This window comes from Acetobacterium malicum subsp. dehalogenans DSM 11527, from assembly GCF_000472665.1.
Lineage (GTDB): Bacteria > Bacillota > Clostridia > Eubacteriales > Eubacteriaceae > Acetobacterium > Acetobacterium malicum.
This window is the reverse complement of the sequence record NZ_AXAC01000004.1, coordinates 1-57,671: the sequence shown is the minus strand read 5'-3', so window position 1 is coordinate 57,671 and position 57,671 is coordinate 1. Positions and strand designations below refer to the sequence as shown.

Here is a 57,671-nt window from a genome sequence, read left to right as displayed (position 1 = left end):
CAGATGGCTGCCCAAGGCTTTGCTCAATTGGCTGATCCGCATCGTATGAGCTTCTGTCTCGGTGCTTTTTTCATGAAGCGTTCGGGCCAGCGACCGAATCGTCGCATTTCGGGAACTGGTACTTTCCATCAGCTTATTGCGATACATGCGGTTCTCAGCCTGATTCAGTACCTCTTCCGGACTTTTTAATTCCTCATTACTTTCTGCATAACCCATCGCCACGCTAATATTCAAGTGGAAATCCCGGATTTTCTCAATCTCATCCGTGATATCCCGGATAAGCCGACAGACCCCCTCCTGGTTGATATCCTTAAGCACAATGACAAATTCATCGCCCGGCCATCTTGAAATCATATCGTTAGGACGGCACATCCGCCGGAGTACATTGCTCACGGCAATCAGCATCTGATCACCTTCCTGATGACCAAAGGCATCATTGGTCAGCTTCAGTCCATTGATGTCACACATAATAATGAAATAGTGCGACTCTTGCTGTTGACCGAGAACTTCAAACTGCATTTTCATATAATCCCGGTTTTTAAGTCGGGTCAGGGGATCCGAGTAACTTAAAAAGCGAATCTCTTCCTCGTTGACCTTCCTTTTGGTGATATTGGATTTGATATTCTGATTAGCCTGGTCAATTTCGCGAAGCATCTGGTTAATCGAAACCGCCAGTGTTTTAAGCTCATCTCGTCCGTCCATATCGATAGAGAGGGTGGCATCCCGTTTTAATCCCACTTCTTTGGTAAAGGCAATCAGCTTTTCAATTCGCTTTAGAAAATACCGGTTGACTAAAAAGTAATCAATGCCGAGGATGAGTAAAAGAAACCCCACGAAACTGGCCATAAATAAATTGAACTGATTCTTTACAAAAGCATAGTTTTCTTCTACCCGGGATATCGTCATCAGAATGGTCCCTTCACCATAGCCATCCGGCTGAAGTCGGCTGGCTGTAAGATAGGGTTTACCATCGAATTCTCTTTTTAGAATTTGATTTTCCAAAATGGTCGCCACCGTCCCTGCTTCTCTTAATTCCACATTGACTCCGGTTAACTCGCTAATATAAGCCGTCATTTCGTCATCAACAGTTTTTATCATCACCATACTGCCATTACTGACCGTATTACGGCTGGAATTATTGACCCGCCCGGAAGCAATTAGATATGGCTGTCCGTCCAGGATCATCAGATTTGTTTTGACATCCTCATCCTCTGTTAGCAACCCGGTATAAAAGTTGTTCTGGCTGATTTTTTCCATCAACATAGCAGACTGTTCTTCGGTCAAGGCAAAATCCCCGTATCCGACCACCTCGCCGGTTTGATTGACAAAAAGCATCATATTCAAGTTGAGATTTTCCAGCGACTCATCATTAAGATTCGCAGTCACATAATTTGGATTCCGGTCATTGATAAAATTAAAGGTATCGTCCCAATAGGCCCAATCCTTCAAAATGCTGTTGAGATTTTCTTTTTCGTTTTCAATGATGGTTTCAACCATTTCAAAATCTTTGTCGACCTGACTTCGCTGGGCGGTGTCAACATAGCCGTAAAAAACCCAATAAAAAATCCCATAGGTGATCCCCAAAAGCACAGCCGCACTGCAAAGGGCAATTATAATTGTTTTATATTTCAGTTTCATTCAGCACCATCTCTGTCTTTTTACCATGACCTGTTCTTTCTGGTAATTTCAATCGTTTTCATTGTAACGGTCAAGGCTCTATTTTTTCTTAACCAAGACCCTTTTTCAGTTGAGCTCATGCCGGAAGATCAGACGATGTATCAAATGCTAATTTACACTCATCCGCCGAACACTTCTATCCATTGGAACCGTTCTCATTGAAGTGAATCTTCCTGACCCTATCATAACAATAATCATCCCAAAATGACAGTCCCTATTTTTTAAATTTTCCTACTCCCCAACCAATTTAGCCAAACTATTATTGTCTTAAATCATTTCTGCATCTTGACATTTTTATTTAAGATGATATAATGCTGACAATTGAATACTCATTTGCGGGGGGACTTATTATAGTTGAGAAGGTTAAAACCTGACCCTTTGAACCTGTTAGTTAATACTAACGTAGGGAGGCAAGACGTTTTAGCTAATTTTCTAATCCGTGATTTTTGTGCTTTCCTATTGTGGAAGGCACTTTTTTTATCCGCATAATTTTAATTCTGAAAGGAAGATCCTGTGAAAAATTACAGCACTCAAATGGAAGCGGCCAAAAAGGGGATTATCACCCCGGAAATGGAAATAGTAGCAGCAAAGGAGGGTCTGGATGTTAAGAAACTCATCGCCCTGGTCGCCTGTGGCCAGGTGGCCATCCCGGCCAATAACCGTCATCACGCCCTTTCTGCTGAAGGCGTCGGTACCGGTTTAAAGACAAAAGTCAATGTCAATCTGGGGGTATCCGGGGATTGTAAGGACTACACGCTTGAACTGGAAAAGGTAAAACTGGCCTTAAACCATGGCGTCGAAGCGATCATGGACTTAAGTAACTACGGAAAAACAAACACCTTCCGAAAGCAGCTGATTGAACGGTCCCCGGCGATGATCGGTACGGTTCCGATGTATGACGCCATCGGTTATCTTGAAAAAGATCTGCGGTCGATCACCCCCCAGGATTTTATGCGGGTGGTCCGGGCCCATGCCGAAGAAGGGGTCGATTTTATGACTATCCACGCCGGGATCAACAAGCGGACGATAGAAGCCTTTAAACGAGCTGGTCGGCGCACCAATATTGTCTCCCGGGGGGGCTCACTGCTCTTTGCCTGGATGGAAATGACCGGCAACGAAAACCCCTTTTATGAGTATTATGATGATTTTCTGGCGATCCTGCGGGAGTTTGATGTCACCATCAGTTTGGGCGACGCTCTGCGCCCCGGCTGTATCGACGACAGCTCCGACGCTTCTCAGCTTAGCGAGTTGATTGAAATGGGCCATCTGACCAAACGGGCCTGGGCCAAAGATGTCCAGGTGATGGTCGAGGGTCCCGGCCATATGAGCATCAATGAGATTGCTGCGAATATGATTTTTCAGAAAAAATTGTGTCATAATGCACCCTTCTATGTTCTCGGCCCCCTGGTAACCGATGTCGCGCCGGGCTATGACCATATTACTGCTGCCATCGGCGGTGCCATTGCTGCCGCCAACGGTGCTGATTTTCTTTGTTATGTGACCCCCGCCGAACACTTGCGTCTCCCGGATATCAATGATGTTAAGGAAGGAATCATTGCCACCAAGATTGCTGCTCATGCCGCGGACATTGCTAAGGGCATCCCGAAAGCCCGGGACTGGGATAATAAGATGTCCGACGCCCGGCGAAAGATTGACTGGGATACAATGTTTGAGCTGGCCATTGATGGCGAAAAAGCCCAAGCCTATTACGAAAGCACACCCACCGAAGAAAAACACAGCTGCTCGATGTGTGGCAAAATGTGTGCAATGCGAACCACAAATATGATTTTGGAAGGCCAAACCGTAACCTTTCACTCTGAAGAATAATCAACTTTATTTAATTTATCACTTATCTTTTTTTTCATTCTGCCGATATTAAAATCAACGGATTGCGTCTTTTTCTGGCGTAATCATTTCGTAATAACATGGAGGTGGATTTATGAAAATTGAAAGTTCAAACGTCGCAATGGCAAGCCAAAGCAGTTATAAGGAAGCGACCAAAGCTGTCGAATCTTTAAGAACCTGGGATGCCCAGGGTAACTCTAAAACGACAACCATAACCAGTTCTTCTTCAAAAGGTATGGATATCCTGGAAATATCAGAAAAGGCTAAAAATCTTCAATTAAACACCCAAGCTCCAGTGTCAACTGTAGCCTCGGAAGATGAAACAGCCTCGCTCTCCAGCAAAGAAGAACAACAGCTGACCTTATTGAAGCGGATGATTCAGGCATTAACTGGCAAAAAAATAAAATTTGTGATGCCTAAAAAAGCGACCCTGGAAGATCCCAAAATGAGTCAAGCCATCCAAAGCGCCTATTCCAGCCGGAGTTCGCTCCAGGCTGCTGCCGCCGGATGGGCACAGGGTTTAGCTGGTGCGCAACCCCGCAGCAATACCGGCAATGCTTCTGGTGGCGGCTTTGAATACAGTCAGAGTGTCACCCATTATGAAGCCCAAAGCACTTCATTTCAGGCTCAAGCATCGGTCACAACCGCAGATGGCCGACAGATCAATATCGATCTGCAGTTAAATCTCAGCCGGGAATTTATGTCCCAATCCAATCTCAACATTCAAGGTGGCGCTCAACCGGTTAAGGGCGGTAATCAACCCGTTCAAGTTGATCCGCTGGTGATCAACTACGATGCCGGCAGTGCCTCAGTTACCGAAGAAAAATACGCCTTCGATATTGATGCCAATGGGACCCTCGATCAAATTTCCTTTGTTGGACCCGGTAGCGGCTTTCTGGCTCTGGATTCAAACAATGACGGAAAAATAAATGACGGCAGTGAACTCTTCGGCCCGCAGAGCGGCAATGGTTTTGACGATCTGGCTAAATATGATTCCGATGGCAATAACTGGATCGACGAAAATGATGCCATCTATGATAAACTACAGATCTGGTCCAAGGATTCCAGTGGCAAAGATGTTTTGATGGCCCTGGGTCAAAAAGGCGTGGGCGCCATTTATCTGGGTAACGTCAGTACCAGCTTTGCCCTTAAAGGCACTGATAATCAAACCAATGCGCAACTGCAGCGAACCGGGATCTATCTCAACGAAGACGGTTCCGCCGGAACCATCCAGCATATCGATCTGGTCATCTAATCCCTGAAACAATGCAACTCAATGCCGACTACCAATAATCAGAGGTTTTGTTAATTATGATTGACAAAACCTCTTTTTAATGTTAAAAATTGAAATAAAACTAAACTGATGGGGACCTTATGAAACAACGCAATAAAGTCGGACTGCTGATCTCACTTATCATACTCATTGGTATAGTGGCTATTGTATTCTTCAGCTTTACAACCTACAGCAAAATCATCAAAGATGATGTGCTAAATATATCCAAACTGACATCCACCAATATTTATTCAGAAATCAATAATGAGTTGACCAAACCTATTTTTGTGAGCCTGACGATGGCCAATGACAGCTTTGTCAAGCAGTGGCTGCAACTGGAAGATCCTCAAAACAATCAGGAAATCATTGATTATCTGGCGGGGATCCGGAGCAAATATAATTATCATTCGGTCTTTCTGATTTCGGCCAAATCCCTGAATTATTTCCATTATAACGGTTTGTTCAAAACCATTTCAGCTCAGGATGACCATGACCAATGGTATTACGATTTTATCAATCAGGATAAGCTTTATGTCCTGGATGTGGATCAGGATCAGGTCGATAATCAGCGCCTGACTATTTTTATTAATTGCAAAATACTGGATGATCAGGGAAATCTTATGGGTGTGGCCGGGGTTGGAATCGAAATGACCTATGTGCAGGAGCTCCTTGAAAATTTTGAACGAGACTATGATCTGGAAGCCTTTCTGGTCGATGAGCAGGGGTTGATCCAGGCCCATACCAATCCCAATCTAATTGAGACTCAGAACATCAACGATCTGGAAAGCTATTCCGCCATCGGGCCCAGTCTCTATAATAAAACGGATACCATCAACGTATTCAATGATGACGACTTATACAATCAGCAATATATTATCAGTCATTACATCGAAGAACTGGACTGGTATCTGATTGTCCGGAAAGATACCTCCGAACTGGCCCAATCCTTTAATCAGCAATTGTATTATGACCTCTTTGTTATTATCCTGGTCCTGGCCTCTGTGCTGATTATTGTTCAACGAATCATCAACAAAAATGATACCCAAATGAAAAAGCTGGCGCTACTGGATAATCTGGGAATCCTCTCCAACCGGAAGGACTTTGATCAGAATTTAAAAGCTACTCTGTCTTTAAACGACGAGACCAAGGGTGCTTGGTCGGTTTTCTTAATGGATCTGGATCACTTTAAAGATGTTAATGATACCCACGGCCATTTGCAGGGCGACGAGATCTTAAAACATGTGATGACACTTTGCAAGGCCGCCCTCAACGATCATCTCATCACCCGCTGGGGTGGTGACGAGTTCAGCGGCATTATTTACCTTCCCGGGGTTTTAGCCGCTGAAAAACTTGAGGCCCTGCGACTTGAAATTGTCAATGATCCGCTGCTCTCTAAATTCAACATCACCGTCAGCATCGGAGTAACCCAGGCCATTGGCATCGACACCGAAGATACCATCATCCGCCGGTCCGATCAGGCCCTTTATGCATCCAAAACCAAAGGCAAAAATCAGGTAACCCTGCTTTAAAATCAAGGCTAAAAAAGGATGACTTGCCCGCGCAAGCCATCCTTTTTTTATCATTCTTTGATCGTTTTATAAATTTGAGTAAATACCTGCTGTTTGAAAGTCTCAAAACCTGCTGCCGTGAGGGGAGCCGGATAGGTCATCATCTTTAGGGAGATTTTTTTACTGATATCACCGCGCATCACCGGCTGATCATAGCCATATTCGGACAGGTAAAAACCCAGCCGCTGATAAAAACCAATTCGCCTTATATTGATCTCGGTTTTTTCATCTTCTACCTCGATCACCACCGGCTTGGCCACCTGGGCCAAATAGGCCGCCATCATTCGGGAGCCGATTCCCGCGCCCCGCAGGGTTTGGTCCACCGCAAAATGTTCCAGAAAAATATTGGATCCCAGATCCCACTCGGCAATAAAACCAAGGATTTGATCTGCTTCATTTTTTGAAATCCAGATCGTATAATGAGGGTCCTTAAGCTGGGCTTTGGCATTTTCCCGGGGCCTGACTTCTTCAATGGGAAAAGCACACTCCATCAGTGCATATATTTTCTCAAAGTCCTTTTCGTTCATTTTTGATAGTTCGATTGATTACACACCCTTTCTTGTCTTATTAATTAGCAACCACTCGTCTTTACCAGCTTTTAAGGAAGATCAGAGTATCGACATAGCTGTTATCTTTTAGTCGATAGCCGTCTTTTATGGTACCAATGATTTTAAAACCCAGTTTCAGATAAAGGGTTATAGCTGGATAATTGGTGGACACTACGGCATTAAACTGGAGACCTCTAAAACCATTGTCCTGGCTTCGTAAAAGGCAATCTTCCACCAGATGACGGCCAATTCCCTTACCCCGGTATGCTTGTTTGACGCCGAAAGAGGCATTAGCAATATGTCCGCAACGGCCGAAATTGTTGGGGTGAAGAATATACAGTCCGACGACCTCATTTTTGCTGAGAGCGCAAACTGTTTCGGTCTGCTGGGCAAACATTGCGGCTGCCTCATCTTCACTCAAAACCGCATCCCCGGGAAAACTGTTGCCTTCGGCAACAATGAAATTCCAAATTTCTGTGGCCGACTTCAAATCCTCTTGCCTTAACGGCCTCATTTTGATGTCCATGAGCTCCTCCTTAATTATATCAATTGCCTTTTATATAATTAATATAGCACAATTTGGCTTTTTCTCCAACCCTAATACGATCTGCTGATGCCTGAGTTATTGAACAAAAATTTAAGCTAATCCTATTTTTTACAATTATTTTTGATTTATTTAAAAAACTCCGCTATAATGTGAATCAACAAGACCGGTAAAGTAACACGCAACTATTATCATCTACTCTAGCTGTCGCTACCCGACTGCAGCTGCTTGGCCCGATCGCCCAACCCGATTTCTTTATAAAATTACCGTTCCCCGTCGTTTTGCCGCATTCTTTCCAGAAAGGATTAACTAAGATGGAACCTGATCTGAACAAACTCAAAAACAACTGGCTAAACTTTGCTGAGCATGGCATTCTGGATGGCAATACCCGACCAATTATCCAGCGTTCCTGGGAATACTGTAAAAAAATAAACATGGATGTCAACGGTGGTAAAGGGGAAAGTATTGATGCCCGCCAATTGGAGCAGGTGTTAGCAGAAAACCGGGAACTGATCAAAATCTCCCAGCCGATCATGCAAAACCTTTATGAAATCGTTTTATCTTCCCACTTTGTTTTGGTTTTAACTGACAAAAACGGTGTCCTTTTGGATACCATCGGCGATGAGGTCGTCAGTATGCGGGCTTCCGAACTACGTTTTTTAAAAGGCACCGTCTGGACCAATGATGCGGTGGGCTCCAACGCTATTGGCATCGCCCTGGATGAAGATGGGCCGGTTCATGTGGTCGGCGCTGAGCACTACTGTGTTTCTCACCATACCTGGACCTGTTCCGCCACCACCATCCACAATGTCAAAGGGGAGATCATCGGCATCCTCAATATGTCTGGCGAAAGCCACAAGCTCCACTCCCATACCCTGGGGATCGTGGTGGCTGCGGCTTACAGCATCGAGAATGAACTGGCGCTATCCCATACCTATCGATCGATGTCGGCCTCGCTGGACAGCACCGAGGATGGGATTCTGGTCACCGATGAAAACCTGACCCTCCAATGGATGAATGTCGGTGCCCAGAAGGTCCTTCATCTTAATATGGACGAATTCAACGACATCGGTTTTCAAAAAATCTTTAAAAAAATGGACGTTGCCGGCGAAATCTGGAATAGCGACGAAACCACCCGTTACTATACCGATGTCACCGCTCATATCGACAATCGTAAAATTCAATGCAGCGCCAATGTCTCCAAGATTCTGGAAAATGATAAAATTCAGGGTTACTCCATCGGCATCCGCGAAATCAAACATCTTCACAGCGCCGTCAACCGGGTCAGTGGTAACGTGGCCACCTATACCTTTTCCGACATCATCACCCAAAACCCACAGATGCGGATGATTATCAAAACGGCTGAAAAAATGGCCCGCTTTAAAAAATGCATCCTGATCGAAGGCGAAAGCGGTACCGGTAAAGAAATGTTTGCCCACGCCATTCACCGGGCCAGTGCCTTTGCCCAGGGCCCCTTTATTGTGGTCAATTGCGCCTGCCTGCCCCGGGATCTGGTCGAAAGCGAACTCTTCGGCTACGTCAAAGGGGCATTTACCGGAGCCCTCAGCGAAGGCAAGCCGGGGAAATTTGAATTGGCCGAAGGCGGTACCATTTTTCTCGATGAGATTGGCGAAATGCCACTGGAAGTTCAGGCTAAGCTGCTGCGGGTGGTGGAAACCTGCACTGTTTCCCGAATCGGCAGCCAAAGCGAACGCAAGCTGAATATCCGGATCATTGCCGCCACCAACCGTAATCTGGAGCAGGAGGTCAAAAACAAGAGCTTCCGGGAAGATCTCTATTTCCGTCTGAATGTGATTTATCTCCACATTCCGCCACTGCGGGTGCGGGGCGATGATATTGTCTGGGCCGCTTCTCACTTCCTCGACCGCCTCAACCGGGAATATCCCGAGCATACCAAAACCTTTTCTAAAGAATTTCTGGAAGGTCTTAAGCTTCATCCCTGGCCGGGCAACGTCAGAGAACTCCAGAATTATATTGAACGAACCTTTTACCTGTGTCCCGAACTGATTATCTCAAGCGATTATCTGCCCACACCGCCACCCCGTCAGCTCGCCGAAACCAGCGTCCTACCAATGGCCACCAGCCCGACCCTGGACGATCTGGTCAAAGCCAATCTGGAAAAAATTCTCAAAGAAACCCAGGGCTGTGTCGAGGCCTCCGCCGAAATGATGGGCTTGAGCCGGGCTTCCCTGTACCGGAAAATAAAAAAATACAACATCGATATCAAAGATTATCGTTACATGTCTCAAATGTGAGAATTTTCTCATTCTTGAGACAAAAGATTCGCAATTATGAGATACGCCTGAGCAATCCGGCGTATCTTTTTTTGTTCAAAAAAGTCCACTCTCAAATAAAACCCCATTTTAAAGCCATTTCAAAAAAAATCCCGCTTAATTTAAAAGTTGGCACGGTTCTTGTTATTAGATAAGTTATCTAAAATCTTTGGATAATACAAAAAAGGAGAACATTGAATTTATGAAACTTGATAAAACAATTATCAAAGACATGTACATCCGCATGAAACGGATCAGGGAATTTGAAACAAAGGCTATGAACCTTTTTGCCGAAGGGGCGATCCCCGGTTTTGTACATCTTTATTTAGGTGAAGAAGCGGTTGCCACCGGCGTCTGCCAGGCCCTTAACGATGAGGACTACATCACCAGTACCCACCGTGGCCACGGTCACATCATTGCTAAAGGCGGCGATCTGAAATACATGATGGCCGAACTATACGGAAAAGAAACCGGCTACTGCAAAGGTAAAGGTGGCTCCATGCACATTGCCGATGCGACCAAGGGCATTCTAGGTGCCAACGGCATCGTCGGCGCCGGCCATAACCTGGCTGTCGGAGCCGGTTTCAGTGCTCAATACCGCGGCACTGACCAGGTCTGTGTCTGCTTTTTTGGCGATGCTTCAACCAATCAGGGAACCTTCCATGAATCCATGAATCTGGCTAGCATCTGGAAACTGCCGGTTATTTTTGTCTGCGAAAACAATGGCTATGGTATCTCCATGAGTCAATCCCGTCATCAGGCTATTAAAGATATTGCTGACCGCGGTAGCGCCTATGGTATTCCCGGCATCTCGGTGGATGGGAATGACGTGATTGCGGTTCACGAAGCTGCGGTAGAAGCCGTTAAACGAGCCCGTAACGGCCAGGGTCCAACCCTGATCGAATGCAAAACCTACCGCCACCGCGGCCATTTCGAAGGCGATGCCGGTAAATACAAACCAACCGAAGAGCAGGAAATGTGGATGAAAAAAGATCCCCTGCCACGGATTGAGAAACACATGATCGACAGCGAAATCGTCACGGCTTCCGAACTGAAAGCACTCCAGGACTCCGTCGTTAAGGAAATTGCTGAAGCGATTGAATTTGCCAATGCCAGCGCTTATCCGGAATTATCCAGTGCGGTTAAAGATATTTACTATGATATTGTTGAGGAGGTTCGTTCAAGATGAAACAAATGACATATGGAGAAGCCATTCGTGAAGGAATGCGGATTAGAATGCGGGAAGATGAAAATGTTTGTATTTTCGGCGAAGATGTCGGAGCCTTTGGCGGCTGTTTCGGTGTCACCGCCGGTCTTTTCGATGAGTTTGGTGATAAACGGGTTCGGGACACCCCTATTTCCGAAGGCGTTATCATCGGCTGTGCCGTCGGTTCGGCTGCCACTGGCTTACGCCCCATTGCCGAGTTGATGTTTATTGACTTTTTAACCGTCGGGATGGACCAGTTGGTGAATCAGGCTGCTAAAATGCGTTATATGTTTGGCGGTAATATTTCCGTGCCGATGGTTGTCCGTTTACCCGGTGGCGGTGGTGTCAGTGCCGCGGCTCAGCATTCCCAGTCATTAGAAGCCTGGTTAACTCATGTTCCCGGATTAAAGGTTGTTTATCCATCTACGCCACAGGACGCTCTGGGACTGATGCTCAGCGCCATCGATGACGAAGATCCGGTCATGTTCGTTGAACATAAAGCGATGTACGGCATGAAGGGCGAAGTTGATGATGTCATTGTCCCGATTAAATTGGGTGTTGGCGACATCAAACGGGCAGGAACCGATATTACCGTAGTCGCCACAGGTAAAATGGTTCATGAGGCTCTTAAAGCAGCAGCTAAACTTGAGAAGGAAGGGATTTCCGTTGAAGTCATTGATCCCCGAACCCTCTATCCGCTGGATAAGAAGATGATTTTCAATTCGATTGAAAAGACAACCCGGGTAGTTATTGCTACTGAAGAAGTCAAACGCGGCAGCTTTGCCGGGGAATTGGCCGCGATGATTTCGGAATCCTGCTTCTTCAATCTGGATGCCCCAATTAAACGGGTCAACGCTCTGGATACCCCAATTCCCTTTGCACCCAACCTGGAAAACTTTGTCCTGCCCAACGACGTCGACATCTACAATGCCGTCAAGGAAGTGATGGCTTAATTTTTAAGGTTATCAATGAAATCAAAAAAATACGGAGGTTATTATGGCACAATTAATCGTCATGCCCAAGTTTGGGCTGACAATGACAGAAGGCACCATTGCCAGCTGGAATGTGGCTGTGGGGGATGCGATTGCCGAAGGCGATATTCTCTGCGAAATTGAAACTGACAAACTGACCAATGAATTTGAATCCCCCAAAGCTGGGGTGCTACTAAAAATTATCGAAGACGACGGCGCAACCGTTACCTGTCTGGAACCGATTGCGATCATTGGTGAAGCCAATGAAGATATTTCCGGCTTATTATCCGGTAGCGCTGCTCCCAGTGCCGATGAAGCGGTGGCACCCGTCGCTGCTGCGGTTATTGCTGAGCCGCCTGCTAAAACAGCTGGCGGCCGGATCAATGCCTCCCCCTTAGCTAAAAAACTGGCTAAAGAAAAGGGCATTGATCTTGCCTTAATCACCGGTACCGGCAATAAAGGCAGCATCACCGTGGACGATGTCAACAATTATGCACCGACAACCGAAGCTGACCAAAAGATCTCTGTTTCTCCGGTTGCCCAAAAAATGGCCGCGGCGTCTGGTGTTGATTTAAGCACCGTATCTGGCGATGGTCGGATTATGAAAAAAGATGTGGAAGCACTGTTAACCCAATCGTCAAAAACCGAAGCAGCGCCAGAAACCATCCCGCTTAAGGGAATGCGCAAAACCATTGCCAAACGAATGAGCGAAAGCTTTCTCACCTCACCCCGGGTCACCTATACCCGGCCGCTGGATGCCACTGCCATGAAAGAATTCCGGACAAAACTAAAACCAGCATTTGAGAAACGAGGTCTCAAGCTGACCTTCAATCATATCATCATGAAAGTCTGCGCCCAGGCCTTGCTGGAATTCCCTCATCTTAATGGTAGCCTGGTTGATGATACCCTGATTCTCCATCCCCATGCCCATATCGGCCTGGCAATCGGACTGGATTCGGGACTGTTGGTACCCAATGTTAAGAACTGTGACTGCAAATCACTTTCTCAGATTGCTGAAGAAACTGAAAAATTGATTGCCGAAGCCAAATCCGGCCGCACCAAGATGGATGACCTGAGCGGCGGAACCTTTACCCTGACAAATCTGGGGGCCTATGGGATCACCTCTTTTTCGCCAATTATCAATCAGCCGGAGCTGGCTATTTTAGGCATCGATGCCATGGTCGATACGCCGGTAGTAGTCGGTGGTCAAATCACCATTCGGCCAATGATGAATCTCAGTCTCACCGCCGACCATCGCATCATTGATGGGGCTTTGGCAGCTCAGTTCTTACAGCGAATTGGGGAATATCTTGAAAACCCCGCGCTACTGTTGGTTTAACGCTGTGAAAGAAGGTAAAAATATGAACCATATTGCTATCATTGGTGGCGGCCCCGGGGGCTATGTGGCCGCTATTCGGGCGGCCCAGCTGGGTGCCCAGGTCACCCTGATCGAAAAAACAAAACTGGGCGGCACCTGTCTTAATGTGGGGTGTATTCCCACCAAGGCGCTGCTCCATTCTGCTGAGGTGCTGACTGAAGCGAAAAATTCTGAAAGTATCGGACTACTCATCCCTGAGGTTGGTTTTGACTGGACAAAAATCCAACAGCATAAGGAACAGATCAGCACTAAACTGGCGGGCGGTGTCAAGGGCCTGCTAAAAGCCAATGGGGTTAAGATTATCGCTGGCACAGCGCAGTTTTTAAACAATGAGGTCTTGCTGGTGACTGAAGCGTCCGGCCAAACTGACGAATTGCAACCAGATAAGATTATCATTGCCAGCGGTTCGATACCGGCTCTTCCGCCGATTCCCGGTATTGATCATCCCAACTGCCTGGATTCCACTGGAGCCCTGTCTTTGGATCACGTTCCGGAGCGACTGGTGATTATTGGCGGTGGCGTCATTGGTGTGGAAATGGCATCAGTTTATAATCAGTTTGGCGCCAAGGTGACCATTGTCGAAATGCAGCCCGGAATTCTGCCACTAATGGACAGCGAACTGGGGGAAATGTTACGGAAAAAACTGGTGCGAGATGGGATCGAAATTTTAACCGGTGCTCAGGTATTGTCGATTGATGGCAATGACCAGCAGATGACCGTTAACATCAACAAGGATGGTAACAATAGTGCCATCAGCGGTGAAAAGGTATTGGTGGCAATTGGCCGAAAAGCCGAATTATCAACACTGGGACTGGATAACACGACCATCAAAACCGATAAAAAGGGCATTCTTGTGAATCCGAAAATGCAGACGAACGTCCCCAACATTTACGCCATCGGCGATTGCCTGGGGAAAACCATGCTAGCTCATGTGGCCTCACAGCAGGGGGAGATCGCTGCTGAAAATGCCATGGGCCATGAGGCCAGCTATGACGAAAAAACCAACCCTTCCTGCGTCTATACCAGTCCCGAATTTGCCGGGGTGGGCCTGACCCAGGAGGATATCCGCGGCCATGAAAGAGACTACTCGATCGGCCGGTTTCCGCTGGCGGCCAATGGCAAATCGCTGATTATGGGTGATACCGAAGGAATGGTAAAGATTATCGCTCATAAAAAATATAAAGAAGTGGTGGGTGTCCATATTCTCGGGCCCCGGGCCACCGATCTGATTGTCGAAGGGGCGCTGGCGCTGCGGCTGGAATCGACGGTGGAAGAAATTATCTCGACCATTCATGCCCATCCCACCGTTGGTGAAGCGATTAAAGAGGCGGCCCTGGCTGCGGAAAATAGGGCCATTCACTGGAAGTAATTCAAATACAAACAAGCACAGGCAAAAGTCGTTGAGAACACTTTTTCCTGTGCTTGTTTGTATTTAGTATTGATAGAAATTAATTAATTTTTTCTTTTGGTGCTACGATTGCCGACATTGGATTCAAAAATATAAACAGAATTCCAAGAACTGCCAAGATCACCATTCCTGCAAGGATTGGTCCCTTGAGAGCATCACCAGTAATTGATGTAGTTATAGCAATCCAATAAGTTGATAAAAATGCAAATAGATTCATTGCCGCTAGAATAATCGATGTTGCCAGAGCCTGTTGTGAAGGTTTTACGATCATACTGACAATCATGAAAACAGCTGGCATGCCGATTGAAAATGCAAAACCCGCCAATGCTGTTCCAATCGTAACTAACACAACGTTTCCACCGAATAAAACCATTGCTATTCCAATAGCAGCTGCAAATAAACCAATTGAGAGAATATATTTCTTTGTTGCTTTAAATATCTGCCCAAATAGGGCACCCGCTGCCATTCCACCAATTGTATAGAAAGCCAGAACAATTCCAGCCGTCGTGGAATCACCTAGATTTCCGGCTTCCAATAGTGATGACATATTAACAAGCAACGGATAGATCAGCATGACTGAAAATCCAAAAACACCTGCCACCAGCCAAAGCTTTCCAGATATTTTTTCTTTTGTTATTACTTTTCCTGCTTCAATCGAAGCATTCTGTTTGGGCGGTTCAGGTAAGAAGAAGATAACAGCCAGCAGAGAAAGAATACCAAGTGCATGTGGTAAAAAAGCGAAATTCCAACCAAAACCTGCACAAAACCCACCTAAAAATTGAAGAAACATTCCACCAATATTCATTAGAAGTGTAATCATACCCATCATAGATGCAACTTTATCGCCTTCATAAAGACCCATTGCCAGAGCATTCGGTAATGGTGAAATAATCCCCAGACCAATACCAAAAACTGCACGTTCGATCAGTACCACTGTCCAGTCACTCGCAAAATACGGGGCAACGCCTCCAATAATGAAAAGTAAAATACCGACGATGGCGAGGTTTTTGTATTTTACCTTATTCCCCGCAAGGCTACCGGCAATCAGTGTTGCCGGTATGACAGTTAGCGATGGCAAAGTTGAAACCAATAATAATGTTGTTAATGATTCTTGGGGAAAGGCTCCAAAAATTACATTAAGCGCTGGAGTAACCGTTCCTACTCCCATTGTGATAAAAGCAATAGCCAATACCGCAAATCCAGATAAAGCTGATGTTTTTTGATTCATAGTTAGTCTCCTTCAGAATAATTCAAATTTGGTACTTTTTTTATTTAACTTCACGACCCGAACCTTCATATTGTTTTTAATCGACTAACAATATGAAGGTTCAAATCGATTGTTTTACTATACTATTGGTAAACAACACGTCCATATTTATTAAGCTCGTCCAATACCCATTTCATTTTTTTCTGCGAATCTTCACTGCTACCACAGATACCACCATCCCAAAATATCAACGCACCATTTTTGCCATAATCATCAATGGCCTGATGTACCGATTCTCTGACTATTTCCTCGGATGCGCCTGGTAAAGCTGCCGCTGAATGACGGTCCCAACCTCCAGTAAGCACTAATTTATTTCCATATTTTTCTTTTTTTTGCATTAAACTCTCATTTAGTTCCGGTAACTGACAAACATCAACGCCAATTTCTAAAAATTCATCGATCAAAAATTGACAATTTCCACAGCAATGAAACTCTGCCAGGGCACCGATCTTATGAATGGCATCAACAATCCTTTTAAAATAAGGTTTGTAGAGCGATCTCCATATTTCCTTCGAAACAAATGGCCCATTTGCAGCTGCTAAATCATCTCCGGTAAAAACGATATCTGGTTGAATATACTCACCAAAATAGTTAACAACCTCTACCAAAAAATCCGTTATTGCAGAAATAAACGCTTCCAATTCTTCCGGTTCTTCATAAATTGCACATAGTCCGTCTACCCATCCGATCATATCAATTGGAATCAGAAATATCCCATTGGTATTAAGCATGGCAATATTAACCTTTTCCGGATCAGACATCCTCTTAAAACGTTCTGTCATTTCTGGCCAGTCGAGTTCCGCCACCTTTGGAAATTTAACGGTCTCACGCCACTGATCCAGCGTCTCCATTGCCCTCCAGTGTTCGTCCGGCATTCGACCGGCATCATTTTCGACCCACCGGATATTGCAAAAATCAGTTCCAGTCGCCGGATCCACTGCCATCCAGAAATCAGGCATAAACACATTACTCTCTTCAACAAATGAAGGAACCCACAGCGGTTTTTCTCCTTGGGCAGCCATTAAATAATTTTCACGTTTACTGATCATGTTCTTTTCTCTTTTCATCCTTTTGACTTCGCAAACATTATCCAAATTGGATCCATGATGTTAATCTCATTCACTCAAATATTTTCGACTTTCTTCGTATAAGGCTTCTCTTGTTTTGATATGAATTGCATAATCACCAGAAAAAACCTGTTTTTCTGGGATTGCCCCAACGTACTTCTTAACAAATTCTCTTCCCGTCTCAATTGCCGCGGCTTCATCAACATCCATCGGTACCTGATGATAGGCGCCCAGCATGATCCTACCCCCGAACTGTTTATACAGCCTGTCAAAATCGTTTATTTCTTGTGGTGTCCATGCATCCACTCCTGCTTCTATCATCGCCGGTACCAGCTTTCCACTTTTCCCACAACTATGTAATTCAACAAAAAGACCCAGTTCATGAGCATAGTCAACAACGTCTTTCAAGTGTGGAACGATTAAGTTGCGACAGGCTTCCAACGAAAAGAAAGAGTTTCGTGAAGTTCCCCAATCATCATGAAAATAAATTACATCCGCATTAAAATCAACCTGATAGTGTTTTATCATTTTTTTGTATATTTTCACGCATTCTGTAAAGAAATCATGAACTTCGTCTTCTACTTCCTCATCAATCATGGTTATCGCTGCATTTTCAAAATCCAACAATGAGATCAATCGTTCAAAAAATCCCGTGAATATCCAAGCTTGGACTAGGTTAGGGCTATTATAGGCGTAATCTTTATTACGTTCTGCACTTTGAGCCCAATCCCACGAGTCAACATCCGGTAGTGTGATTTTATCTCGCCACTCCGATATATTTCTTAGGGTCGGTTTTCCTGGTATTACCATTGATCCCATCGCTGAAGGTTCATAAACCCACTCAACACCAAAACAATCTTTTCCACCTTTTTGGCTGTCATCCATATAATCACCCGATTCAGCGCTAACGATAAAGCCTCTGGCAATTGCATCTGGATAACAAGCTGGGCATAATGTAGTAAGGTCATAATAATTTGGCAACCATAGCGGTTTTTCACCTTTGTATAGAGCCTTGTAGTTCTCTTTTGGTGTAATTGGCGTATTATAGATTGGCGTTGCCGGTACTCCCGGAAATAGGCTTGGATACTCACCCGTTGGTTCTAATTCAGCTTTTGAAAATTCTACTCTTTTTATCATACTCTTCCTCTTCAAATTATTTATTTCACATAATAACGAATGCGATTGAGTGTTTTACGTATCATCATCTTTAGGGATAATGCTAGAACATTTCTTTACTCATTTTATCAATCTGCTTATCTATTTCTTCATATACTCCTGGAAAATGACTCATTGCCCCGCCGTGAGTTATACAAGGAATATAGAACGACTTACCATTCGCTTTGCAAGCACGCTCGACATCCTCTGCAATTCTTTCAGGTGTCCAATCCGGGAAATCCAGTTCGCCGCTATGAAGTCCACCCATAAAGGATATCTGACGACCATAATTATTAATCAGTTCTGGAATATTGTTTGTATTCATAACTCCCTGAAAAATATCGATACCCATCTCAATCATTGCTGGAACGAGGTTTGCAGCATAGGAATCACTATGGTGAACAATCAGCTCCACCCCGTTGGCTTTATAATAACCGTAGATTTTTTTGTACGCCGGTACGAAGAACTCTTGGAACATTGACGGAGAAAGAAATGAAGATATCTGACTACCCCAATCATCATGGTGGAAAAGAGCATCCGGATGGATCCGATCGATTAGTATTTCAGCAAATTCCAATTCAAATTCTGTAATGTAATTAATCAGTTCATGCATTGCTTCCGGTTCTTCATAAAAAGCCATTAATGAATTCTCCATCCCCATCATGTGATGAGTCATTTCAAATAATCCCGGAGCATACATTGCCGTAACAAACTCTTCATTTCGATTGATTGCATTGGCATGCGCAATCGCCGGTGCCCAAGATTCATCATCCGTTGGTATTAAAGGCTTCTTTACATATTCCTTCCATTTTGTAATGTCTTTTATGACGAGATGTTCTTCATCATGTACTGGGAATCCACCAATTTGTCCTTCCATAAATGTCCATGTAATTCCCCAGATATCTTTGCTGGTTGGACCTGGCATCATCGGAATACCCGTCATCTGGAATGCCGCTTCAAAAATCATATTAAGAAATTCATACTGTTTTACAAAGCGGTCCGGTTTACCGCCCTTTATAGTCTCTAATAAATTTTGTTTTTTTGTAAGCATTCTAATTCCTCCTGTTAAAATTTAAAGATGCACTTCTCATCAACATAATCTTAAACACTGATGATTTCTTTTGCTTTGACAGCGGCACTGCCGGCATCTGGTGCAAATCCATCGGCTCCGATTTCTGCCGCATATTCCGGGGTAACCGGTGCACCACCAACAATTACCTTTTGATCAGGATAAGCAGCTTTGATGGTTTGTACCGCTTCTTTAAGTGCCGGCATAGTTGTGGTCAAAAGACCCGAGCAGGCAACTAGTGTTACCCTTTCGTTTTCTTTGATTGCTTCAACAAATTTTTCTGCTGGTACATCGACCCCAAGGTCAACCATGGTAAATCCAGCGCTCTCGATCATCATAGCAACCAGATTTTTTCCGATGTCATGTAAATCGCCAGCAACCGTGCCAATAATGCAGGTTCCCAATGAAGTTTCGCTATCCCCTGCTAAAAGTGGTCTCAAAACGTCGACGCCTTTTGCCATTGCTTTAGCAGCTATGAGCATCTCCGGTACGAAAATTTCGCCTTTAGAAAATTTGTCTCCGACAACACCCATAGAATCTACCATTGCCTGGAGGATCATAGCAGGTGTACTGCCTTCATCTAAAGCTTCTTGTACCAGAGCCGGTACGAGTTTGGTTTTTCCGATTTCTACCTTTGCTTTTACTTCTTCAATTTTTGACATTTTCTTTCTCCTTACCTTTATTTGCTGAACATGTTCAGTTTTATGTGTATTGTAACGCTTTACGATTTTATTGTCAATAAAATTCTGAACATGTTCAGCTCGTTTTCTTTTGAAAAAAAATACACTCTTTGATATAATGTTAAAAAATCTATCATTACAGGAGCATCCATGTCGACTCAACGTGAAAATATCTTAACTACGGCAACTCAATTATTTTATGAACACGGTTATGATGATACCTACTTTTACCAAATAGCCGAAGTTTTAAATATAACGAAATCTTTGATTTCTTATCATTTTAAAACGAAATCTTCATTGGCCAAAGAAGTGACAGAAACTTTTTCTGTTAGAAACAAAAACATCATTTCTTTTAAACTCTATCAGACATATTTTTGCAACAATAAATTTGATTTACAATTAAGTACGGCCATTGAAATAAGGCTTTCGACAGCTTTGATTTTGCAGGATCCAAAAGTTTCCCGCTATATTAGAGAAAGTGCTGATGGACACTATGAAGATATGTTTACACCACACTATAAAAGTTTTTATAAAATCCACGACCGCCAATATCACCTTAACATCAACCGTCAAAATGATGAAATCAGCATGCTGGCCAGGGGTGCTACCGCAGCATCTAACGCGATCATCATCGATTTTATTAATAATATGCTCAATTGTACTTTGGAAGAGTGTCTTGACTATATCGTTGAGATGAATTTTCGGTTTATGCGTGTGGATGAAAAAAGAATTGCCGAAATAATTGATCAGAGTAAAGAAATAATTAAACAAGTAGGCTTTATCTTCAAACCCTACTTTATTATTGAATAATTCAACAATAAAGCAGATGAGGTTTAAGTCCTGAATAGTCAATCAAAAAAAATACTAACGGTAATCACACAATTACCGTTAGTATTTTTTTAATTATTCTTATTTCCCCGCCGTTTAAAATCCTCATCAATCTCAGCCTTCCAGCTAGCGGGAATCGGGTTGCTGGCTCGCATTTCACAAACCACATCGCTGACCACCTTGTAGTTTAAACGGGTTCCGGCCCCGTCAGCATGGTAATTGGCGGCTCGGTCGGCGCTGATGCCAAACCGGGCAGCAGTTTCGATGGCATCGATATTGGCGCCCAGAAAAATGAATTCCCACTGGTACTGGGTTTTCTCCCGTTCAATCAGCTTCTTGATCTTTTCATAGCTATATTCCCGGCTGGCATTCTCCAGCCCATCGGTGGTGATCACAAAAATAACCTGATCCGACCGATATTCCGGCTGGGTGTAGCGCTGGGCGTTGACAATCTTGCCGATGGTTTTTCCGATCGCATCCAGCAGGGCGGTGCAGCCGCCGACATAGTATTCATTTTCAGTAATCGGGGCAACGCCCTGGATATCAATCCGGTCGTGGAGCACCTCATAACCATCATCAAAAAGCACCGTCGTGACCCGGGCATCGCCGGGCGCTTGTTGTTGTTTTTTGAGCATGGCATTGTAACCGCCGATAGTATCGCTTTCCAATCCTGACATTGAGCCGCTTTTATCCAGAATAAAAACCAGTTCTGTTTTAGTTGTTTCGTTTTCGTTGGTGTTCATCGTATTATCCTCCGTTTCTTTGATAGCTAAAGGATAACACGATTAGCCAAGCCGTTGGTCGCTTTCAAAACGACAATCAGGCACCCAGCAGAGCCTGGTCAAAGGCAAACAGGGATTCGTTGATTTCGTAGATATCATAGTTTTCGGCACTGATAAAATATTCAATGATCAGGTCAAACTCATGACTGTGGGACAGGGTATAGCCAGCCCGCCCCAGCAGATCATGGGTCTCGTCGAGGTTCAGTTCCAGGGCAATGGCAAAGGCGATCGCGGTAGCTTTACTGGGATTATAATCCTTTTTGCTGCGGATCTTCGAAAATAGCTTCCGGTCAATATTGGCTTTTTTATAGGTCTCTACATCGGTCATGCCCTTTTCGTCTATCAGCCGCAGCAGCATTTCCGAAAACGACTCGTCCAACTGCCCCAGCACATCGGCCAGACTTCTTTTGACTGTTACCGACGGGGCCGGCATAAAGGGCTGATGTTCCGCCAGCTTTTCTTGCGGAGCGGTCATGCGAACCCGATTATACTGAGACAGCTCCGGCTCAACTTCCATATTTCGCTCATAAACCAGATGTTCATCCACATAGTGGTCATCAATATATTTTTCAATATCATTAAACAGCTTCTCACTGAAAACAAAGGCCTTTTTATCAAAAACCACCAGATAAACCTGCAGCTCATGTTCCAGTAAAAATTCCGCGATGGCTGCCACTGCAATCTTCAAGGCCTGATCCTTAGGATAGCCATAGATGCCCGATGAAATCAGCGGAAAGGCAATCGTTTTGCAATTCTGTTTCAGGGCCAGTTGCAGGGAACTGGTATAGGCCCGGTGCAGCAGCCGGGCCTCGTCGGCACCACCGCCCTGCCAGACCGGCCCAACGGTATGGATGATGCGCTTTGCCGGCAACTTGTAACCGTCGGTGATCACCGCCTCACCCACCGCGCAGCCACCAATCTGGTCACACTCAGCCTGGAGCTTGTCCGCCCCGGCGGCAGCAAAGATCGCCCCACAGACGCCGCCGCCCATTTTCAGACCGGTGTTAGCCGCGTTGACAATAATGTCCACCGTCATTTTAGTAATATCGTTGCGGATGATTTCAAATGGCATCTTCTACGCACCATCCCTTCATTAGCTCAATCATTATTTCAATTATATTTTTTATTATATCAGAGTACTCGATAAAATTAATCCCTTTTTGAAAAAAAGCCATGATGCCCACAGGTGGCGTCATGGCTTTAAATAACTATCTTATGCTCAAATTTAGTAGGCTTTTAGCATTTTTGTTAATCTTTTTTATCATTAGTTTGGTTATTGGCTTTTTAATCCACTCCTTCTTCAAACATCTGGCAGGGGCTGATCTTTCTGATCTTGCCGGCAACAATCAGCACTGTTACCAGTCCCAGCAGGCTGATTCCGATGGCGGTGAGTATTACCAGACTGGGATCGACATAAAAATCGCAGTTCAGGATCCCATTGGCCGCCAGCATCAGCGCCAGCATCGGATTGGTGGCAAAATATCCAGCAATGGCCCCCACCACCGCAGCCCCGATGATAACCGGCATCTGACTGATTAAGATCTGCCCGATCAGTTGATAAGCGGTAAAACCAAGGGCTTTAGAGACCCCCAGTCGGGTTCGCTCGCGCAAGATCCGCACCCGGATCACCAGAAATAGGACAAACACAATAATCACGGCAATAATCCCCAGACAACCGGTCACGACAATTTTTATCGACGCTTCAAAGGAATCCAGCATCATTTCGATGGACGCAAAATAGCTGTTGGTTTGTAGTTTCTCGGTTCCGTATTGATTGTTTATTTTAGTGACAAACTTTTCGGTATCCTGACCCTCCGCCAGATAGATCATCAGATTTTGCTCCTGATAGGACGGTACCAGTTTTTTCATCCCGGCGGTGGTAATGGCAGCGCCTCGGCCCAGCATATTGAACTGCTGGGTGATTCCCACCACCAGAAATTCCCGGGTTGTGCCGTTATAGTCGATCGATACCGTATCCCCCATTTGAGCGCCCAGATTATCCAGCACAATGCTGGTGATGGCGATCTCATTATCATGCACCGGCATCCGGCCCTTCACGCAGGTGTTAACTTTCAGGCGGCTGTAGTCTGCCGTTACCCGGGTATTGGCACTGCTTTCCTTATCTTTAAATTTAATCATGCCATCAAAAGAATTGAGCCTGATGGTATCTTCAACCCCCGGCATCGCGGCGATTTCATCGAATATCTCAGCTTCATCCGCCAATGCCGTCACTTGAACCTCAGCGGTTTCCAGTCCAATTAATTTGATCATGGCGGTTTTGTCCACTGAAAAATTATAGTAGGACACCAGCGAAAACACGGTTACCAGACTCAGCAGCATGATGATCAACCCAGCAATGAGATTCTGCCGTTTATTAAAAATCAGTGACTTAAAACCCATGGCCGTATTGAGACTTAATTTAGTCTGATCCAGCGGGATGCGATTTTTCCCAAAATGATGGGTTTCGATACCGCTACGCAGGGCTGTTAAGGGGGTAATTTTTTTAATTTTTGCGGCACTGAAGTAGGAAATTCCCAATACCGCGATCGTAATCACGCCCAGACTTGCCAGCACCGCCTGGGGATAAAGTCCGGTGGCCCAACGCAGCCCGATTGACGATGACACCACATTGGTAATCAGCGGCGAAATCAGCAGGGCGGCGGCCAGCCCCACCATAAATCCGACCGCGGTCATCAGCAGATATTCCACCAGAATCGAACCAAGAATCTGCCTTGTTGTATAGCCCATGGCTGCCAGGGTACCGATATTTTTAATATTGTTTTCAATGTGGGTGGTGGTGGAAAACTTGATGACAATGGCGGCAATCGCCAGAATGATAATCGAGAAAGACAATAGCACCGCCATAATGATATCGATAAAGATGGCCACCCCCGTTTTCATTGTTCCATAACTAAGGGAGGCATAGCTGCCGGTGCCTTCCGGCATAATCGTTTTTATTTCTTTGATATACTCCGATTCAAAGGCTTCGGTGCCATTAATATCATCGGTGATCACCGCAATGTAGCTGCATTTTGAGCCATACTCCGGCTGCGCCAGGAATTCCTGGAACTGCTGATCGCCCAGAAACAATTTATACATGCTGACATTGGAAGGACTGGCAAACATCAAATCTTCATAGAAACCCGCGATCTCAAACTCGGTACTGGCATCATCCACGGTCATTTTTAGGGTATCACCGGTTTGATAGCCATTGGCTACTTTCAAAACATAGGGTACAATGACCCCATTTTTCGGCATCTGGTCGGCCGGATCGATGATCTTCACCTGGGATATCTCCCGGGCGGTATCCAGATTTAGAAAGACCGCCGGGATACTGTTGGCCTCTTCCCCAGTACTTACATTCTGAAATGAGGACGACATCGACATCATCCCCTCTTCCCGTTCACTGTAGGAATAGGCTTCGATCGATTGATAAATATCCTGAATCTCCTGATCGTGGGCACCGTCGGTGATTGCGATCAGATGTGCGCCATTGGTTTCGGCATTTTTTTCATCAATAAAGCTGTCCATATTTGACAGCACGCTGATGCCCACATAGAGAAAAATAGTGGCAATCGCAATCAGGATGATCAGGGTGGCCGTGGCCACCTTGGCCTTTTTGATATTATTGGTCGCAATCATCAAAATGTTCATACTACCAACCCATACTTTCCAGAAATTCCCGCAGGATTTGATGGCGGTCCGGATCGTCCTTACGATAGGCGCCCAGATTCAGCTCATCGATGATGACCCCATCTTTTAAATACAGAATGCGGTTGGCCCGGCGGGCCGTTTTGATATCATGGGTCACCATGATAATGCTCTGGCCCGAGGCATTGACCTCGGTCATCACATCCAACACATTGATGGCATTGGTCGAGTTGAGCGCCCCAGTGGGTTCATCCGCAAAGACGATTTCCGGGGCATTGATCAGCGCCCGGACAATCGCCACCCGCTGGGCTTCGCCGCCGGAAAGCTGGGACGGATATTTATGATAGCAGGCATCACTTAACCCCACCTGCTGGAGCAATTCCTTGGCCCGGTTGGCAATGGCCTTTTTATCACGGCTGACCAGCAGCCCCGAGATCATAATATTATCGAGCACGGTCATCGTGTCATTGAGATAGATCTGCTGGAATACAAAGCCGCAGTGCTTTCTGCGAAATACGGCCAGCTTGTCATTGGAATAATTGGAAATCGCTTCGCCTTTAAAATCAATGGTTCCCAGGGTCGGCTTGTCCATCCCCGAAAGGGCATAAAGAAGGGTCGATTTTCCCGAACCCGAGCTCCCCATGATGACGGTAAAGTCACCGGCTTTAATTTCGATGTTAAGATTTTTTAAAACATGCTGCATGATGCTGCCGTTTGAATAGGTTTTACTGAGCATTTCTGCCTTTAGAATTGTGTTTGACATTCGTTCCTCCCGATTGACTAGATTGGATCTTTATCCCGAAGATAAAAGACCATGGTCGGCTTTTGCTTTCCATGGCCTAATTATATTTCAAATGTTCTTAACCGGTCTTTTGCCAACTCTTATTAAATTCTTATCTGTTTCTTAACTGGCAAGACCATCACACTACTCTGATGCCCAGTTCCACCGTGAAGCCATCCTCATTATAACAGCGGATGCTACCGCCCATGGCGGCCATAAACTGCCTGGCCAGATAGAGGCCCAGCCCCGATCCCGGGGTGTTTTGGATCGATTCCCCGGACCCCCGAAAAAACTTTTCACACACCAGCGGACATTCATCGGGATCGACCCCCGCCCCATAATCTTTGATCTTTATGGTTAGCTTTTTATCTGTTTTGTCCAGATTAAACCAGATATCGATATCGGTATCGGCATATTTATAAGAATTGCTGATGATATTGTCAATCACCTGACCCAGCCGCAGCGAATCACAAAAAATCAGACACGCCGGCAGTTCATTTTTAAAGTGGATCTTCCCAAAATTATCCATATCGGTAAACATTGAAACGATCACGGTACTGGGTTGCTCACTGACATTGACCTTCAGCATTTCCAGTTCTTCCAGGGTGGCGTGGAAGAGATTGCTGATCAGCGCGTCAATAGTATCGGCTTTGGCATCGATCACCGCAATTTTTGCGATACTTTCGCTGATCGTTGTTGCGGTTGACCCCGATAAATCCCCCGCTGACAATTGTGCCAGCTTGATCTCAAGTAACTCACAGATGGCTTTAATGGTAGCCACCGGGGTTTTGATGTCATGGGACAGTTCCGCCACCAGCTCTTTCTTGCTGATATTAGCCTGATATTCACCCTGCCGGGCCTTTCTCAGTTCTTCCCGCATCAGATCAAAACTTTCCGTGAAAGCGCCAAAGTAATTGCCCCGATCCATCGGCAGCCGGAACTCCAGATCACCGTCGGCAATTTTTCGGGCAAACCCCTTCATCACCCCAAAGGGTCTGAGAATCGTCGTATGTACCCGCCCGATAAGCAGATAAACCATCAGCATGACCAGCCCAAAGGTAAGGGTGATCATCACAATCAAATTTCTTTTCATGGTTGCTTCTTCACTACCGTCGGTCCGAATGATGATCTTGCCCAGCAGTTCTTCCTGGCCATCCGCTGCGGTTCCGATCAAATCAATGATCGTCTGTCGATTCCTGATACCATCAAACAGAAGGGCCTGATAGTTTTCGTCGGTCACCAGGGCAATCTGGTAGGACATGCCACCGTTTGTACCGGATTCTTCTGCATCGCCAGCGTGCCAGTCTTGTTCGATGGTTTTAGCGACCTGGTTAATCTCGGTAACATCGACCCGATTGATCTGGGAGGCATTGATGGTGCCGATTACAGCCAAATAAGCTCCTAGCATGATCACCGTAAACAGGATCACCATATTTCTAATTTTCATACATTTCCTCTACTGAGTATTCTCTTTTGTTTAAAAAGCACGACCACAGCTATTCGTTGTCCCCAGTCTCGAACATATATCCGGTGCCCCAGATGGTTTTAATCAGCCTTGGCTGGTTGGGATTTTCTTCGATTTTCTCACGGATTTTCCGGATATGGACATTCAGGGTGCCGTCACTGAAAAACGCGTCCCCCCAAATTTTGGCGAACAATTCATCTTTAGCAATCACCCGGTTTTTATTTTCATAAAGGTATAAAAACAGCTTGAATTCCTTGGTTTTGAAGCCAACATCTTTGTCATAGCGATAGACCTTCATGGCATCCTTATCGATTCTCAGGTTGCCGCAACGATCCGGCGCTTCTAATTGTGCACTGACCACATCACTGCTCCCGGATTTTTGCGCCGCCCCATCATAGCGTTTGATGATAACCTTCACCTTGGCCAGCAGAACGCTGAGGGAATAGGGTTTTTTGATATAATCATCGCCACCGATATTCAAGGCAATCAGGACATCATCATCACTCTGCCGGGCACTGATAAAAAGAATCGGCACATCGGTATTTTTTCGGAGTGCTTTACACAATTCAAAGCCGCTGTCAATTCCCAGATTGATATCCAACAAAATCAGTTTAACCTGATTGTTTTCCATGAATAAGACACACTCATCAAAATTTGTCACAACGGCGCAGGTCAGGCCAAACATTTCAAAATATTCGCAGGTCGCTTTCGCCAGTTCCACTTCATCATCGACAATTAAACAATCCCAGTTCACACTTACTCCCATCCCCCGACCTGGTCGGGAAAGTCATCACTTTTGATTATTCTGATAATCCTTTGTTAAATGATACCATTATTGCGCTGTAATTGCATCTGGTTTGCTTCTTCCAGATAACTGTTTGTTTGTGATTTAATTCAAAAGTAAAATTATAATGATCTCAAGTAAGTATTTTTTTGTTCTGTGGTTTTTTATTTTTTTAAATCCATTTAATCGTTTTTTTAGTAATTTTTTAACCGGTTGGATAATATTTTAAATCTCTATTTTTTTACGAATATACGAAATTTCATTCCTTTAAGATCAAGCGCTTTTACTAAAAATTGCATAATTATAAGTATTTTTTGACTTTTCTTAATAATATTTAAGTATCTTCGCCTCAGAGACGACACTTTTTATGAGATTTGCTGTAATTTTACGCAGTATTTTAGGTTATCTATTCCTAAATTTTACACTCACTATTGAGCAACGGAGAACAGTTATTCAAATAGATTCTGCACCCAAAAATGATTCGTTCGTTAAAAAACAAACAGGTTAAAAGCTGATAAACACCAGCTTTTTAAACATCGTTAATTATTTATTTAACGATGTCAGCACCTATATTTCCGAACTTTTCAGTAAAATTCGACCGCGTCCGACGTTCGATATTTTTCTAAAAAAAGAACCTTTGGCACTGTGAAAAAATATTCAGTTCTTCAAATTAGGATTTTTTTGTACATTGGCTTAAAATTAACAATCGAATAGCCTAAATACAATAATACCGATCAATTAATTACTAAACATATCTAAACATAACTATAATTATCTATTCGTGTCTATTTGGAAATTAGCTCTTTTGCACGCTTAACACCCTTTTCGTTAAATGTTTAACAACGAAAATATAAAGTTATCTTAATCGATATTTTTCTCCAGCAAATTGTTTGTTATGTAACAAACAACTTGTTTTCCACTCCATGTCCTCCCTCAAATGGCTTTAAAGACCTATTTTCTAAAAATTAAGCGCATCAGGCTCTTTTTTTTATCTGGATGAATTATTTTCCAACTTTTTGATTTTATTCTTCCCATCTTTACTCGGCAACTGATCATCAGTTCAAAAGCAAATGTTTCGAACTAAAAAAATGCTTAACTTTTTTGCAGCTCGAGGGATTTTCTTCATCAGGTAAAAAAATTTAAATATAGCTTTCGTTTTTTATTGAGTCAAGAGAATTTTTCCCCCTATAATTCCTGATTATTAAATCCAGGATTATAACGAGTAAAATTACTCATGGCCTTTTATTTCATTTATAGTGAATTTAATATTTTACCCTTCGTCCTATTATTATTCTTCATGAATCCTCTCTTCATTTTTGTTCCCTTCTTCCCCAGAAATACTTACGCTCCCTGTTCGATCAGTTGTTATTATTGCTCCAACTGAAAAGCCATATTTATTGCCGTTTTTAGACTTTTTTTCCATCTTAAAGTTGGGATAGCATTCTCTGATCCCGCTATTTCATTTTCGTATATTTTTAATTATTACGATTTAATTGAATAATTCTTCGCTGGACAAAAAAAAATAGCACATGTATAATGTGACCAAATATTGAATTTACTCCAAATCAATGGAGTCTAAGGGTTTGCATTTTTTTGCGATCTATGAGCCATTGATCCGTAGGGTATTATTGGAAACGGTAATGCCTCCCATTGTGGAAAGGAGAAACTATAAAAATAAAAGAGCAAAATATTGATATTATTGATTTGTAATATTTTTATCTTGCTGTTTTATTCGGATTGCCCGTTATGCAATCCTTTACATTAGTTTTAAACTCTAATCTACACAGATTAGAGTTTATTTTTTTGAATTTTTAAAATTCATTAAACAAAAAACTTTAAGGAGGCGGTTTTATGAACGCAAATGCAAGTGGTTGCATGGAAAACGATGAAAGAATTCATTTAGTTATCGACATCGTTGCCAAGCACAAGAATTCAAAGGGAGCATTAATCCCTATCCTACACGAGGTCCAGGGATTATATGGTTATTTACCAGTAGAAGCCCAAGAGATCATTGCTAAAGAAATGAATGTCCCCATTTCTGAGGTATTTGGTGTTATTTCTTTTTACTCATTTTTCTCTTTAAATCCCAAAGGTAAACACCGAGTTTCAATCTGTATGGGAACAGCCTGTTATGTTAAGGGCTCTGGCCCAATTTTAGACAAATTAAAAGAAACCCTGGAGATTGGGGTTGGCGAAACGACCGCGGATGGTGAGTTTACCCTGGAAGACTGCCGCTGTTTGGGTGCATGTGGTTTAGCCCCAGTTTTAACGATTAATGGAAAAGTATTTGGACGTTTAACAAAAGATGACATTCCCGTGATTATTGAAGGCTGTAAAACAGAAGATGGAGGAATTGTTCAATGAAAACTATTGCCGAACTAGAAGCAATCCGACAAAAAACACTTAAAGAAGTGGGCATGCGAACTGACAATGATTCGATCCGAGTGGTTGTAGGCATGGCTACCTGTGGTATTGCCGCCGGGGCACGACCGGTGATGCAGGCATTTTTGACTGAAATACAAAAACGGGACATCCATAATGTTACCGTTACTGCAACCGGTTGTATCGGTGTTTGTAGTTTAGAACCGATCGTTGACATCATTGATAAAGATGGTACTAAGGTTACCTATGTAAATATGACGCCTGAGAAAGTTGCCAAGGTCGTTTTAGATCACCTTGCCAATGGCAAGGTTTGCTCGGAATACACGCTAAAAGAAAATCAATAATATAAATTTTACGAGGAGGAAAACTACATGCAATTGTTTCGTTCACATGTTTTAGTTTGCGGTGGTACAGGTTGTACCTCTTCAAATTCTGAAGCAATAATGTCTGAATTAAATCAAAATCTGGTAAAGAATCAGCTTGATAGCGAAGTTAAGGTTGTCCAAACAGGATGTTTTGGTCTCTGTGAAGAAGGCCCAATTATGGTTATTTACCCAGAAGGCACCATGTACTGCCGAGTTGATGTGAAGGATGTTCCCGAAATTGTGGAAGAACATCTTTTAAAAGGCCGACTTGTGACCCGCTTGCTGGAAGCCAGCAGCCAGGTTCAGGAAGACAATCAAGATATTGAACAGTCCAGTTTCTTTAAAAAACAATTACGGGTTGCCCTGCGAAATTGTGGCCGGATCAACCCCGAAGAAATTGATGAATACATTGCCTTTGATGGTTACAAGGCTCTAGCCAAAGCCCTTTCGGAAATGACACCTGTTGAAGTCATTCAGACCATTAAAGATTCTGGTCTGCGCGGCCGGGGCGGCGGTGGATTTCCCACCGGCACCAAGTGGGATTTCGCGGCCCAACAGGTTAACGATGAAAAATACGTCTGCTGTAATGCGGACGAGGGCGATCCCGGCGCCTTTATGGATCGCAGCGTATTAGAAGGCGATCCCCATTCAGTTATTGAAGCGATGACCATTGCTGGTTATGCCATCGGCGCTACTCACGGTTTTGTTTATGTTCGGGCTGAATATCCGATTGCCGTTCACCGCCTGCAAATTGCCATTGACCAGGCTCGCGAATATGGCTTATTAGGCGAAAATATTTTGGATACCGGTTTTAAATTTGATCTGGAAATCCGTCTTGGTGCCGGGGCTTTCGTTTGTGGTGAAGAAACCGCGCTGATGACCTCGATTGAAGGTAAACGTGGTGAACCACGGGTCCGTCCGCCATTCCCAGCCGTAAAAGGATTATGGCAAAAGCCGACCATCCTGAACAACGTTGAAACCTTTGCCAATATTCCAGAGATCTTATTAAAAGGCTCGGAGTGGTTTGCCAGCATGGGCACCGAAAAAAGCAAGGGCACCAAGGTATTTGCGGTTGGTGGAAAAATCAATAATACCGGTCTGGTGGAAATCCCCATGGGCACCACCCTGCGGGAAGTTATTTATGAAATCGGCGGTGGCATTCCCAATGGCAAGAAATTTAAAGCGGCTCAAACCGGGGGGCCTTCTGGTGGATGTATTCCGGCCAGCCATATTGATACCCCTATCGATTATGAATCATTAATCGAATTGGGTGCGATGATGGGCTCCGGCGGACTGATCGTTATGGATGAAGATACCTGTATGGTTGATATCGCCAAGTTCTTCCTGGAATTTACCGTTGACGAATCCTGCGGAAAATGTACCCCTTGCCGCCTAGGAACTAGACGGATGAAGGATATTCTGGAAAAAATCACCCTCGGTAAAGGCGTGATGAGTGATATTGACGAACTGGAAACCCTGGCTCGCGATATCAAGGCATCTTCCCTGTGTGCCCTGGGTCAGACCGCACCCAACCCGGTTTTAAGTACCCTGCGATATTTCCGGGATGAATACGAAGCCCATATCCGCGATAAAAAGTGTCCGGCCGGCTCCTGTAAGGCTTTATTAGCCTATGAAATCATCGAAGAAAAATGTAAAAACTGCGGCCTTTGTCTGAAAAATTGTCCCGTTAGCGCCATTACCGGCAATAAAAAAGAAAAGATTCCCTTTGTCATCGATCCAACCCTGTGTATCAAGTGTGGTGTATGTTTTGAAAAATGCCCTGTTGACGCAATCAAGAAATAAAAAAGATTTAATTAAGGAGGTTAGTAATGATTACAGTAACAATAAATAATAAAGTATGTCAGGCTGAAGTAGATCAAACGATTCTGCAAGTGGCAACCGACAACGGTATTCATATTCCCACCCTGTGTCACATGGATGGCATCCATGATTCCTTTTCCTGTCGCATTTGCGTGGTTGAGGTAGTCGGTGCCCGGACCCTGATCCCCGCCTGCGCCGGAAAAGTTGCTGATGGCATGGTCGTCAATACAGCGACGGAAAGTGTCCTCAGTGCCCGTCGCAACATTGTCAATCTACTTTTATCCAATGGCGAACATAACTGTTTGTCCTGTGAAAAAAGCGGCGAGTGCAGCCTGCAGAGCATTGCCTATGAATTGGGTATTGAAGCCCCGCCATTTATCATGGAAAGCATCGAAAAACCAACCGTTGACAATTCTTCGGTAATGATTGTCCGGGATAACCGCAAATGTATCCTTTGCCGTCGCTGTGTAACCGCCTGTAATGACATTGTCTGCAATGACGTTTTATCGCTTGGTTTTAGAGGCAGCGATACCACTGTTATCTGTGATAACAATATTGACATGGGGGCATCCTCTTGTGTTCAATGTGGCCAATGTGTTCAGGCCTGTCCAGTCGGTGCTTTAACCGACAAAAAATCGATTGGCAAAGCCCGCTCCTGGGAAGTTACAAAAGTCCGTACCACCTGCCCCTACTGCGGCGTCGGCTGTCAGCTGAACCTGCATATGAAAGGTGACAAAATCGTTAAAGTTACCGGCGTCGAAGATGCGTATCCCAACAAAGGCCGTCTCTGCGTTAAGGGCCGTTACGGTTATGACTTCATCTACTCACCGGAACGATTGACCTCACCACTGATCAAAGAAAACGGCAAATTCCGGGAAGCCTCCTGGGATGAAGCACTGGATCTGGTTGCCAATAAATTCAAAGAAATCATCGCCACCGATGGTCCCGATGCAGTGGGCGGCATCAGTTGTGCCCGTAGCATCAACGAAGATTCCTACCAGATGCAAAAACTGTTCCGGGCCGCCTTCAAATCCCCTAATATCGACCATTGTGCCCGGGTCTGTCATGCCCCAACCGTTGCCGGTTTAATTAAATCCTTCGGTACCGGTGGAATGACCAATTCGATTGAAGAATTCGCCGAAACCAACTGCCTCTTCGTCATCGGCAGCAACATGACAGAAGCGCATCCGATCGCCTCAACCTTTGTTAAAAATGGTCAGCGCAACGGTGCCAAACTGATTGTGGTCGATCCCCGAAAAGCTAAGCTGGCTGACTATGCCGATGAATTTGCCCAGATTAAAGTCGGTTCCGATGTGGCCTTCCTCAATGGTTTGATGAATGTCCTGATCACCGAAGATTTATATGACAAAGACTTTGTCCGCGACCACTGCGATAATTTTGAGGCACTGAAAGAAAAAGTACTGGAATACCCACCAAAACGGGCTTCTGAAATCAGTGGCGTATCCGAAGAACAGATTATCAGTATCGCCCGGATGATGGCTGATAATAAACCTGGGATGGCCATCTATACCCTGGGTATCACCGAACATACCTGCGGAACCAATAACGTTATGTCGGTTGCCAATCTGCAGATGTTGCTGGGTAATGTCGGGAAACCAAATGCCGGTGTCAACCCCCTGCGTGGCCAGAACAATGTTCAGGGAGCCTGCGATATGGGCGCCCTACCAAATGTATATCATGGTTACCAGAGTGTTACTGACCCTGCCGCTAAAGCCAAATTCGAAAAAGCCTGGAATGTCGAAGGACTGCCTGATAAATTGGGCCTGATGATTCCCGATATGTTTGAAAAACTGGAAACCAAAGAAATGAAAGCGATCTACATCTTTGGTGAGAATGTGGTCGGTACCGAACCGGATATTTCCCATGTTATCAAATGCCTGGAAGCGGCCGAGTTTGTTGTCTGTAATGATATCTTCCAGACCGAAACCACCCAATATGCCGATGTTGTTTTACCAGCAGCGGCCTGGAGTGAGGATGAAGGTACCTTCACCAACTGCGAACGCCGGATCAGCCGGGTTCGCAAAGTCAAAGAAGCACCGGGTATTGCCAAACCAAACTGGTGGATCTTCCGGGAAATCGCCAAACGTTTTGGCCAGACCTGGGCAGCCGATAGCGGCCAGGAATTATGGGACAATGAAATTGCGCCGTTGGCACCTTTCTTTGCCGGGGCAACCTTCGACAAGCTTGACCAGGGCGGGATCCAATGGCCTTGTTCAACGCCAGAAGATCCCGGTACCCAGATTCTCCATTTAGATGGTAATTTCACCCATGGTAAAGGTCATTTAATGGCCCTTGACTGGACCCCACCGGCGGAAGTGCCCGATGCGGATTATCCGTTTACCTTAAGTACCGGTCGCCGTCTCTACCACTACCACACCCGGACCCAAACCGGTCGTTGTGAAGGTCTTAATGAGTTGTTACCGGAAGAATATGCTGACATTTCCGAAGTGGATGCCAAACGACTGGGAATTGAGCATGGCGAAATGATCATCGTTAAATCCCGTCGTGGTACGGTAAAAGTTAAAGCCCAGGTTTCGGAACGGATTCCGGAAGGACTGGTCTGGATGGCGATGCATTATTTTGAAAACAATGCCAACTGGTTAACCACCCGCTCCGGTGATACCATCACCAAAACCCCAGAATACAAGGCCTGTGCCGTTGCCATCGAAAAAATTCAATAAGGCAATCGCTTATTAACGGGAGTGTTACCCTAATACCATCCGGTTTTCGGTGAGCTCCCGTACCGACCAATTGTTAATCTGTTGTTCGCTGCGGAATCGGACAGGCTCTGCCGTGTCCGCTCCGATGCGTACAACATGATGTAACCATTGTCGGTACTACATTATCTTTTTTATCCAGTTCCAGGAGTGTTGACTACAACGCTCCCGCTATCTTAACATCTGCTCCAACTATTACTATTTCTAAAAAGCATTGTTTTAACCAATGCTTTTTAGAAATAAATATAAATTTATTTGATCTATTTAGATTGAGATATTACATATTGTAGAGGTGAAAAATGAAATTTGGCGAATTAACTTATGAAGACTATACCGAAAAAATTAAGGCTTTTCATGGCACGGTAGCCCCAGGCATTCTGCTGGGCGGATTTATGGTCAATCTGGCGATGGAAACGCTTCCCAAAGAAGGTTTTTATGATGTCATCTGCGAAACCAAGACCTGCCTGCCCGATGCCATCCAGCTACTGACGCCCTGCTCGATTGGCAATGGCTGGCTGAAGGTGTTGGATCATGGCCGCTATGCGGCGATCTTTTATGACAAGTACAGCGGTGTCGGCATCCGTATCACCATTGATAAAAACGAACTTGAAAAATGGGATGAAATCCATACCTGGTTTTTAAAACTGAAACCCAAACATGATCAGGATACGGAGCTCCTGTTTGCCCAGATGCGCGAAGCTGGCACCACTATTTTTACCATGGTGCCGGCAAAAGTACACCAAAACTACCTGAAAAAAGAAAAAATGGGCAAAACCACCACCTGTCCGATTTGCCATGAAACCTATCCGGCTAAACACGGCAGCATCTGCCGGGGCTGCGCCAGCGATCTACCCTATGATTTAATTGACCCTGATGATCCGACTAAAGATCCCAAAGCAGTGCTGTTAACCAAAACCCCGGTTGCCGAATCGGTGGGCATGCATTTGCTTCACGATGTAACCCGCATTATTTATAAAAAAGAAAAAGGCGTGGCCTTTAAAAAAGGCCATACCGTCACTGCCGAAAACGTCCAGATGCTCCGGGAACTGGGAAAAAATAATTTATTTGTGGCCGAGCATAACCCTTTAGTCAAAGGCTATATCCATGAGGATGACGCCGCCCTGGCTTTTGCTGATTTGATGCGGGGTGCAAATATGGACTTTAATCCACTCCCCAAAGAGGGCCGGATCAATCTGGTAGCCGAAATCGATGGGATCTTTGTCGCCGATGAAGTCCAGCTCCAGCGATTTAACGAATCCCCCGGAGTGATTTGTGCGACCCTGCCCAATTATACCGTCGTTAAAAAGGGCGAAGTGGTGGCCGCTACCCGAGCCATTCCCTTGTATATTTCACATACAGACTATTTAAAAGCCTTAAACTGTCTGAAAAAGGAAACTGTGTTTGCTGTCCACCCCCTGAAAAAAGCGAAGGTTGGTATTTTAATCACCGGTACCGAAGTTTTTGAAAACCTGGTCGAAGACAAATACACCGCAATCATGCAGGCCAAGGTGGAAGCCTATGGCTGTCAGGTGGTGGCCACAGAAATGGCCCCCGATAACGTTGCGACCATCAGTAGCAAAATTCAGGATATGATCGCCTTGGGTGCTGATCTGATTATTACCACCGCCGGACTATCCGTTGATCCCGATGATATGACTTTAGAAGCGATCATTAACGCCGGTGCCAAAGACCTGCTTTATGGGGTACCGGTGTTGCCGGGTTCAATGCTGGTCACGGCTAAAATTGATGATGCTCAAATCGTCGGGGTGCCCGGATGTGGCATTTATAATGACCGCTTCAGTTTTGATCTGCTGTTCCCCCGGCTGTTGGCCGATCTGGAAATTACCACCACTGATTTGGCCAAATTGGGCAACGGCGGACTTTTTTATAAATAGGCAATTGCTGTTTAAGAATAGTAGCGGGAGGAAGAACCATGGAAGATCTGATCTATGAAGACTACGATGTTTTAGAAATAAGCAAAGCTGACAACGCTTGCGCATTAACAGCAACCAGCAAAAAAGTAATTACTGAAATCTCCCTGAAAATTATCGTCAATGGTGAAGAACTGGTTTCTTTACTCTGTCTGAATCAATGCCCGGAGGAACTGGCACTGGGGTTTCTATATAGCGAAGGAGTGATTAACGCCGTTTCCGATGTGGTTGAAATCACCTATAATAACATGATGTTTGCCGTGATCATCGGATTGAATCAGGATATTTCGGTTAACCGCCAGGAAAGTTTGCGCAGTATCACCTCTGGCTGCGGCAAGTGCTACACCTATATTAACCCCCTGAAACAAAACCAGTATGCAATGCTCGCGACAAATCAGCGTTTTTCATTAAATACAATCTTAGCTGTGATGAAAGAGTTTTTATTATCGTCGGAAATCTTCAAGGATATTGGTGGTGTTCACAGTGTCTTGTTTTATCACCCGGACTATCAGATTTTAAACGAAGACATTGGTCGTCATAATTGCTTTGATAAAATTACCGGTATTTTATTAAAAGCCGGCCGTCTGGATTTAGCTCCATCAAGCATTCTATTTGTCAGCGGTCGGGTCTCTTCGGAAATAATGACAAAAGCATTGCGGTTGGGCACCCCGGTGCTGGTTTCCCGGTCGACACCAACCACCTCAGCGATCCGGCTGGCTAAGCAATATAACCTGACGCTGCTGGGCTATGTCCGCGGGGAACGGGGCTTTGTTTATAGTTGTCCGGAACGGCTGGAACTCTGATTAACGGTTCTGAAATAAAGAACATTTCATTGCAACCGCGGTCGCCCATCAAAAGTACCTTTATATAAGCAGTCCCTGGCTATCGCCGAAACATAGCCCTTCGCCTGGAAGGGGATGCCGTTTTTGATCTCCCACTTTTCATTCATCAGTGGGATCATTTAACCGACAGACCTCCCAATTAAAACAAAATAAATATGAGCATCGAGACTTTTAGCAAAGCCTCAGGAATTCCCGGAATCCCACGATATGTACCGATAAAAATCTTTTTGCCAATGCTAAAAAAGTATATTTATCTAACAATCCCCTTAATTTATTTAGGATCCCGCCATGACCAACGGCGTCCTATTGGCGGTAAAAAGCGGTATTGATGTGGCAATGCTCCGTCCCGGAAGCCCGGATAGAAATAGTTTCTGGAACGATCCGTTCCTATTACGGTGACCTTTTGGCGAAGGGCCTGAATTTTAATTCTTATCTCCATCACCACTAATTTAATCATTTCCACCAAACCAATTAAAAAAGCATGCCCTTTTGATAAGAAGGACATGCTTTTTCTTGATTCGCTATTCTTTACCAAGCTGTTCCGCTATTGCGGTTTTTGACCGCCCTGGGGTTGACTCTGGCCACCTTGGCCGGGTCCACCCATACCGCTTTGACCATTACTGGTGATGATCCCAGTCAGTGGGATTTCCACCGTCTGGCTACCGCAGGTCAGGGTATAGGTTGATCCCTGGGCCAGATCGGGACTGCTGATCACGACGGATTGATAGGTTTTATCCGGAGTATCGGAAATGATCGTTTTGCCGCTGGCATCAGTCAATGTAATTTTGGTCCCAGCTGCACAGCTCGATGTCAGGTTGTAAAGCAAGGATGCCTGCGTCGAGGTTTCGGAAAACGACTGAGCCATTCCGGTACTGCCAGCAATCACAACCGTTCCGCCGCTGACATCGGCAGTGCCATTATAATCAAGGGCACCATTGCCACTGTTGGTCGGGCCACTGACGGTTACGGTGCCGCCAGAGATATAAACATTCCCATTACTGTCCAGGCCATCACCGGAGGCATTAACGGCAATGGTACCGCCAGCAATCGACAGGTAGGCATTGGTATCGGCTTGCATTCCAGCCCCCCGGCCACCGGACTCGGTTTCAGCTGCCCCGGGACTGGCGGCATTAAAACCATCATCTTTAGAAACAAGGTCGATGGTGCCACCTTCTACCACAATGGCGGTGCCTTCAATCCCCTCATTACTGTTGGCGATATTGATAGTTCCACCAGCAATATAAACATAACCTTTGGTGGCATCTTCGTCATTCTGCGAGGTAATCGCTTTACCATTAGCAGCGGTAATATTAATCACGCCGTCCTTGATTTTTACCGCATCTTTAGCATTCAGCCCATGATTGGCGGCGGTAATATGATAGGTACCACAGGTGATGACCAGATCATCCTTTGAAACGATGGCATCTTTATAATTTGCGGTTATATTCAAGGTCCCTTCGCCATTGATGGTCAGATCGGCTTTGCTGAAGATCACCCCATCGACGGTATTGTCATCGGTCTGGACATAGGCCCCACCATCAGTTAAGGTATTGACCGTGTTGGCATTCAAGGTAACAAAGACCTTGTTGGCGCTTTTTACATAGATCGGGGCATTGTCGGTACAATTAATGGTCGCACCATTTAGCACAATCTGAATTTTATCGGTATCGGCTGCTGCTACGACAATCTGCCCGTCAGTCAGATTCCCGCTGACCACATAGGTCCCTTCCTTGGTGATGGTCAGGACCCCGTCACTGGCGCTGGCGCCGTCACCGGTTACCTGGATATTGCTGCCATCCAGGGTAACCTGAACTGCGGTCGCGTCGTCATAGCTTGTTTCCAGATCACGGTCGGTAAATTCCGGATCGACAACAATTGTCGATGTGGGTGATACCACCGCACTTAATACCGCCGTAGTCTCGGTTACTGCCTCGGCCGTGGTTTCTGTCGTTGTTGTTGCGGAGTTTGAACTGCATCCGGCCAACAATACCATCATGATTAATAAAAATGGTATCAAAATCTTTAGTCTTTTCATTGAATGTTTTCCTCTCTTTTCTTTGCTAGACTTTTTGAAGCGTTTATCTTACTATCCCCGTGATTGACAAACAATCAGGGATAAACTCAGCATCTCAATGAGAATCTGATGAAAATCTGAGGTGCCGCCTCTTTTTTCTTATTATAGGCAGGTTATGTGACGGCTATATGGATAAAGGCTGTTTTTTTATTGAAAGACCCGATTTTATTTTGTCTCATTTGCTCCATTTTATGTCAAAAATCCAGTGCCATGGTTTTTTTTTGTTTTTTTTGCAAAGCAAGCTTGACATTTTATGCAAAGCGAACTATACTAATAATGCAAAGTATGCTATGCAAATTGTTAGAAGGTGCAAAATGAAAACACGAATCAAAGAATTACGAAAAGAGCGAAAACTATCCCAGGAAGAACTGGCCCTGGCGGTGGGCACAACCCGACAGACCATTACCTCCATCGAAGTGGGCAAGTATACTGCTTCGCTGGTGCTGGCCTATAAAATCGCCCACTATTTTGGGCTGACCATTGAAGAAGTTTTTGACTTTTCAGAAGAAAATGAACTTTAGGAGGCGCTATTATGGAAAAATTTAGAGCAACGGTTAAACGAAGAATTGTTATTTCTTCGGGAATGGCATTGGTGACAATGGTATTGGGGGCTTATAGTATTTATTCAATCATTATTTCAGACGTCTCAACAGCAACCCACTCTGACGGTTTTGTAGCGGGGTTCCAGTTTGGATTGATTATCAGCATCTTTGGCTTCTCACTGTTTGACATCGTCAAGCTGAGCCTGGCAATCAATGATGAAACCAAGCTGAAAATACTATACAATAAAGAACATGACGAACGGATGAAAACCATCCGTAGCAAAGCCGGGATGCCGCTCATTGCCATCACCTCGATGCTGATGGTTATTGCTGCCATTGTTGCTGGGTATTTTAACATTGTGGTATTTTATACCCTGGTCATCGCCGTTGCGGCCCAACTATCTGTTAGTGCCATGGTCAAGCTTTATTGTATGAAGACCATGTAATGGGGAGACGATGATGAAAAAAAGTCATTTGTTGCCAGTGACTATCACTATCATGATTCTCTGTCTGAGCGTAATGGGTGTTAACGGGCTAATCCTGCCCCTGCCTGATTGGGCCGTTCGCAGCATTGGTTTGCTGATGCTGGCCGACCTGCCGGTTCTGGTTTATTCCCGGATAAGATTTAACAAAACCATCAATAAAGAGAAACGGAGTCTTTGAGATGAAACCAACGATGCGAAAAGAACTAAAAATCGGACTTTTGTTATTTGCTATTTTTAATCTCGCCAACTTGGTGATTAATCATCTACTTCCGGAAATACCAGCCCTGCATTTCATCCTCGGCGGGCTGGCTGGGCTGGCCTTTTGCCAGACGATTATCGGCATTTTACCGGAAGCCACTTACCTAAAACTGAAAAAATTTAAAAAGAATTTATAAACGAAACCCTCAACAACCGAGAATTGTTGAGGGTTTTGTTGTGAAATTATTAATTTTATCGGTTATTTCTGCAACCGTCTTTTTTAAAACCTATTTAGCAGTGGTCCCGAAATTGAGTGCAGCCAATTGATAATGGGCGGTTTTATAGGTACTGAAGCCGCCAGCCAGATTGTAAATATTAGTAAAGCCGTGACCCTTAAGAATCCGGATAGCCAGATAAGCCCGCTGTCCCACCTGACAGCTTACATAAATCGGGGCGTCTTTAGCGATTGGTATTTCACTGATCCGCTCCCGAAGACTATCCAGCTCAATATTGACAGCGCCCTTAATTCCGCCAGCCCGGACTTCCATTGGCGATCGGACATCGAGCAGGAAGCCGCCAGCCGCGACAATCTGATCAATTTCATGCCACTGAACGGTTTTATAAACGCCATCGAGAATATTCTCGGCGATATAACCCAGAATGTTCACTGGATCCTTCGCGGATGAGAACGGCGGCGCATAACTGAGTTCAAAGTCCTGAAGATCCAGTACCGTTGCCCCCAATTTCATCGCCGTGGCAATCACATCGATCCGCTTTTCAGTGCCCTCCTGGCCAACCGCCTGCGCGCCAAGAATTTTTAAGCTTTGCGGGTCATAAAGCAGTTTCAGCGCAATGTTGGTGGCATTGGGATAATACCCGGCATGATTGCTGCGGTGGGCTACCACCACCTGATAGGGGATTTTTTTCATATCCAGCAGGGCGGCATTATTGCCGGTGGCGGCAATGGTCTGATTGAATACCTTGGCCACGGCGGTTCCCTGAATACCGACATTGCCGATTTTTTTACCGTTGATATAATCGGCCACCAGCCGTCCCTGACGGTTGGCTGGCCAGGCCAACGGAATGGCGGTCGGCGTTTTGGTGACAAAATCGACCACTTCCACGGCATCGCCGATGGCAAAAATATCCGGATTTACGGTATCATTTGCGCCGCTGTAGACCTCATAATTGGCGGTCGTGACGATATGTCCCCGGGGGCCCACTTTCAGATTGGCCTGTTTGGCCAGAGCATTTTCCGGCACCACCCCAATGGCCAGAATAACCAGCTCAGCCTGAAGCACCTGGCCGCTTTCCAGGACCACTTCATGACCCTCATTCTGGAAATGATCAACCCCATCTTCAAGGATAATATTAACGCCATTGGCATTGATTTCCTGATGGACCAGCTGGGCCATTTCAAAATCCAATGGTTTTAAGACCTGATTCATTTTTTCCACTAAGGTGACATTGATGCCCAGTTCCTGAAGGTTTTCGGCCATTTCAACGCCGATGAAACCACCGCCGATGACCACGGCCCGACTGACCTTGCCGCTGTCCACCACGGCTTTGATTTTATCGGTATCGGGAATGTTGCGCAGGGTCAGAATATTTTTGGCTTCTGCCAAGCCCGGAATCGGCGGAGCGATGGGTTTGGCCCCGGGCGAAAGGATCAGCTTATCATAGCTCTCGGTATAAACTGCTCCAGTTTGATGGTTTTTAACCGTAACGGTTTTATGATCCGGATCGACGGCGGTGACCTCGCTGAAATTGCGGATATCCAGGTTAAACCGTTTGGACATCCCGGGTACCGTTTGGACCAGCAGTTTCTGACGATCGGTAATCACATCGCCGATGTAATAGGGCAGTCCACAATTGGCAAACGAGATATATTCGTCCCGTTCAAACAGGATGATCTGATCTTCTTCATTTAAACGACGGAGTCTGGCTGCCGCGGTGGCACCGCCAGCGACACCACCCACAATTAGTATTTTTTTCATCAATTTCTCTCCTTTATATAAAATAGTTCATTTTGTTTCAAAGCTGGTTTTACATTTGGGGCAGCGGACGCTGATTTTTCCCTTATCGGTAGGCACCCGCAACTTGGCCTGACAGTTCGGACAGGCCACCACCCGATGATCAACCAGTTCCAGTACCTTGGCTTGATCCAAACCAATCACCGCATCATCGCCGATGATAAAAGCGGGTACCCCACGAATACCCCTACGGGCCATTTCTTGTTGAGCCGCGGCATCAACATTAACGTCCTTCTCAACAAACTGAATGTGATTCTGTTTGAGAAAAGCCTTTGCCGTTTTACAATGTGGACAGGTCTGGGTGGTAAACAGGGTTACATCTTTCATTAATCTCACCTGATTTCTTTTTATAATTACTTGCTTTAGTTATTATTTAATATGATTCATCTTAACAGATACTTACCCGATTCTCTGTGATTTCATCACTGAGAGACAAAATAATGAAAATGCACAAAAAATAAAAAGAAACCCAATGAATGCAATTTATCTTTGCAGTTCCTTGAGTTTCTTTTTTACTTTTTACCTAAACGTCAACAAATTTATTTTATTTCTTTACACAATCACCCGAACCGCAAAGCTCTCTTTGCACTCCGGACATTTAACCATATTTTTACCCCGCTTGATCGGCAGCTTCAGGGTCTTCTTACAATGGGGACATTTCCGGTAACGATGGACCCGAATTTCTTTGATCCGCCGAAAAAAGATCCGGCCTTCTTTTTTTATGGGGTTCCACAGTTTCAGGAACTTTTCGTTTTCCATCCGCCGCCGACTGATATTTCGGGAAAAACCGCGTAACACCATTAGCACGATCACACCGTTTGAAATGACCATCAGGATCGTTGAATTGACCATCATATTGATCATCATCAGTCCCAGGGCCAGAAATAACCCGGCATAATAAAGCTGATCAATACCGTAGCGGCCGGCCATGAAGCGAATCAGCTTATTTTTTAAACTTTCCATTGATTGTCTCCTAATCTATTTAACCACAGGTTCTAAAATATTAATCCTAAAAACGAAAGTAAAAACTGAATCGCGTAAAAGCCAATAAACAGCTTAACAATGGTACCCAGCGGCGAAAAATTTGAAGCCCGCCGACCAGTCCCTCCAAACCAACTGCGTCGGCCACTCATTTGATTCAGCAGGTTTTGATATTCGCTATTATCCGGTTCCATCTCAACGGCCATGCGGGCATGTTCCCGGGCCACATCCCGGTAACCCAGGCCATAATTGGCGATGGCACTGTAAAAATGCCATTGGGCACTGCGATCCGTAAGATGATTGAGGACATTGAGTGCCTCTTCATAATTCCCCATATTGATATAGTTTGCTGCTGTTTCAAAACTGTAGCTCTGCCGCTGTCGGGCATATGCCCCAAAAATCCACTCAAAAGGATCAAACCCCTCAAACGGATCAGTCTGACCGGTCCGGCCATCACTGCTGGCATAGCGATAGGTATAGGTTCTGGTTTGTCCCGCATGGCCCTGGCGATAGGGATTGGCGGTACCATGGGCATTGCCGTAGGCCGGGTTGGCCTGGCCGCTCTTGATCAAATCATAGGCCGCGTTAACCTCGCTCATTTTTCGGGCCGCTTCCTGGTTGCCCGGATTCAAATCGGGATGGTACTGCTTGGCCAGTTTCTTATATGCTTTTGAGACGTCCTCATCACTGGCATCGTGAGGAACCCCCAAAACTTGATAGGGATCCAAATTCATTGTGATTCCACCTTATCTGCAAATTTATTTCTAAAATTAATCGTGGAACGATTGTACCCCTAAATGTTTAGGTTTTGTTTAAACAATTGAACAAAAGTTATTCGGATTTATTCGAATAACCTGAAAATTTTGTGTTTGGCGAGATTATTTTTAAAGAAACTGCTTTTTCGGGTATCGTTCATGCCCCTAAAATAAAAATGCCGTTAGCTGATAAAGACCTCATCTGCTAACGACATTTTAAAATACTAATTACCTGGCATTCAGCGCTTTTGTGACAAAATCCCGATGGTGGACCGCCCCGGCAGGACAAAATAATTATCGCCCAGAGTCACGCCAATTTTGGTAGTTTCGCCGGCAAACATGTCGAAAAGCCGTTTTTGTTCCGCCGTTGACCATTCTTCACCGTTTCCGGGAACGTAGTCCTGCACCTTTGGCCAGCCCGATTCTGCTTGCACCGCATCAGCCACAAAAACCTTGCCGGTATTGACCAGCAGATTCATGACCTCATCAATCATAAAAAGATCCATGGAGTCTTTCAGGGTTTTGGCATAATCATCCAGCTCGGTGCCGACCGTGACAATATAGGGAAAAACTACTTCGCCCTGCTTGACATAGCCCCTGAGCAGTGGGCTTTCAAAAGGCACGCCGTTAATTTTAACCGCTTCATCAGTTTTCTCCGTAACCTCAGCTTGAAAATAAATCGCCTTGGGCCTGGCAATCTGCTCCACCATTTCATAAATGGGCTCGAGAATATCCAGCATCGCTTCATTACCTCTTAAATGCAGTTCCTTATCCAGGGTTTCCATATCGTAGGAAAAGGGGAATTTTTCAAAAATCTTAAAATCCATTTTGCTCACTCCAATCTGTTTATCTGTTTTTTCCTGAATATACCCAACTTTCACGAAAATATTAAATGAAAGTAACTTTCCAACGAAAAATAAATCTTCCCAAACCAAAAAATTACTTAGTTTTGATTATTCACTTCGATACTTTGCATTTGAAAATCCAGTAATGAATTTTTGTTGAATTAAAAATTATTCGTTTTATGTCAATTGCATCTGTGATAAAATGATTTCACCAACTTTTGTGAAACGGTTTACAAAAGCAAAATAAAACTAAAGGAGTGAACAAAGTGATGAAAAGAAACCTGCTGCCCTTATTGCTTATCTTGGCCCTGTTGTTAAGCGGTTGTACCGCGACTGATTCCAGCAAAAGCAATCCCGATCCCCTTGCTGATGCAACAGCCTCGCTACAAAAAGAAATGGACGCAACCCAGACCATGCTCGATGAAATTGGTACTGCCGTCGGAAAAAGTCCGGCCGGTGATGAAAAAGCTTATGCGCTGATGAATGAAAAACTCAACAGCAAGCCTTATTTCTTTGATATCCTGGTAACTGATGCTGATTCCAATGTGACCCAGGTTGCCACGAAAATGGACAGCCCATTTATCGGTCTCAATTTAAAAAGTATCAACCGTCATCCCGAACTGTTTGTGAATACCCCGGCGATGGTCATTAAGCCCCACATCTCCAGTGATGACTCTCCCTATCTCTATGCTTCCGTGCCGATTAAAAACGGCGGTTGGGTGATTGCCTACATTGATCCCTATACCTTTGGGGCCGAACTCAGCAAACTGACGATCGGACAGAATCTCGATCTTGGCGTCATCGACACCAACGGAACCAATGTCTACACCAGCAATATGACTGAAATTGGTAAGAATATCTTAACTGATCCTATCTACAGCAGTTTTGTTGAACTTCAAACCCTGATCAAAAATAAAATGATCCCCAATGCCCAGGGCGAAGGAACCTACACTTATAATGCCGCTGGTACCAATGAGCCGGTCCAGAAGCAAGTAAAATGGGACACTGTTAACGCCTTTGGCTCGGATCTGCGGATTTATGTCAATTCCGAACCCGGTGCCGGTGAACCCGCAACCACCGATGGTGACCTGCGTCAGTTTACCGACGAGGAATTATCCTGGCTGGATACCGCCAGCACCTTTATCTATGATGAATTTACAACTCTTGAAACGCTCACTAAAACGGCGGTGACCGCCTATCAGCAATCCGGTGAAAACAGTGAAGCCTTCTCAAGCGCTTTGGCCGCCATCTCAAAGGATAGTCCGATCGCCAAAAATGTGGCTTTTGTCAATAACGAAAATATGATTACCAACGCCTACCCCATCTATTTTAAAGGGATTTCATTTGATCTCTATGATCAAAATATTCCCGCTATCAGCCAGAATAAACAGCCTTTTATCACCGAATTGACCTTTGCCGATCATCCGTCTCCGGCGACGCAGCTTTTAGCTTTTGTGACCCCGGTCGAAAAAGATGGCCAGATTGCCGGCTATATTGTGGCTCAGGTACGCCTCTATGATTTTGCTGCCTATCTGACCAATCTGGAAAACATTGGCGAAAATGTCAACTTTATGCTCACTAATAACGATGGAACGATTCTATACGATGGTGATCTCACCGAGGTTGGGATGAACACGTTTGAAGATGACCTCTACTCTGAAGGCACCCTAAGCGACTATATTCACAATGAATATAAGCCCAATCGGGAAGGCCAGTCCGAATATGAATTCTATGGTGCCGGGATGACAGAAATCATTCCCAAACGGGTTGTCTGGAAAACCATGACCTTCATGTGGAATGACTTTAAACTCAGTATGAATTCGGAGTGGAAACCGGCGGAATAACAAACCCAGCCATTCTTTAATGCTTTTACCATGACATTAGCCAAAAAGCCGGTTCAAGACGGACCGATTTCTCTTCCGTTTTGAACCAGCTTGGCTGGTGTTGATGTTCAATCAGATTAGATATTGTTAATGGTGTTAACCGGATAAGCTTCAATGTACCCGCGGTAGCCCATCGGCACCAGCTGGAATCGCGGTGCTGCTTCTGGTGCCCATTGGTAGCCGTAAACAGTTGGATCAAACCGTTTAACATGCTCCCAGATCGCACCGATTTCAGCCATAAAATCGCTATCGTCATACGGTTCACCCTGAAACACCATCATTGTACAAGGGGGCAGCTCAATCAGTTCATATCCTTCCGGAATGAGATTGGCATAATCCAGCGGCACCTCCACGCCCTGTACATATTGGGACGTACCTTCCCGGATCAGATGCCTGGGCAACCACATCCCGATGGGTTCGTATAAGGCTTCCTTGACACTGGTAAGGACCGACCAGATCTCACAGCCAACTTCTTCACAATAGCCAAAATACTCAGTTGCTTTGACGCCGCGTTTTAACAGCAGCTTCCGGGCCGGTCGTTCAATCACCTGGACAAATACGGTCCGGGAATTTTGTTTTTCATTCATTTGCTGCTCATTCATTTGTTTTTCACTCATTTTTTTCGCTCCTTTATGCATGGACTGGTAGGTGTCGAAAACTTTCTGAGGCATAAATAATTGGATTGGTGGCGTCTGCCGGCCATATTTGCTGGGGGCCATCCCAAATTCCCGGGAGAATGCCCGGGTAAAGCCTTCGTGGGAATCAAAGACAAAATCCATGGCCACATCGATAATCTTCATTTCCCCATCCCGGAGCAACAGCGCTGCCTCGGTGAGCCTTAACGCCCTAATATAGTCGAAGGGGGCTTTCCCGACCACTTCTTTAAACAGCCTGGCCGCATGCCAGGGCGAATATCCGGCCGCATTGGCCAGTTCTTTCAAGGTAATCTTCTGGTGGAGATTGGTTTCGATATAGTCCTGCATCCGCTGCACGGCCTGAAAAATCTGTGCCTCTTCCATTTTTCTCACCTCCCTTGTCTTTATTCTAAGCCATCAAGGAGCAAAATACTTGACTGCCCTTGCTAAAAGCATTCTTTACCCAGGGTAGGCCATATGCTATAATTTATAATCATTATAAAATTATTTGTTTTTAAAAATCCCCTACTAACTGGAGTGACCTGATGCAAATTATTATTTCTCCTGCCAAAAAAATGAATATCGATACCGACAGCCTTGCCCCTGTCAAGCTCCCGCACTTTTTAGAAGACGCCGGAGTTTTGTTAGATCATTTAAAAAAAATGAACTATCCGGAACTAAAAACCCTGTGGTGCTGCAATGATACCATTGCGACGGAGAATTTTGAGCGGATCCAAAAACTGGATCTGCGATCCTGTCTTACTCCGGCCATTTTTTCTTATCAGGGAATTCAGTATCAGTACATGGCCCCTGGCGTTTTTGATACCAATCAATTCGCTTTTATTAATGACCATATGCGCATCCTCTCGGGATTCTATGGGCTTTTACAACCGTTTGACGGCGTTCGTCCATACCGCCTCGAAATGCAGGCTCGGCTCCAACTGGGAGGATATAAAAATCTTTATGATTTTTGGGGCAACAAACTAGCCCGACAGCTAACCAGCGAATGTGATTTCATCCTGAATTTAGCCTCAAAGGAATACAGCAAAGCCGTTTCTGCTCACCTACCGACTAATTTCTTTTTTCTCAACTGTAGTTTTGGCGAATTAATCAACCAAAAAGTTATCGAAAAGGGTACTCTCTGTAAGATGGCCCGGGGTGAAATGGTTCGCTTTCTGGCCGAAAACCAGATTACCCGGCCTCAGGATATTAAAGCCTTTACTTATCTGAACTACTCCTTTTCCCGCTCCCATTCACAAGCCAATCACTATGTTTTTCTAAAACATAAATGACATCCAGATATTTGCATGCGGGGTTGTTCTCAGCCAGGCAAGGCCGTAGTTATTTATGGTCACTACCCACTTAACCCTTTTGCCCGGGAAATACTTCTGGTATTTATCCTTCAGATGAATACTCTTTACCCCGTCAAATTATTAAACTGACTATTATACAACTCAGCATAAAATGTATCAGCGGCCAGCAATTCCTGATGGGTTCCCTTTTCAACAATGGTGCCGTTTTTCATCACCAGAATCAGATCCGCTGACTTGATGGTGGACAGCCGGTGGGCAATGACAAAGCTGGTTTTTCCCTGCATACTCGAAAGCATCGCTTTCTGTACCTGCAATTCAGTTTTGGTGTCAACGCTGGAGGTTGCTTCATCCAGAATCATCAGCGCCGGATTGGCCAGCATTGCCCGGGCGATGGTCAACAGCTGCATTTGCCCCTGGGAAACCGTCCCTTCTTCATTGGAGATCACCGTCTCGTAACCTTCTGACAAGGTTCGGATAAAATGGTCGCAGCGGGCCGCCTTGGCCACCTGAATGATCTCTTCCCGGGTGGCATCCATCTTGCCGTAAGCAATATTTTCAGCAATCGTCCCTTTAAAGAGCCAGGTATCCTGAAGCACCATTCCGACCATCCGCCGCAGTCCGCTTTTAGTCAGATCTTTAATATCAATTCCATCGACTTTGATGGTGCCGCCATCCAGTTCATAGAACCGCATCAGCAGATTGACCAGGGTGGTCTTGCCGGCACCGGTAGGCCCGACAATGGCCACCATCTCGTTAGGTCTGACGGTAAAGCTGATGTCCTCCATTAACAATTCATCGGGATGATAACCAAAGCGGACATGTTCAAAAGCCACCGCCCCATCCGGTTGGTTAATCTGTTTGGGCGTGCTGGTTTCAGGCACCTCTTCGGGTTCGTCCAGAAATTCAAACACCCGTTCCGCCGAGGCCAGGGCGGCCTGCATCGAATTGATAAAGTAGGAAGACTGGGTAATCGGATCGGCAATCTGATTGACATACTGCAAAAAAGCCTGCACCGTTCCAATCGTCATCGTGCCATTAATAGCAAAAATCCCCCCTACAATGGCCGTTACTACAAAACTCAGCTGGGTCAAAAAGCGGATCGCCGGATAGATGGCATAGATCACGAACTGTGATTTTTTGTTGGCTTGATACTGGCGCTCACTCAACTCCCGCTCGGTTTTTATGACCTGCTCCTGTTGGTTGAAGCTTTTGATAATCAGGTTGCCGGTATAATACTCTTCGATTTTTCCGTTTAATTCCCCTAACACCTTCTGATTTTCATAGAAAATCGCCAGCGTTTTTCCGGAAATCCACTTGGTCGCAAAAACACTCAGCGACATCGTGGCAATGATGATCACCGCCATGACGGGGCTCAGGACAAACATAATGACAATACTGAAGACAAGGTTACAGAGGGCATTGGCAAACTGCAACGCCCCGGTTTTTAAAATCTCGGCAATCTTATCCGGATCATTGGTGGTTCGGCTTAAAACCTCTCCGGTTTCATTGGCATCATAATAATGCAGCGGCAGCCTGGTAATCTTTTCGCTTATTTTCTCCCGCAGCGATAAGGCCAGTTTTTCACCCACACTGGCCATGGTATATTCCTGCAAAAAGGAGAATGCCGCGCCAATCAGATAGGCCATCGCCAACAATAACAGGGGCAGCCCCACGATCTCGGCTAACTGTTCAAAACCGCCACCGATGCCATTGGCGCTGATTGCCTGAATCAGTTGATCCAGAGCTTTCCCCATGATGATGGGGGTAAAGGCATAAAGCCCGTTGCTGACCACAGCCGCCAACAAAATGATCAGCAAGGCCCCCTTTTGTTTTAGCAGCAGCGCCATTAATCGTTTGGCCGAAGCCTTTGAATTTTTGGGGATGTCTTCCATGTCGGTCAGGTCTTCCGTTTCAGGCAGGCCTTCGTTATTAAGCACCTGCTGATTTTTTTGCTGCGGTTTTTTTCGTTGTTTCTTCATAAACTGTCAGCCTCCGTTTCGCTGAGCTGAGACGCGACGATTTCCTGATAAACGGAACAGCTTTTTATCAGTTCCTCATGCCGGCCGATGCCGGCCATCCGGCCCGCATCCAGCACAATGATCTGGTCGGCGTCCATAATGGTGCTGACTCGTTGGGCCACAATCACCATCGCCGCATCTGCCATCTCTCTTTTTAGTGCTTTTCTAAGTGCTCCATCGGTTTTAAAATCCAGGGCTGAAAAGCTGTCGTCAAAAATATATACCGGGGCTTTTTTTACCAGGGCCCGGGCAATGCACAGTCGTTGCTTCTGGCCGCCGGAAAAATTGGTACCGCCCTGAGCCACCGGGCTTTGATAGCCTTCTGCCAGCTCGGTTATGAAGTCATGGGCCTGGGCGATTTGGGCTGCTTGTTCCAACTCTGCTGAGGTTGCCTGGCTGTTTCCCATCCGCAGATTGTCGGCAATGGTACCACTAAAGAGAATCGCCTTCTGGGGCACATAACTGATGGCTTCCCGCAGCTGATGCTGGGTCATCTGACGGATATCCGTCCCCTCCAGGGTAATCATACCGCTGGCCACATCATAAAGGCGCAGCATCAGACTGGCAATGGTACTCTTACCCGATCCGGTACCCCCAATAATGGCGGTTGTTTTACCCTGCTCACAGGAAAAGCTGATGCCCTCCAAAACCGACTCCTCCGCGCCCCGATAGGAGAAACTGACCTGATCAAAGACGATTTTTGCCGGATTATCAGGGTTTTGCAAGGCCGGCAGCTGAGTTTCATCGGCAATTTCCGGGATCGTATCCAATACCTCCTGGGTTCGATCCAGACAGGCCTTCATTTTCGGTAACATTACCATCACCATCGATGACATAATCAGTGCGATCAACAACAGAATGGTATATTCGGAAACAGCGATAATCCCACCGACCTGAATTTCGCCATTGAGCACCAGAAAACTGCCAAACCATAACACCGCTACCATACTGATCCCGACAATCGACCAGATCAGTGGGCTGAATACCGCAAAGGTCTTATTCAGACGGATCACGTTATCGGCATAATTTAAAAAGGCCTGATTGGTTCGTTTTCGTTCAAATTCTGAATTGTCAAAGGCTCGGATCACCCGAACCCCGGTAATCGCTTCACCCATGATACGATTAATGACGTCCAACCGTTTTTGAATCGTTTTCGAGATCGGGCTGGCTTTAATGAAGATAAGATAAATGGCCAGCATAAAAACGACCATCGCAATGATCGGAATCCATACCAGTGTCGGGCTCACGGCAATGGTCATGATAATCGCTGTTATCGCGATAATCGGTGCCGGTAAAATCATTTGGGCAAACATAATCACGGTCTGCTGAATGACCGTAATATCACTGGTCGCCCGGGTAATCATTGAAGCGGTACTAAAACGATTAAAATCGCGGATTGACAAGACCTGGGTTTTGTCAAAAATCCGGTCGCGCAGGTATTTTCCTGAAAGTGCCGCCAAATCGGCACTCAGATAGCTGGCCCATAAGGAAATCAGGCCTGATAATCCCACCGCTGCCAGCATCTGCAAACCCAATATCACAATTGCCATCAGATCTTTTTTAAGAATCCCGACATCGATAATTTTTGCCGCAAAATAGGGCACCGCCAGCATGCTGAAGGACTGGATCACTGTTGCCAGAATAATTAAGAACAGCATCGTTTTTTTCTCTTTTAAAAATTGGAATAAATAGGTCACTGGTCATCCCTCCCGTTTTATTGTCAAATTTCAGCATCACTATCCTTATCATAAACGATACCGTACCTTAATAGTCAAGCCCTTTCAGTTAATTAAGAGATATTTTTTTAATCCCAAAGCTGCCGCCACTGACCGTTCTTCACCCCATTAATTAAGTTGCACCCATCCAGTGAATCAGATTATTTAACAATCGCTAAAAGTGCTGTTTCATATTGTGTTCGTCTTTCCAATTGTACCGCATTATCCAGGCGCAAAAGGACATTTCCAACCTGATAGGTGGTTCCTGTCACATCAGAAAAAACCGTCAAATAATCATACCGCTGTTTCGCTACCGTATAATCCTGATAAACTTCCACCGATCCGCCGATCGGTTCAATCTGATTCTCCACCTGTTCAACGGAGCGATCTTCAAAGCGGGCTGCCTGCGCCAGTTGGAGATTTGGCTGTTTTAATAAACCGGTTGCATAATCGGGATCGTTATAAACCACTACTGCCCCAATCGGCTGACCCGCTGCTTTCAGCTGATCAATAATCTCCTGCGGTGTCAGCGTGCAAAACAGTTGCGCATCCTGTTTTTCTTTCGCCTTCTGTTTTTTTGCTGCTGCAATCAAGTTTTCAAAGCTAAACTGCTCGATCTTTTGATAACGGCTATCATAAGCGCTTTTTCCTTCTCCTGAATCTGAAAAAAGATACAAAGTTTCATCCGCTATTTTAAACCGGATCTTCCGCTCTGGTGTATCCACTTCATCTAAACGCAACTCCAGATAGTTTTTATCGTTACCGCTGATCTGCCAGTTACCTTCTGAAATCGTCAGCTTCCCATCATAACCATTATAAAAACTAACGGTGCCATTTTCGTTAAAGACATATCCGGTCATCGCCGTATCATTTAAATCCCCTTCACTGGGCACTAACTCCCAATTGCCAACGAGATTCCCGGTACTATTAGCACAACTCGATAGCACCAGCAGGGAACAAAGCAGCAACAGAAGTGTTATAATCCACTTAATGCTTCTTATTGACTGCTTCTTTTTTCTTTCCGACATTTCTTCCTCCGTATCGAAAAAGGAATCCTTTTTCATGCTTTTCTTCATAACTATTATTCTACCGATTCGGAACCCGTTTTCATGACCAAAACCGAAACGGTGATCTTGCCGTTATGATTATCAAAGTCTCGCGGAAGCGAACAAACATTTTAAATTATACCGACTCATAAAGTTTGATATAATCATCTACCGTCATCTTTGTGCACAGTTCTCCGATTAGATCATAGGGGATTTTATTCATCTTTCGAAAGCGGATACAGCTTTTACCGATATCCAGTTTCCCGATTTCCAAAGCCTCATAAGCCCCGGAAAACCATCGCAATAGGGATTCATCTGCGTATATGCCCAGATGATAAAGGGCGATGTAGCCTTTCTGATTGGCCAGTGCCATAAACGGCAGGGGTTCCCTGGGATTAACGTGATAGCCTTTGGGATAGTGACTATGGGGAACCACAAAACTGATCATGTCATATTGCATCATCTCCTGAAAGCCCTCCGGTAAATGAGCCTTGATAGTTTGTCGCAGTTTTTCCAGATGCTCCTGTCGCTCCTCTGGTTGACGCCTGATGTAATCTTCCGGGCTTTTATCCTCAATTTTGCTCTTTTTTTGCTTGTTTTTCGCAGTCGCCTGATTCTCTGCCACTCTGAAAGCGACGATTTTTCGGATCAAATCAAAAGGTATTGGTTGATTAAGTGGAAATTGAACCGATCCTTTAGCACTCTTGTACTTTGACAATTCCTGCTTGAATTTTTCGATACCAGACGGGGCCGGATAAAAGCCAATATGGTTTTTATAAGCCGCAAAATGAACCAGATTGCCGTCCAGAACAAATGTCGGCATCTGATAACTGATCTTTTGTCAAAATCGGTGTTAAACTACCCATAATAAACGGTTGAAAATTCCCCAAAAACACGGTATGTTTCTTCTTAAAGATAAGGAGGACAACCGAATGATAACAATGGAGGAATATTATATGATCAAAGGTTTAAAGAACAAGGGAATGTCAATCATGCAGATTTCCAGAGAAATGGGTGTTGATCGAAAAACGGTCAGCAACTGGCTTAAACGCAAGGAACCGCCAGCATATCGGAAACGTCAGTTTCGGCAAGGAAAGCTTGATCCGTTTAAAGATTATATTCTGGAACGAATGAATGAAGGCTGTGTCAATGCCGCTGTGATTTTTGATGAAATTGCAGCCGACGGGTACCAGGGAAAAATGACGATTCTTCGGGAATTCATGAAACCATATCGTGAAAAAGTGTTAGCCAAAGCATCAATCCGCTATGATACGCCCCCTGGCAAACAGGCCCAGGTTGACTGGGGAGAATTCGTTGTCACGATGCCCGATGGAAAGCTTAAAAAATTGTATGCCTTCATCATGGTTTTAGGGCATTCCAGAAATTATTATCTTGAGTTCACGGAGAATTCGAAATTTGACACATTAATCGGTTGCCATGAACGGGCATTTGCCTATTTTGGTGGTGTAACAGAGAGCATTCTGTATGACAATATGAAAACTGTTGTTGCCCACAGTCACAAAACCGGCAACGATAAATGGAATCAGCGATTTTTGCGATTTGCCGAGCATCACCATTTTATTCCGGTTCGGCATCGGCCTTATCTGCCCCGTTCCAAGGGCAAGGTGGAACGTGGGGTCCGATATGTACGCGGCAATTTCTGGCCCAGAGTCAAAAGCTTTTCAGATCTGGCCGAACTCAATGAGCAGGCCCGGCTCTGGCTGGATACGAAATGCAATACCCGGCTTCATCAGACGATTCACAAAATACCCCGTGAAATCCTGCAGGAAGAACAGCTGAAGCCGATGAATACCGAGCCGTTTCTTGCTGTTGATCTGGTCAGCCGGAAAGTCATGAACGATTGCTTGATCAGTTATCAGTCCAATTATTATTCCGTTCCCTTCCGCTTTGTTGGTCACCGTGTCGGTGTGCGGGATTTGAGCAATGGAACGATTGAAATCTATGATGAAACCGGTACTTTCATAGAAGGTTACCGGAAACCGGCCCAAAAACATCAGGTCCAAAAAATGAAAAGGCACTTTGAAGGATTGAACAGTCAAAATCATAAAGCCAAAGCCCGCAAAGCACCGCTTATGATTCCAGAACAATCGCCCAAAGTGCATCAAAGACCGCTCGCAGTCTATGATTCTTTAGTCAGTGAGGTGGTTACATGGTAACCCATCACCTGAAGGAAGCTTTTGATCGTCTGAATCTCACCCATATGGCTGCCGTTTATGACCACCATGCGGAAGAAGCTTCCAAGGATAGTATATCCTATTTGGAGTTTCTGGACAAGCTGCTTTGGGCAGAAATTGATGCAAAAAGAGAACGGACAACCACGACGAACTTGAAACTTGCAAAATTTCCCTATATCAAGGCCATCGATTCCTTTGACTTTGATTTCCAGCCCAGTGCCAACCAGCGTAAGATCAACGAACTGAAAACACTCGCCTTTGTGGAACGTTCCGAAAATGTCGTATTTTTGGGCCCGCCCGGCGTTGGCAAAACCCATCTGGCCGTTGGGTTGGCGGTTTGTGCGATCAGAAGTGGCTATACCGCTTATTTTCTCAGTGCTCATGAACTGATTTCAATGATTCAGGAAAATATTGTTTCCGGGCGCATTCATCGCAAACTCAAAACACTGAATAAACCCAATATCCTGATTATTGATGAGGTTGGCTATGCGGCTATGGATGATGAAGTAGCCCATTACTTTTTTCAGATTGTTTCCAATCGCTATGAAAAAGGCTCAATCATCCTGACTTCCAACAAGTCTTACGGCAGTTGGGGTGATGTATTCGGGAATAATGTCGTTGCAACGGCGATC

General features: G+C 45.1%; 48 protein-coding genes, 3 pseudogenes and 2 riboswitches (1 of these 53 running past the window's edge). Of the genes and pseudogenes, 23 read left to right on the top strand and 28 right to left on the bottom strand.

Going from position 1 to position 57,671, the window contains the following annotated elements; all coding sequences use genetic code 11:
• Positions 1-1,638 carry the 5' portion of an HD domain-containing phosphohydrolase gene (locus A3KS_RS19685; RefSeq protein WP_051355584.1) on the bottom strand. Its footprint begins 492 nt before the window's first position, so only the first 1,638 of its 2,130 coding nucleotides appear in the window; it begins with the start codon at positions 1,636-1,638; its stop codon lies beyond the left edge, outside the window.
• Positions 1,639-2,004: 366 nt separating this feature from the next.
• A riboswitch (TPP riboswitch) is annotated at positions 2,005-2,104 on the top strand.
• Between the two features lie 107 nt (positions 2,105-2,211).
• Between A3KS_RS19685 and thiC the strand changes: the two genes are divergently transcribed.
• The 3 genes from thiC (at position 2,212) to A3KS_RS0101410 (ending at position 6,324) form a co-directional block, all read left to right on the top strand.
• Entirely contained in the window at positions 2,212-3,504 is a 1,293-nt protein-coding gene (gene thiC / locus A3KS_RS0101420) for a phosphomethylpyrimidine synthase ThiC (RefSeq protein WP_035354930.1), read from the top strand.
• Between the two features lie 112 nt (positions 3,505-3,616).
• Positions 3,617-4,777, top strand: a complete 1,161-nt coding sequence (locus A3KS_RS0101415) for a hypothetical protein (RefSeq protein ID WP_026393373.1) — start codon at positions 3,617-3,619, stop codon at positions 4,775-4,777.
• 119 nt (positions 4,778-4,896) lie between these two features.
• Positions 4,897-6,324, top strand: coding sequence for a sensor domain-containing diguanylate cyclase (locus A3KS_RS0101410; protein WP_026393372.1), 1,428 nt, complete (start codon positions 4,897-4,899; stop codon positions 6,322-6,324).
• Between the two features lie 50 nt (positions 6,325-6,374).
• Here A3KS_RS0101410 and A3KS_RS0101405 read toward each other — a convergent pair whose 3' ends face one another.
• Together A3KS_RS0101405 and A3KS_RS0101400 are read right to left on the bottom strand one after the other, a co-directional pair.
• Positions 6,375-6,890 (bottom strand): GNAT family N-acetyltransferase, encoded by a 516-nt coding sequence (locus tag A3KS_RS0101405; protein ID WP_026393371.1) that lies wholly within the window; start codon positions 6,888-6,890, stop codon positions 6,375-6,377.
• A gap of 61 nt (positions 6,891-6,951) precedes the next feature.
• Positions 6,952-7,437 (bottom strand): GNAT family N-acetyltransferase, encoded by a 486-nt coding sequence (locus A3KS_RS0101400; RefSeq protein ID WP_026393370.1) that lies wholly within the window; start codon positions 7,435-7,437, stop codon positions 6,952-6,954.
• Between the two features lie 332 nt (positions 7,438-7,769).
• Here A3KS_RS0101400 and A3KS_RS0101395 point away from each other — a divergent pair, with 332 nt between their 5' ends.
• The 5 genes from A3KS_RS0101395 (at position 7,770) to lpdA (ending at position 14,674) form a co-directional block, all read left to right on the top strand.
• Positions 7,770-9,731, top strand: a complete 1,962-nt coding sequence (locus A3KS_RS0101395; protein ID WP_026393369.1) for a sigma-54-dependent Fis family transcriptional regulator — start codon at positions 7,770-7,772, stop codon at positions 9,729-9,731.
• A 220-nt stretch (positions 9,732-9,951) separates the two neighbouring features.
• Positions 9,952-10,938: a thiamine pyrophosphate-dependent dehydrogenase E1 component subunit alpha gene (locus A3KS_RS0101390; RefSeq protein ID WP_026393368.1), complete on the top strand. Its 987-nt coding sequence runs from the start codon at positions 9,952-9,954 to the stop codon at positions 10,936-10,938.
• A complete protein-coding gene (locus A3KS_RS0101385) occupies positions 10,935-11,909 on the top strand; it encodes an alpha-ketoacid dehydrogenase subunit beta (protein ID WP_026393367.1) in 975 nt (324 codons plus the stop codon). The genes A3KS_RS0101390 and A3KS_RS0101385 overlap by 4 nt, the downstream gene beginning before the upstream one ends.
• 43 nt (positions 11,910-11,952) lie before the next feature.
• Entirely contained in the window at positions 11,953-13,266 is a 1,314-nt protein-coding gene (locus A3KS_RS0101380) for a dihydrolipoamide acetyltransferase family protein (protein WP_026393366.1), read from the top strand.
• 22 nt (positions 13,267-13,288) lie between these two features.
• On the top strand, positions 13,289-14,674 hold the full coding sequence (gene lpdA, locus A3KS_RS0101375; protein ID WP_026393365.1) for a dihydrolipoyl dehydrogenase: 1,386 nt from the start codon (positions 13,289-13,291) through the stop codon (positions 14,672-14,674).
• 79 nt (positions 14,675-14,753) lie between these two features.
• Here the strand turns inward: lpdA and A3KS_RS0101370 are convergent, their stop codons facing one another.
• From A3KS_RS0101370 to A3KS_RS0101350, 5 genes are all read right to left on the bottom strand, one after another.
• Complete coding sequence (locus A3KS_RS0101370; RefSeq protein WP_026393364.1) at positions 14,754-15,941, bottom strand: MFS transporter; 1,188 nt, start codon at positions 15,939-15,941, stop codon at positions 14,754-14,756.
• A 122-nt stretch (positions 15,942-16,063) separates the two neighbouring features.
• The gene (locus tag A3KS_RS0101365; RefSeq protein ID WP_026393363.1) at positions 16,064-17,029 is read right to left on the bottom strand and encodes a uroporphyrinogen decarboxylase family protein; all 966 of its coding nucleotides are present in this window, start codon (positions 17,027-17,029) and stop codon (positions 16,064-16,066) included.
• Between the two features lie 66 nt (positions 17,030-17,095).
• Positions 17,096-18,184, bottom strand: a complete 1,089-nt coding sequence (locus A3KS_RS0101360) for a uroporphyrinogen decarboxylase family protein (RefSeq protein WP_026393362.1) — start codon at positions 18,182-18,184, stop codon at positions 17,096-17,098.
• Positions 18,185-18,266: 82 nt separating this feature from the next.
• Positions 18,267-19,253: a uroporphyrinogen decarboxylase family protein gene (locus tag A3KS_RS0101355; RefSeq protein WP_026393361.1), complete on the bottom strand. Its 987-nt coding sequence runs from the start codon at positions 19,251-19,253 to the stop codon at positions 18,267-18,269.
• Between the two features lie 50 nt (positions 19,254-19,303).
• A complete protein-coding gene (locus A3KS_RS0101350) occupies positions 19,304-19,933 on the bottom strand; it encodes a corrinoid protein (RefSeq protein ID WP_026393360.1) in 630 nt (209 codons plus the stop codon).
• Between the two features lie 168 nt (positions 19,934-20,101).
• Here A3KS_RS0101350 and A3KS_RS0101345 point away from each other — a divergent pair, with 168 nt between their 5' ends.
• A complete protein-coding gene (locus tag A3KS_RS0101345) occupies positions 20,102-20,761 on the top strand; it encodes a TetR/AcrR family transcriptional regulator (protein ID WP_026393359.1) in 660 nt (219 codons plus the stop codon).
• Between the two features lie 89 nt (positions 20,762-20,850).
• Here the strand turns inward: A3KS_RS0101345 and A3KS_RS0101340 are convergent, their stop codons facing one another.
• From A3KS_RS0101340 to A3KS_RS0101310, 6 genes are all read right to left on the bottom strand, one after another.
• Positions 20,851-21,522: a vWA domain-containing protein gene (locus tag A3KS_RS0101340; protein ID WP_026393358.1), complete on the bottom strand. Its 672-nt coding sequence runs from the start codon at positions 21,520-21,522 to the stop codon at positions 20,851-20,853.
• Positions 21,523-21,598: 76 nt separating this feature from the next.
• Positions 21,599-22,633 (bottom strand): macro domain-containing protein, encoded by a 1,035-nt coding sequence (locus tag A3KS_RS0101335; RefSeq protein ID WP_026393357.1) that lies wholly within the window; start codon positions 22,631-22,633, stop codon positions 21,599-21,601.
• Between the two features lie 212 nt (positions 22,634-22,845).
• Entirely contained in the window at positions 22,846-25,215 is a 2,370-nt protein-coding gene (locus tag A3KS_RS0101325; protein ID WP_026393356.1) for an ABC transporter permease, read from the bottom strand.
• Between the two features lies 1 nt (position 25,216).
• Positions 25,217-25,975, bottom strand: a complete 759-nt coding sequence (locus A3KS_RS0101320; protein ID WP_026393355.1) for an ABC transporter ATP-binding protein — start codon at positions 25,973-25,975, stop codon at positions 25,217-25,219.
• Between the two features lie 157 nt (positions 25,976-26,132).
• The gene (locus A3KS_RS0101315) at positions 26,133-27,440 is read right to left on the bottom strand and encodes a HAMP domain-containing sensor histidine kinase (protein WP_026393354.1); all 1,308 of its coding nucleotides are present in this window, start codon (positions 27,438-27,440) and stop codon (positions 26,133-26,135) included.
• A gap of 49 nt (positions 27,441-27,489) precedes the next feature.
• Positions 27,490-28,224, bottom strand: a complete 735-nt coding sequence (locus tag A3KS_RS0101310; RefSeq protein WP_341349819.1) for a response regulator transcription factor — start codon at positions 28,222-28,224, stop codon at positions 27,490-27,492.
• Positions 28,225-29,788: 1,564 nt separating this feature from the next.
• Positions 29,789-29,921: riboswitch (molybdenum cofactor riboswitch) on the top strand.
• Between the two features lie 172 nt (positions 29,922-30,093).
• Here A3KS_RS0101310 and A3KS_RS0101305 point away from each other — a divergent pair.
• The 6 genes and pseudogenes from A3KS_RS0101305 to fdhD all read left to right on the top strand — a co-directional run bounded on the left by A3KS_RS0101305 (position 30,094) and on the right by fdhD (position 38,282).
• Positions 30,094-30,606 carry an NADH-quinone oxidoreductase subunit NuoE family protein gene (locus A3KS_RS0101305; protein ID WP_026393352.1) on the top strand — a complete coding sequence of 171 codons (513 nt, stop codon included), beginning with the start codon at positions 30,094-30,096 and terminating at the stop codon, positions 30,604-30,606.
• Positions 30,603-30,968 (top strand): (2Fe-2S) ferredoxin domain-containing protein, encoded by a 366-nt coding sequence (locus tag A3KS_RS0101300; protein ID WP_026393351.1) that lies wholly within the window; start codon positions 30,603-30,605, stop codon positions 30,966-30,968. Before A3KS_RS0101305 ends, A3KS_RS0101300 begins: the two co-directional genes overlap by 4 nt.
• A gap of 15 nt (positions 30,969-30,983) precedes the next feature.
• Positions 30,984-32,792, top strand: a pseudogene (gene nuoF / locus A3KS_RS0101295) (NADH-quinone oxidoreductase subunit NuoF); the annotation flags it as partial.
• A 26-nt stretch (positions 32,793-32,818) separates the two neighbouring features.
• Positions 32,819-35,512: a formate dehydrogenase subunit alpha gene (gene fdhF, locus A3KS_RS0101290; protein ID WP_035354884.1), complete on the top strand. Its 2,694-nt coding sequence runs from the start codon at positions 32,819-32,821 to the stop codon at positions 35,510-35,512.
• 335 nt (positions 35,513-35,847) lie between these two features.
• Positions 35,848-37,443, top strand: coding sequence for an FmdE family protein (locus A3KS_RS19680; RefSeq protein ID WP_051355583.1), 1,596 nt, complete (start codon positions 35,848-35,850; stop codon positions 37,441-37,443).
• Between the two features lie 38 nt (positions 37,444-37,481).
• Complete coding sequence (fdhD, locus tag A3KS_RS0101280) at positions 37,482-38,282, top strand: formate dehydrogenase accessory sulfurtransferase FdhD (RefSeq protein ID WP_035354881.1); 801 nt, start codon at positions 37,482-37,484, stop codon at positions 38,280-38,282.
• Between the two features lie 26 nt (positions 38,283-38,308).
• On the opposite strand, the gene A3KS_RS24115 is transcribed toward fdhD, so the two are convergent.
• From A3KS_RS24115 to A3KS_RS0101270, 3 genes are all read right to left on the bottom strand, one after another.
• Complete coding sequence (locus A3KS_RS24115) at positions 38,309-38,440, bottom strand: hypothetical protein (protein ID WP_278247283.1); 132 nt, start codon at positions 38,438-38,440, stop codon at positions 38,309-38,311.
• A 152-nt stretch (positions 38,441-38,592) separates the two neighbouring features.
• Complete coding sequence (locus A3KS_RS23400; RefSeq protein ID WP_156913178.1) at positions 38,593-38,856, bottom strand: hypothetical protein; 264 nt, start codon at positions 38,854-38,856, stop codon at positions 38,593-38,595.
• A gap of 9 nt (positions 38,857-38,865) precedes the next feature.
• Complete coding sequence (locus A3KS_RS0101270; RefSeq protein WP_026393347.1) at positions 38,866-40,356, bottom strand: carbohydrate-binding domain-containing protein; 1,491 nt, start codon at positions 40,354-40,356, stop codon at positions 38,866-38,868.
• Between the two features lie 353 nt (positions 40,357-40,709).
• On the opposite strand from A3KS_RS0101270, the gene A3KS_RS0101265 reads away from it, so the two are divergent.
• From A3KS_RS0101265 to A3KS_RS0101250, 4 genes are read left to right on the top strand one after another with little or no spacing between them, the layout of a single operon-like run.
• Positions 40,710-40,916 (top strand): helix-turn-helix transcriptional regulator, encoded by a 207-nt coding sequence (locus tag A3KS_RS0101265; protein WP_026393346.1) that lies wholly within the window; start codon positions 40,710-40,712, stop codon positions 40,914-40,916.
• A gap of 11 nt (positions 40,917-40,927) precedes the next feature.
• Positions 40,928-41,383: a hypothetical protein gene (locus tag A3KS_RS0101260; protein ID WP_026393345.1), complete on the top strand. Its 456-nt coding sequence runs from the start codon at positions 40,928-40,930 to the stop codon at positions 41,381-41,383.
• A 13-nt stretch (positions 41,384-41,396) separates the two neighbouring features.
• Entirely contained in the window at positions 41,397-41,600 is a 204-nt protein-coding gene (locus A3KS_RS0101255) for a hypothetical protein (protein ID WP_026393344.1), read from the top strand.
• Between the two features lies 1 nt (position 41,601).
• Positions 41,602-41,817 carry a hypothetical protein gene (locus tag A3KS_RS0101250; protein ID WP_026393343.1) on the top strand — a complete coding sequence of 72 codons (216 nt, stop codon included), beginning with the start codon at positions 41,602-41,604 and terminating at the stop codon, positions 41,815-41,817.
• 90 nt (positions 41,818-41,907) lie between these two features.
• Here A3KS_RS0101250 and A3KS_RS19675 read toward each other — a convergent pair whose 3' ends face one another.
• From A3KS_RS19675 to A3KS_RS0101225, 5 genes are all read right to left on the bottom strand, one after another.
• On the bottom strand, positions 41,908-43,617 hold the full coding sequence (locus A3KS_RS19675) for an FAD-dependent oxidoreductase (protein ID WP_051355582.1): 1,710 nt from the start codon (positions 43,615-43,617) through the stop codon (positions 41,908-41,910).
• Positions 43,618-43,644: 27 nt separating this feature from the next.
• The gene (locus tag A3KS_RS0101240; protein ID WP_026393342.1) at positions 43,645-43,980 is read right to left on the bottom strand and encodes a glutaredoxin domain-containing protein; all 336 of its coding nucleotides are present in this window, start codon (positions 43,978-43,980) and stop codon (positions 43,645-43,647) included.
• A 225-nt stretch (positions 43,981-44,205) separates the two neighbouring features.
• Complete coding sequence (locus A3KS_RS0101235; protein ID WP_026393341.1) at positions 44,206-44,616, bottom strand: hypothetical protein; 411 nt, start codon at positions 44,614-44,616, stop codon at positions 44,206-44,208.
• Between the two features lie 32 nt (positions 44,617-44,648).
• Complete coding sequence (locus tag A3KS_RS19670) at positions 44,649-45,368, bottom strand: DnaJ domain-containing protein (protein ID WP_051355581.1); 720 nt, start codon at positions 45,366-45,368, stop codon at positions 44,649-44,651.
• A 260-nt stretch (positions 45,369-45,628) separates the two neighbouring features.
• Positions 45,629-46,216: a hypothetical protein gene (locus A3KS_RS0101225; protein WP_156913177.1), complete on the bottom strand. Its 588-nt coding sequence runs from the start codon at positions 46,214-46,216 to the stop codon at positions 45,629-45,631.
• 284 nt (positions 46,217-46,500) lie between these two features.
• Here A3KS_RS0101225 and A3KS_RS0101220 point away from each other — a divergent pair, with 284 nt between their 5' ends.
• Entirely contained in the window at positions 46,501-48,078 is a 1,578-nt protein-coding gene (locus A3KS_RS0101220) for a cache domain-containing protein (RefSeq protein WP_169727683.1), read from the top strand.
• Positions 48,079-48,194: 116 nt separating this feature from the next.
• On the opposite strand, the gene A3KS_RS0101215 is transcribed toward A3KS_RS0101220, so the two are convergent.
• On the bottom strand, positions 48,195-49,136 hold the full coding sequence (locus A3KS_RS0101215) for a helix-turn-helix transcriptional regulator (protein WP_026393338.1): 942 nt from the start codon (positions 49,134-49,136) through the stop codon (positions 48,195-48,197).
• 161 nt (positions 49,137-49,297) lie between these two features.
• Between A3KS_RS0101215 and yaaA the strand changes: the two genes are divergently transcribed.
• Positions 49,298-50,044 carry a peroxide stress protein YaaA gene (gene yaaA, locus A3KS_RS0101210; RefSeq protein WP_026393337.1) on the top strand — a complete coding sequence of 249 codons (747 nt, stop codon included), beginning with the start codon at positions 49,298-49,300 and terminating at the stop codon, positions 50,042-50,044.
• 125 nt (positions 50,045-50,169) lie between these two features.
• Here the strand turns inward: yaaA and A3KS_RS0101205 are convergent, their stop codons facing one another.
• The 5 genes and pseudogenes from A3KS_RS0101205 to A3KS_RS23880 form a co-directional block, all read right to left on the bottom strand.
• Positions 50,170-52,044 (bottom strand): ABC transporter ATP-binding protein, encoded by a 1,875-nt coding sequence (locus A3KS_RS0101205; RefSeq protein WP_026393336.1) that lies wholly within the window; start codon positions 52,042-52,044, stop codon positions 50,170-50,172.
• Positions 52,041-53,780, bottom strand: coding sequence for an ABC transporter ATP-binding protein (locus A3KS_RS0101200; protein ID WP_026393335.1), 1,740 nt, complete (start codon positions 53,778-53,780; stop codon positions 52,041-52,043). Before A3KS_RS0101200 ends, A3KS_RS0101205 begins: the two co-directional genes overlap by 4 nt.
• Positions 53,781-53,959: 179 nt before the next feature.
• Positions 53,960-54,826 carry a hypothetical protein gene (locus A3KS_RS0101195; RefSeq protein WP_156913176.1) on the bottom strand — a complete coding sequence of 289 codons (867 nt, stop codon included), beginning with the start codon at positions 54,824-54,826 and terminating at the stop codon, positions 53,960-53,962.
• A 154-nt stretch (positions 54,827-54,980) separates the two neighbouring features.
• Positions 54,981-55,361: pseudogene (locus tag A3KS_RS23885) on the bottom strand (DUF1801 domain-containing protein); the annotation flags it as partial.
• A 66-nt stretch (positions 55,362-55,427) separates the two neighbouring features.
• A pseudogene (locus A3KS_RS23880) lies at positions 55,428-55,685 on the bottom strand (iron chaperone); the annotation flags it as partial.
• Positions 55,686-55,776: 91 nt separating this feature from the next.
• Here A3KS_RS23880 and istA point away from each other — a divergent pair.
• A complete protein-coding gene (gene istA / locus A3KS_RS0101185; protein WP_026393332.1) occupies positions 55,777-57,021 on the top strand; it encodes an IS21 family transposase in 1,245 nt (414 codons plus the stop codon).
• Positions 57,015-57,671 (top strand): IS21-like element helper ATPase IstB (gene istB, locus A3KS_RS0101180; protein ID WP_026396275.1); only part of this gene is annotated, 657 nt, incomplete at its 3' end. The genes istA and istB, both read left to right, overlap by 7 nt.

What these genes read in the sequence shown, in the direction of transcription:
- A3KS_RS24115 (WP_278247283.1), bottom strand. Translation starts at nt 38,440, where the DNA reads ATGATCCCACTGATGAATGAAAAGTGGGAGATCAAAAACGGCATCCCC.
- A3KS_RS0101205 (WP_026393336.1), bottom strand. Translation starts at nt 52,044, where the DNA reads ATGAAGAAACAACGAAAAAAACCGCAGCAAAAAAATCAGCAGGTGCTT.
- A3KS_RS0101355 (WP_026393361.1), bottom strand. Translation starts at nt 19,253, where the DNA reads ATGCTTACAAAAAAACAAAATTTATTAGAGACTATAAAGGGCGGTAAA.
- A3KS_RS0101385 (WP_026393367.1), top strand. Translation starts at nt 10,935, where the DNA reads ATGAAACAAATGACATATGGAGAAGCCATTCGTGAAGGAATGCGGATT.
- A3KS_RS0101365 (WP_026393363.1), bottom strand. Translation starts at nt 17,029, where the DNA reads ATGATCAGTAAACGTGAAAATTATTTAATGGCTGCCCAAGGAGAAAAA.
- A3KS_RS0101325 (WP_026393356.1), bottom strand. Translation starts at nt 25,215, where the DNA reads ATGAACATTTTGATGATTGCGACCAATAATATCAAAAAGGCCAAGGTG.
- fdhD (WP_035354881.1), top strand. Translation starts at nt 37,482, where the DNA reads ATGGAAGATCTGATCTATGAAGACTACGATGTTTTAGAAATAAGCAAA.
- lpdA (WP_026393365.1), top strand. Translation starts at nt 13,289, where the DNA reads ATGAACCATATTGCTATCATTGGTGGCGGCCCCGGGGGCTATGTGGCC.
- A3KS_RS0101235 (WP_026393341.1), bottom strand. Translation starts at nt 44,616, where the DNA reads ATGGAAAGTTTAAAAAATAAGCTGATTCGCTTCATGGCCGGCCGCTAC.
- A3KS_RS0101215 (WP_026393338.1), bottom strand. Translation starts at nt 49,136, where the DNA reads ATGGAAGAGGCACAGATTTTTCAGGCCGTGCAGCGGATGCAGGACTAT.
- A3KS_RS0101415 (WP_026393373.1), top strand. Translation starts at nt 3,617, where the DNA reads ATGAAAATTGAAAGTTCAAACGTCGCAATGGCAAGCCAAAGCAGTTAT.
- A3KS_RS0101315 (WP_026393354.1), bottom strand. Translation starts at nt 27,440, where the DNA reads ATGAAAATTAGAAATATGGTGATCCTGTTTACGGTGATCATGCTAGGA.
- yaaA (WP_026393337.1), top strand. Translation starts at nt 49,298, where the DNA reads ATGCAAATTATTATTTCTCCTGCCAAAAAAATGAATATCGATACCGAC.
- A3KS_RS0101335 (WP_026393357.1), bottom strand. Translation starts at nt 22,633, where the DNA reads ATGCCATTTGAAATCATCCGCAACGATATTACTAAAATGACGGTGGAC.
- A3KS_RS0101390 (WP_026393368.1), top strand. Translation starts at nt 9,952, where the DNA reads ATGAAACTTGATAAAACAATTATCAAAGACATGTACATCCGCATGAAA.
- A3KS_RS0101370 (WP_026393364.1), bottom strand. Translation starts at nt 15,941, where the DNA reads ATGAATCAAAAAACATCAGCTTTATCTGGATTTGCGGTATTGGCTATT.
- A3KS_RS0101305 (WP_026393352.1), top strand. Translation starts at nt 30,094, where the DNA reads ATGAACGCAAATGCAAGTGGTTGCATGGAAAACGATGAAAGAATTCAT.
- A3KS_RS0101400 (WP_026393370.1), bottom strand. Translation starts at nt 7,437, where the DNA reads ATGGACATCAAAATGAGGCCGTTAAGGCAAGAGGATTTGAAGTCGGCC.
- A3KS_RS0101410 (WP_026393372.1), top strand. Translation starts at nt 4,897, where the DNA reads ATGAAACAACGCAATAAAGTCGGACTGCTGATCTCACTTATCATACTC.
- A3KS_RS0101380 (WP_026393366.1), top strand. Translation starts at nt 11,953, where the DNA reads ATGGCACAATTAATCGTCATGCCCAAGTTTGGGCTGACAATGACAGAA.
- A3KS_RS0101260 (WP_026393345.1), top strand. Translation starts at nt 40,928, where the DNA reads ATGGAAAAATTTAGAGCAACGGTTAAACGAAGAATTGTTATTTCTTCG.
- A3KS_RS0101195 (WP_156913176.1), bottom strand. Translation starts at nt 54,826, where the DNA reads ATGTCGGAAAGAAAAAAGAAGCAGTCAATAAGAAGCATTAAGTGGATT.
- A3KS_RS19675 (WP_051355582.1), bottom strand. Translation starts at nt 43,617, where the DNA reads ATGAAAAAAATACTAATTGTGGGTGGTGTCGCTGGCGGTGCCACCGCG.
- A3KS_RS0101265 (WP_026393346.1), top strand. Translation starts at nt 40,710, where the DNA reads ATGAAAACACGAATCAAAGAATTACGAAAAGAGCGAAAACTATCCCAG.
- A3KS_RS0101250 (WP_026393343.1), top strand. Translation starts at nt 41,602, where the DNA reads ATGAAACCAACGATGCGAAAAGAACTAAAAATCGGACTTTTGTTATTT.
- A3KS_RS19680 (WP_051355583.1), top strand. Translation starts at nt 35,848, where the DNA reads ATGAAATTTGGCGAATTAACTTATGAAGACTATACCGAAAAAATTAAG.
- A3KS_RS0101340 (WP_026393358.1), bottom strand. Translation starts at nt 21,522, where the DNA reads ATGAACACCAACGAAAACGAAACAACTAAAACAGAACTGGTTTTTATT.
- A3KS_RS0101310 (WP_341349819.1), bottom strand. Translation starts at nt 28,224, where the DNA reads ATGGGAGTAAGTGTGAACTGGGATTGTTTAATTGTCGATGATGAAGTG.
- A3KS_RS0101255 (WP_026393344.1), top strand. Translation starts at nt 41,397, where the DNA reads ATGAAAAAAAGTCATTTGTTGCCAGTGACTATCACTATCATGATTCTC.
- fdhF (WP_035354884.1), top strand. Translation starts at nt 32,819, where the DNA reads ATGATTACAGTAACAATAAATAATAAAGTATGTCAGGCTGAAGTAGAT.
- A3KS_RS19670 (WP_051355581.1), bottom strand. Translation starts at nt 45,368, where the DNA reads ATGAATTTGGATCCCTATCAAGTTTTGGGGGTTCCTCACGATGCCAGT.
- A3KS_RS0101345 (WP_026393359.1), top strand. Translation starts at nt 20,102, where the DNA reads ATGTCGACTCAACGTGAAAATATCTTAACTACGGCAACTCAATTATTT.
- A3KS_RS0101270 (WP_026393347.1), bottom strand. Translation starts at nt 40,356, where the DNA reads ATGAAAAGACTAAAGATTTTGATACCATTTTTATTAATCATGATGGTA.
- A3KS_RS0101395 (WP_026393369.1), top strand. Translation starts at nt 7,770, where the DNA reads ATGGAACCTGATCTGAACAAACTCAAAAACAACTGGCTAAACTTTGCT.
- A3KS_RS0101350 (WP_026393360.1), bottom strand. Translation starts at nt 19,933, where the DNA reads ATGTCAAAAATTGAAGAAGTAAAAGCAAAGGTAGAAATCGGAAAAACC.
- A3KS_RS0101300 (WP_026393351.1), top strand. Translation starts at nt 30,603, where the DNA reads ATGAAAACTATTGCCGAACTAGAAGCAATCCGACAAAAAACACTTAAA.
- A3KS_RS0101360 (WP_026393362.1), bottom strand. Translation starts at nt 18,184, where the DNA reads ATGATAAAAAGAGTAGAATTTTCAAAAGCTGAATTAGAACCAACGGGT.
- A3KS_RS0101405 (WP_026393371.1), bottom strand. Translation starts at nt 6,890, where the DNA reads ATGAACGAAAAGGACTTTGAGAAAATATATGCACTGATGGAGTGTGCT.
- A3KS_RS0101240 (WP_026393342.1), bottom strand. Translation starts at nt 43,980, where the DNA reads ATGAAAGATGTAACCCTGTTTACCACCCAGACCTGTCCACATTGTAAA.
- thiC (WP_035354930.1), top strand. Translation starts at nt 2,212, where the DNA reads ATGGAAGCGGCCAAAAAGGGGATTATCACCCCGGAAATGGAAATAGTA.
- A3KS_RS0101225 (WP_156913177.1), bottom strand. Translation starts at nt 46,216, where the DNA reads ATGGATTTTAAGATTTTTGAAAAATTCCCCTTTTCCTACGATATGGAA.
- istA (WP_026393332.1), top strand. Translation starts at nt 55,777, where the DNA reads ATGATAACAATGGAGGAATATTATATGATCAAAGGTTTAAAGAACAAG.
- A3KS_RS0101320 (WP_026393355.1), bottom strand. Translation starts at nt 25,975, where the DNA reads ATGTCAAACACAATTCTAAAGGCAGAAATGCTCAGTAAAACCTATTCA.